Source organism: Pseudomonas sp. R32, from assembly GCF_009866705.1.
Lineage (GTDB): Bacteria > Pseudomonadota > Gammaproteobacteria > Pseudomonadales > Pseudomonadaceae > Aquipseudomonas > Aquipseudomonas donghuensis.
The window spans coordinates 971200-1027878 of the sequence record NZ_CP019396.1 but is presented as its reverse complement, the minus strand read 5'-3'; the positions used below and the strand labels follow the sequence as shown (position 1 = coordinate 1027878).

55 protein-coding genes, 1 tRNA gene and 1 pseudogene (2 of these 57 cut by a window edge) are annotated in these 56679 nt (G+C 62.0%); 21 read left to right on the top strand and 36 right to left on the bottom strand.

What is annotated here, in order from left to right:
• From PspR32_RS04685 to PspR32_RS04635, 11 genes are all read left to right on the top strand, one after another.
• A protein-coding gene (locus PspR32_RS04685) for an ABC transporter substrate-binding protein (RefSeq protein WP_010223419.1) crosses the window boundary here: on the top strand, positions 1 to 1246 show its 3' portion. The gene continues 347 nt to the left of window position 1, outside the view; the window shows 1246 of its 1593 coding nt (coding positions 348-1593); its start codon lies beyond the left edge, outside the window; it ends in the stop codon at positions 1244 to 1246.
• 168 nt (positions 1247 to 1414) lie between these two features.
• Positions 1415 to 2794 carry an OprD family porin gene (locus PspR32_RS04680; RefSeq protein ID WP_010223420.1) on the top strand — a complete coding sequence of 460 codons (1380 nt, stop codon included), beginning with the start codon at positions 1415 to 1417 and terminating at the stop codon, positions 2792 to 2794.
• Positions 2795 to 2866: 72 nt separating this feature from the next.
• Positions 2867 to 4462 carry an ABC transporter substrate-binding protein gene (locus PspR32_RS04675; protein WP_010223421.1) on the top strand — a complete coding sequence of 532 codons (1596 nt, stop codon included), beginning with the start codon at positions 2867 to 2869 and terminating at the stop codon, positions 4460 to 4462.
• A gap of 74 nt (positions 4463 to 4536) precedes the next feature.
• Positions 4537 to 5547: an ABC transporter permease subunit gene (locus tag PspR32_RS04670; RefSeq protein WP_036993941.1), complete on the top strand. Its 1011-nt coding sequence runs from the start codon at positions 4537 to 4539 to the stop codon at positions 5545 to 5547.
• A 10-nt stretch (positions 5548 to 5557) separates the two neighbouring features.
• Positions 5558 to 6487: an ABC transporter permease subunit gene (locus PspR32_RS04665; RefSeq protein WP_036993939.1), complete on the top strand. Its 930-nt coding sequence runs from the start codon at positions 5558 to 5560 to the stop codon at positions 6485 to 6487.
• A gap of 10 nt (positions 6488 to 6497) precedes the next feature.
• Entirely contained in the window at positions 6498 to 7466 is a 969-nt protein-coding gene (locus tag PspR32_RS04660) for an ABC transporter ATP-binding protein (protein WP_010223425.1), read from the top strand.
• On the top strand, positions 7466 to 8434 hold the full coding sequence (locus tag PspR32_RS04655; RefSeq protein ID WP_010223426.1) for a peptide ABC transporter ATP-binding protein: 969 nt from the start codon (positions 7466 to 7468) through the stop codon (positions 8432 to 8434). The genes PspR32_RS04660 and PspR32_RS04655 overlap by 1 nt, the downstream gene beginning before the upstream one ends.
• An 86-nt stretch (positions 8435 to 8520) precedes the next feature.
• Complete coding sequence (locus PspR32_RS04650; RefSeq protein WP_010223427.1) at positions 8521 to 9330, top strand: AraC family transcriptional regulator; 810 nt, start codon at positions 8521 to 8523, stop codon at positions 9328 to 9330.
• Between the two features lie 61 nt (positions 9331 to 9391).
• Positions 9392 to 10798: an NAD(P)/FAD-dependent oxidoreductase gene (locus tag PspR32_RS04645; RefSeq protein WP_159388150.1), complete on the top strand. Its 1407-nt coding sequence runs from the start codon at positions 9392 to 9394 to the stop codon at positions 10796 to 10798.
• Positions 10799 to 10830: 32 nt separating this feature from the next.
• A complete protein-coding gene (locus PspR32_RS04640; protein WP_010223429.1) occupies positions 10831 to 11172 on the top strand; it encodes a cupin domain-containing protein in 342 nt (113 codons plus the stop codon).
• 55 nt (positions 11173 to 11227) lie between these two features.
• Positions 11228 to 12307, top strand: coding sequence for a polyamine ABC transporter substrate-binding protein (locus tag PspR32_RS04635; protein WP_010223430.1), 1080 nt, complete (start codon positions 11228 to 11230; stop codon positions 12305 to 12307).
• Positions 12308 to 12406: 99 nt separating this feature from the next.
• Here the strand turns inward: PspR32_RS04635 and PspR32_RS04630 are convergent, their stop codons facing one another.
• A complete protein-coding gene (locus PspR32_RS04630) occupies positions 12407 to 13990 on the bottom strand; it encodes a peptide chain release factor 3 (RefSeq protein WP_010223431.1) in 1584 nt (527 codons plus the stop codon).
• 334 nt (positions 13991 to 14324) lie between these two features.
• Here PspR32_RS04630 and PspR32_RS04625 point away from each other — a divergent pair, with 334 nt between their 5' ends.
• From PspR32_RS04625 to PspR32_RS04610, 4 genes are read left to right on the top strand one after another with little or no spacing between them, the layout of a single operon-like run.
• Positions 14325 to 15038: an ABC transporter permease gene (locus tag PspR32_RS04625; protein WP_010223432.1), complete on the top strand. Its 714-nt coding sequence runs from the start codon at positions 14325 to 14327 to the stop codon at positions 15036 to 15038.
• Between the two features lie 14 nt (positions 15039 to 15052).
• Positions 15053 to 15961: a glycine betaine ABC transporter substrate-binding protein gene (locus tag PspR32_RS04620; RefSeq protein ID WP_010223433.1), complete on the top strand. Its 909-nt coding sequence runs from the start codon at positions 15053 to 15055 to the stop codon at positions 15959 to 15961.
• 1 nt (position 15962) lies between these two features.
• Complete coding sequence (locus PspR32_RS04615) at positions 15963 to 16610, top strand: ABC transporter permease (protein ID WP_100781962.1); 648 nt, start codon at positions 15963 to 15965, stop codon at positions 16608 to 16610.
• Positions 16607 to 17761, top strand: coding sequence for an osmoprotectant ABC transporter ATP-binding protein OsmV (locus tag PspR32_RS04610; RefSeq protein WP_010223435.1), 1155 nt, complete (start codon positions 16607 to 16609; stop codon positions 17759 to 17761). The genes PspR32_RS04615 and PspR32_RS04610 overlap by 4 nt, the downstream gene beginning before the upstream one ends.
• A gap of 90 nt (positions 17762 to 17851) precedes the next feature.
• On the opposite strand, the gene PspR32_RS04605 is transcribed toward PspR32_RS04610, so the two are convergent.
• From PspR32_RS04605 to PspR32_RS04595, 3 genes are all read right to left on the bottom strand, one after another.
• Positions 17852 to 20290, bottom strand: a complete 2439-nt coding sequence (locus tag PspR32_RS04605; RefSeq protein WP_159388149.1) for a TonB-dependent siderophore receptor — start codon at positions 20288 to 20290, stop codon at positions 17852 to 17854.
• A 108-nt stretch (positions 20291 to 20398) separates the two neighbouring features.
• Positions 20399 to 21373, bottom strand: a complete 975-nt coding sequence (locus PspR32_RS04600) for a FecR family protein (RefSeq protein ID WP_010223438.1) — start codon at positions 21371 to 21373, stop codon at positions 20399 to 20401.
• Between the two features lie 17 nt (positions 21374 to 21390).
• Positions 21391 to 21879 carry a sigma-70 family RNA polymerase sigma factor gene (locus PspR32_RS04595; RefSeq protein ID WP_010223439.1) on the bottom strand — a complete coding sequence of 163 codons (489 nt, stop codon included), beginning with the start codon at positions 21877 to 21879 and terminating at the stop codon, positions 21391 to 21393.
• 648 nt (positions 21880 to 22527) lie between these two features.
• Between PspR32_RS04595 and PspR32_RS04590 the strand changes: the two genes are divergently transcribed.
• On the top strand, positions 22528 to 23691 hold the full coding sequence (locus tag PspR32_RS04590) for a type III PLP-dependent enzyme (protein ID WP_036993923.1): 1164 nt from the start codon (positions 22528 to 22530) through the stop codon (positions 23689 to 23691).
• 48 nt (positions 23692 to 23739) lie between these two features.
• On the opposite strand, the gene PspR32_RS04585 is transcribed toward PspR32_RS04590, so the two are convergent.
• The gene (locus PspR32_RS04585; protein WP_159388148.1) at positions 23740 to 24294 is read right to left on the bottom strand and encodes a hypothetical protein; all 555 of its coding nucleotides are present in this window, start codon (positions 24292 to 24294) and stop codon (positions 23740 to 23742) included.
• 108 nt (positions 24295 to 24402) lie between these two features.
• On the opposite strand from PspR32_RS04585, the pseudogene PspR32_RS26510 reads away from it, so the two are divergent.
• A pseudogene (locus tag PspR32_RS26510) lies at positions 24403 to 24545 on the top strand (type III PLP-dependent enzyme); the annotation flags it as partial.
• 56 nt (positions 24546 to 24601) lie between these two features.
• Here PspR32_RS26510 and PspR32_RS04575 read toward each other — a convergent pair.
• The 4 genes from PspR32_RS04575 to PspR32_RS04560 form a co-directional block, all read right to left on the bottom strand.
• Positions 24602 to 25096 (bottom strand): hypothetical protein, encoded by a 495-nt coding sequence (locus PspR32_RS04575; protein ID WP_159388147.1) that lies wholly within the window; start codon positions 25094 to 25096, stop codon positions 24602 to 24604.
• Positions 25097 to 25326: 230 nt separating this feature from the next.
• The gene (locus PspR32_RS04570; protein ID WP_159388146.1) at positions 25327 to 25815 is read right to left on the bottom strand and encodes a hypothetical protein; all 489 of its coding nucleotides are present in this window, start codon (positions 25813 to 25815) and stop codon (positions 25327 to 25329) included.
• Between the two features lie 104 nt (positions 25816 to 25919).
• Positions 25920 to 26678: a tetratricopeptide repeat protein gene (locus PspR32_RS04565; protein WP_159388145.1), complete on the bottom strand. Its 759-nt coding sequence runs from the start codon at positions 26676 to 26678 to the stop codon at positions 25920 to 25922.
• A gap of 3 nt (positions 26679 to 26681) precedes the next feature.
• The gene (locus PspR32_RS04560) at positions 26682 to 27362 is read right to left on the bottom strand and encodes a Fe2+-dependent dioxygenase (protein ID WP_100781960.1); all 681 of its coding nucleotides are present in this window, start codon (positions 27360 to 27362) and stop codon (positions 26682 to 26684) included.
• A 229-nt stretch (positions 27363 to 27591) separates the two neighbouring features.
• Between PspR32_RS04560 and PspR32_RS04555 the strand changes: the two genes are divergently transcribed.
• The gene (locus tag PspR32_RS04555) at positions 27592 to 30147 is read left to right on the top strand and encodes a PepSY domain-containing protein (RefSeq protein WP_159388144.1); all 2556 of its coding nucleotides are present in this window, start codon (positions 27592 to 27594) and stop codon (positions 30145 to 30147) included.
• A 75-nt stretch (positions 30148 to 30222) separates the two neighbouring features.
• Here PspR32_RS04555 and PspR32_RS04550 read toward each other — a convergent pair whose 3' ends face one another.
• From PspR32_RS04550 to trmJ, 21 genes are all read right to left on the bottom strand, one after another.
• A complete protein-coding gene (locus tag PspR32_RS04550) occupies positions 30223 to 31014 on the bottom strand; it encodes an amidohydrolase (RefSeq protein WP_010223447.1) in 792 nt (263 codons plus the stop codon).
• A complete protein-coding gene (locus tag PspR32_RS04545) occupies positions 31002 to 32150 on the bottom strand; it encodes a pyridoxal phosphate-dependent aminotransferase (protein ID WP_010223448.1) in 1149 nt (382 codons plus the stop codon). The genes PspR32_RS04550 and PspR32_RS04545 overlap by 13 nt, the downstream gene beginning before the upstream one ends.
• Positions 32151 to 32321: 171 nt before the next feature.
• Positions 32322 to 33785 (bottom strand): ribosome biogenesis GTPase Der, encoded by a 1464-nt coding sequence (gene der / locus PspR32_RS04540; protein WP_010223449.1) that lies wholly within the window; start codon positions 33783 to 33785, stop codon positions 32322 to 32324.
• 116 nt (positions 33786 to 33901) lie between these two features.
• Positions 33902 to 35053, bottom strand: coding sequence for an outer membrane protein assembly factor BamB (bamB, locus tag PspR32_RS04535; RefSeq protein ID WP_026001344.1), 1152 nt, complete (start codon positions 35051 to 35053; stop codon positions 33902 to 33904).
• Positions 35046 to 35654 carry a tetratricopeptide repeat protein gene (locus PspR32_RS04530; RefSeq protein ID WP_174242319.1) on the bottom strand — a complete coding sequence of 203 codons (609 nt, stop codon included), beginning with the start codon at positions 35652 to 35654 and terminating at the stop codon, positions 35046 to 35048. Before PspR32_RS04530 ends, bamB begins: the two co-directional genes overlap by 8 nt.
• A gap of 72 nt (positions 35655 to 35726) precedes the next feature.
• The gene (hisS, locus tag PspR32_RS04525) at positions 35727 to 37016 is read right to left on the bottom strand and encodes a histidine--tRNA ligase (RefSeq protein WP_010223452.1); all 1290 of its coding nucleotides are present in this window, start codon (positions 37014 to 37016) and stop codon (positions 35727 to 35729) included.
• Between the two features lie 28 nt (positions 37017 to 37044).
• Positions 37045 to 38154 (bottom strand): flavodoxin-dependent (E)-4-hydroxy-3-methylbut-2-enyl-diphosphate synthase, encoded by a 1110-nt coding sequence (gene ispG / locus PspR32_RS04520; RefSeq protein ID WP_159388143.1) that lies wholly within the window; start codon positions 38152 to 38154, stop codon positions 37045 to 37047.
• A gap of 3 nt (positions 38155 to 38157) precedes the next feature.
• Positions 38158 to 39204, bottom strand: a complete 1047-nt coding sequence (locus PspR32_RS04515) for a RodZ domain-containing protein (RefSeq protein WP_159388142.1) — start codon at positions 39202 to 39204, stop codon at positions 38158 to 38160.
• Positions 39204 to 39962 (bottom strand): type IV pilus biogenesis/stability protein PilW, encoded by a 759-nt coding sequence (pilW, locus tag PspR32_RS04510; RefSeq protein WP_010223455.1) that lies wholly within the window; start codon positions 39960 to 39962, stop codon positions 39204 to 39206. The genes PspR32_RS04515 and pilW overlap by 1 nt, the downstream gene beginning before the upstream one ends.
• Positions 39963 to 39975: 13 nt before the next feature.
• Positions 39976 to 41121, bottom strand: a complete 1146-nt coding sequence (rlmN, locus tag PspR32_RS04505; RefSeq protein WP_010223456.1) for a 23S rRNA (adenine(2503)-C(2))-methyltransferase RlmN — start codon at positions 41119 to 41121, stop codon at positions 39976 to 39978.
• Positions 41122 to 41149: 28 nt separating this feature from the next.
• Positions 41150 to 41575 carry a nucleoside-diphosphate kinase gene (gene ndk / locus PspR32_RS04500; RefSeq protein WP_010223457.1) on the bottom strand — a complete coding sequence of 142 codons (426 nt, stop codon included), beginning with the start codon at positions 41573 to 41575 and terminating at the stop codon, positions 41150 to 41152.
• A 90-nt stretch (positions 41576 to 41665) separates the two neighbouring features.
• Positions 41666 to 41866, bottom strand: coding sequence for a Fe-S cluster assembly protein IscX (gene iscX / locus PspR32_RS04495; protein WP_010223458.1), 201 nt, complete (start codon positions 41864 to 41866; stop codon positions 41666 to 41668).
• A 14-nt stretch (positions 41867 to 41880) separates the two neighbouring features.
• Positions 41881 to 42222, bottom strand: coding sequence for an ISC system 2Fe-2S type ferredoxin (gene fdx / locus PspR32_RS04490; RefSeq protein ID WP_010223459.1), 342 nt, complete (start codon positions 42220 to 42222; stop codon positions 41881 to 41883).
• Between the two features lie 3 nt (positions 42223 to 42225).
• A complete protein-coding gene (gene hscA, locus PspR32_RS04485) occupies positions 42226 to 44088 on the bottom strand; it encodes a Fe-S protein assembly chaperone HscA (protein ID WP_010223461.1) in 1863 nt (620 codons plus the stop codon).
• A gap of 42 nt (positions 44089 to 44130) precedes the next feature.
• Positions 44131 to 44652 (bottom strand): co-chaperone HscB, encoded by a 522-nt coding sequence (gene hscB / locus PspR32_RS04480; protein WP_010223462.1) that lies wholly within the window; start codon positions 44650 to 44652, stop codon positions 44131 to 44133.
• An 8-nt stretch (positions 44653 to 44660) separates the two neighbouring features.
• Positions 44661 to 44984 carry an iron-sulfur cluster assembly protein IscA gene (gene iscA, locus PspR32_RS04475; protein WP_010223463.1) on the bottom strand — a complete coding sequence of 108 codons (324 nt, stop codon included), beginning with the start codon at positions 44982 to 44984 and terminating at the stop codon, positions 44661 to 44663.
• A 28-nt stretch (positions 44985 to 45012) separates the two neighbouring features.
• Positions 45013 to 45399 (bottom strand): Fe-S cluster assembly scaffold IscU, encoded by a 387-nt coding sequence (iscU, locus tag PspR32_RS04470; protein WP_002552476.1) that lies wholly within the window; start codon positions 45397 to 45399, stop codon positions 45013 to 45015.
• A gap of 46 nt (positions 45400 to 45445) precedes the next feature.
• The gene (locus PspR32_RS04465; protein ID WP_010223464.1) at positions 45446 to 46660 is read right to left on the bottom strand and encodes an IscS subfamily cysteine desulfurase; all 1215 of its coding nucleotides are present in this window, start codon (positions 46658 to 46660) and stop codon (positions 45446 to 45448) included.
• 42 nt (positions 46661 to 46702) lie between these two features.
• Positions 46703 to 47194 carry a Fe-S cluster assembly transcriptional regulator IscR gene (gene iscR, locus PspR32_RS04460; protein WP_036993915.1) on the bottom strand — a complete coding sequence of 164 codons (492 nt, stop codon included), beginning with the start codon at positions 47192 to 47194 and terminating at the stop codon, positions 46703 to 46705.
• A 153-nt stretch (positions 47195 to 47347) separates the two neighbouring features.
• Positions 47348 to 48130 carry a serine O-acetyltransferase gene (cysE, locus tag PspR32_RS04455; protein ID WP_100781958.1) on the bottom strand — a complete coding sequence of 261 codons (783 nt, stop codon included), beginning with the start codon at positions 48128 to 48130 and terminating at the stop codon, positions 47348 to 47350.
• Complete coding sequence (gene trmJ / locus PspR32_RS04450) at positions 48131 to 48904, bottom strand: tRNA (cytosine(32)/uridine(32)-2'-O)-methyltransferase TrmJ (RefSeq protein WP_010223468.1); 774 nt, start codon at positions 48902 to 48904, stop codon at positions 48131 to 48133. It lies immediately after the preceding gene.
• A gap of 145 nt (positions 48905 to 49049) precedes the next feature.
• On the opposite strand from trmJ, the gene suhB reads away from it, so the two are divergent.
• Positions 49050 to 49868, top strand: coding sequence for a type III secretion system regulator SuhB (gene suhB, locus PspR32_RS04445; RefSeq protein ID WP_010223469.1), 819 nt, complete (start codon positions 49050 to 49052; stop codon positions 49866 to 49868).
• A gap of 186 nt (positions 49869 to 50054) precedes the next feature.
• Here suhB and PspR32_RS04440 read toward each other — a convergent pair whose 3' ends face one another.
• The 6 genes from PspR32_RS04440 to queA form a co-directional block, all read right to left on the bottom strand.
• Positions 50055 to 50603 (bottom strand): glycine zipper 2TM domain-containing protein, encoded by a 549-nt coding sequence (locus PspR32_RS04440; protein WP_010223470.1) that lies wholly within the window; start codon positions 50601 to 50603, stop codon positions 50055 to 50057.
• Positions 50604 to 50722: 119 nt separating this feature from the next.
• A complete protein-coding gene (gene secF / locus PspR32_RS04435) occupies positions 50723 to 51634 on the bottom strand; it encodes a protein translocase subunit SecF (RefSeq protein WP_010223471.1) in 912 nt (303 codons plus the stop codon).
• 9 nt (positions 51635 to 51643) lie between these two features.
• Entirely contained in the window at positions 51644 to 53509 is a 1866-nt protein-coding gene (gene secD / locus PspR32_RS04430) for a protein translocase subunit SecD (RefSeq protein WP_010223472.1), read from the bottom strand.
• A gap of 63 nt (positions 53510 to 53572) precedes the next feature.
• Complete coding sequence (yajC, locus tag PspR32_RS04425) at positions 53573 to 53908, bottom strand: preprotein translocase subunit YajC (RefSeq protein ID WP_010223473.1); 336 nt, start codon at positions 53906 to 53908, stop codon at positions 53573 to 53575.
• A gap of 47 nt (positions 53909 to 53955) precedes the next feature.
• Entirely contained in the window at positions 53956 to 55071 is a 1116-nt protein-coding gene (tgt, locus tag PspR32_RS04420; protein WP_010223474.1) for a tRNA guanosine(34) transglycosylase Tgt, read from the bottom strand.
• Between the two features lie 14 nt (positions 55072 to 55085).
• Positions 55086 to 56135 carry a tRNA preQ1(34) S-adenosylmethionine ribosyltransferase-isomerase QueA gene (queA, locus tag PspR32_RS04415; protein ID WP_010223475.1) on the bottom strand — a complete coding sequence of 350 codons (1050 nt, stop codon included), beginning with the start codon at positions 56133 to 56135 and terminating at the stop codon, positions 55086 to 55088.
• A gap of 108 nt (positions 56136 to 56243) precedes the next feature.
• Between queA and PspR32_RS04410 the strand changes: the two genes are divergently transcribed.
• Together PspR32_RS04410 and PspR32_RS04405 are read left to right on the top strand one after the other, a co-directional pair.
• Positions 56244 to 56328, top strand: a tRNA-Leu gene (locus PspR32_RS04410).
• 211 nt (positions 56329 to 56539) lie between these two features.
• Positions 56540 to 56679: the beginning of a tyrosine-type recombinase/integrase gene (locus tag PspR32_RS04405; protein ID WP_159388141.1), read on the top strand. 1072 nt of this gene lie beyond the right edge of the window; only the first 140 of its 1212 coding nucleotides appear in the window; it begins with the start codon at positions 56540 to 56542; its stop codon lies beyond the right edge, outside the window.

Below are 56679 nucleotides of genomic sequence, written 5' to 3'. Positions count from 1 at the left end.
CTTCAACCGGATGCTCGACCGCAACCACCCGTTCCGCAAGGCCTACCCCACCGAGTTTCCCTACTTCGTCAGCATGAGCCTGGACAAGAACATCGCGCGGATCGAGACGACCGACCCGATGACCGTGGTCTTTACCCTCAACAGCGTCGATGCCGCTTTTGTGCAAAACCTGGCGATGAACTTTGCCTCTGTACTCTCGGCCGAATATGCCGAGCAGTTGATGACGTCGGGGCGCCCCAGCGACATCAACCAGAAGCCGATCGGCACCGGCCCGTTCGTGTTCCAGCGTTACCAGAAGGACTCGCAGATCCGCTACCGCGGCAACAAGGACTACTGGGACCCGAGCCAGGTGAAGATCGACCAGTTGATCTTCTCGATCAACACCGACCCGTCGGTGCGCATCCAGAAGCTGCGCAAGAATGAATGCCAGGTCACCCTGCACCCGCGCCCCGCCGATCTCAACGCCCTGAAGAGCGACCCGAAGCTGCAGGTCATCGAAAAGCCCGGATTCAACCTCGGCTACATCGCCTACAACGTGCGGCACAAACCCTTCGACCAGCTCGAGGTGCGCCAGGCCATGGACATGGCGATCAACAAATCGGCCATCGTCAAAGCGGTGTACCAGGAGGCTGGGCAGCTGGCGGTGGGCAGCATGCCGCCGACCCAGTGGTCCTACGACGACAGCATCAAGGATGCCGATTACAACCCGGACAAGGCCCGCGAGTTGCTCAAGGCTGCCGGGGTCAAGGAAGGCACCGAAATCACCCTGTGGGCCATGCCCGTGCAACGCCCGTACAACCCCAATGCCAAGCTGATGGCCGAAATGCTCCAGGCCGACTGGGGCAAGGTCGGTCTGAAAGTGAAGATCGTCAGCTACGAATGGGGCGAATACCTCAAGCGCACCAAGGACGGCGAACACGACATCTCGCTGATCGGCTGGACCGGCGACAACGGTGACCCGGACAACTGGCTGGGCACCCTGTACAGCTGCGACGCGATTGGCAGCAACAACTACTCCATGTGGTGCGACCCGCAGTACGACGCCCTGGTCAAGAAAGCCAAGACCATCACCGACCGCGAGCAACGCACCGTGCTCTACAAACAGGCGCAGCAGCGCCTCAAGCAACAGTTGCCCATCACCCCGATCGCCCACTCGACGGTCAACCAGCCGCTCAGTGCCAAGGTCGTGGATTTCAAGGTAAGTCCTTTCGGGCGCAACAACTTTTCAGGCGTCAGTACCGAATAAAAACCGACTTCTCCCTCGGGGGTGCGCATCGCCCTCGCAGGAGAGCTCAGCCTGAAGATGCTCGATTGCCCTACAGCAAACGTTTGCAACCCTTGTTCCATCCGGCAAGACGCCCAGCTCAAAAAGCCAGGCGATCACTAAAAAAAGAAAAGAAAAGGGAGCTTTACCTTGAAACGAACCAAAACCGCAGTACTGGCATTGTCCCTCAGTGGCCTGTCAGCCGTGGCCCAGGCCGAACCCGCCAGCCAGGACTTCGTCCCGGTCAGCGTCAAATCCACCAGCGCCCAGAGCGAAGCCAAGGGTTTCATCGAAGGGCAGAGCCTGTCCGGTTCGACCCGCAACTGGTACGCCCGCGAACGCGCCACCCGCGCGCCGATGTGGAAGTACTACAAGAGCGATGGTACCCGCCACGACACCCACAGCCGGGACAACTGGGTCCAGGGCACCATCCTCAACTACACCTCGGGCTTTACCGAAGGTACTGTTGGTTTCAGCACCGAAGTCGCCGCCTACAACGCCATTGCCCTGCAGCGCGGCCGTGCCGCAGTGGCCGGGCCGAACAACCGGACCCTGACCCACAGCGATGGCGACGTCATCGGCCAGTGGAGCAAGATGGGCCTGGCCAACGTCAAGGCGCGGGTTTCCAACACCACCCTGACCGCCGGCCGCCAGTCGATGGACACCCCGGTACTGGCGTTCATTGGCAACCGTGCGTTACCGTCGAGCTTCGAGGGTGTGAGCATCCACAGCGAAGAGTTCGACAACCTGTCCTTTGATTTCGGTACCTTCGACCGGCTCTCGACCCGGACCGAACAGGGCACCAGCAAGTTCGTTGCCGAGTATGGTGATCGCGCCTTTGAAGCCGATCACGTCAACATCGCCGGCGTCAGCTACCAGCCACTGAAGAGCCTGAAGACCAGCTTCTACGTGTCCAACGTCGAAGACCTGTGGAACCAGTACTACTTCGGCGCCAGCCATGAGCTGGGCGACAGCGCGGTGCTGAGCCTGACCACTGGCCTGAACTACTACAAGACCAAGGACGAAGGCAAAAGCAAGCTCGGCGACATTGATAACGACACCTACAGTCTGTCGTTCGGCCTGACCCACCAGGCTCACAACCTGACCTTCTCCTACCAGCAGGTCAACGGCAACGAATACTTCGACTACCTGCACGACACCAACGCGATCTTCCTGGCCAACTCCCTGCTCTCGGACTTCAACGGCCCGAACGAGAAGTCGATGCAGATTGCCTATGTATTGAACATGGCCCAATACGGCGTGCCGGGGCTCAAGTTCAACCTGTACAACGCCCGTGGCTGGGGCATCGACGGTACCCACTACAAGGGCACCGGTTACGACGTCCGCGGCCTGGACGACGAGAACCACTACGAGTGGGGCATCGGCACCACCTACGCGGTGCAGAGCGGCACCCTGAAGGACACCACCATCCGCGCGACCTATACCGCCCACCGGGCCAGCAAGGCCCAGGCCGACGGTAGCCTGGACGAGCTGCGGATTGTCACCACCATTCCTTTCAACTTCCTCTAGAACGCGGTTTCCCGGTCGGTTCGCCGAACCGGCCGGGACGACTACTCTGGTTAATCGATTGCAGGAGGTTTCATGAAACTGTTACCACTACAGGCTGCCCTGGCAGCCGTCCTGTTGAGTACTGCGGCGGGCCTCTCGGCCAAGCCGCTGGTGGTATGTACCGAGGCCAGCCCGGAAGGCTTCGATATCGTCCAGTACACCACTGCCGTGACCGCCGATGCCTCGGCCGAGGCCATCTTCAACCGCCTGGTCGACTTCAAGCCAGGCACCACCGATATCCAGCCAGCCCTGGCCGAACGCTGGGACATCAGCGCAGACGGCCTGACCTACACCTTCCACCTGCGCGAAGGGGTCAAGTTCCACACCACGGATTACTTCAAACCCACTCGCGATATGAATGCGGACGACGTGCTGTGGAGTTTCCGACGACAGCTGGACCCGAATCACCCGTGGCACAACAAGACCAGCATCGGTTTCCCTTATTTCGAGAGCATGGGTTTCAAGGACCTGCTCAAAAGCGTCGAGAAGACCGACGATCACACCGTGGTCTTCACCCTCAATCGCCCCGAAGCGCCTTTCCTGCGTGACCTGGCCATGGCCTTCACCTCGATCTACTCCGCCGAGTACGGCGACCAGTTGCTCAAGGCCGACAAGACCGCCGAGCTCAACAGCAAGCCGATCGGCACCGGCCCGTTCATCTTCCAGCGCTACAACAAAGACGCTCAGGTCCGCTACAAGGCCAACCCGGAATACTTTCGCGGCAAGCCACCAGCCGATGCCCTGATCTTCGCCATCGCCAACGACAACAACGTGCGCCTGCAAAAGCTCAGGGCCAACGAGTGCCAGGTGGCGCTGTATCCCAAGCCCGACGACATCCCCAGCATCAAGGCCGACCCCAAATTGAAAGTGGCCGAGATGGAAGCGCTGACCACCGGCTACATCTCGCTCAACACCGAACACAAGTACCTGAGCGATGTGCGCGTGCGCAAAGCCATCAACATCGCTTTCGACCGCCAGACCCACGTCGACCAATTGTTTGGCAAAGGCAACGCGCTGGTCGCGGTCAACCCTTACCCACCGACCCTGATTGGCTACAACACCGACAATCAGAACCCGCCCCGCGATCTCGACAAAGCCCGTGCCCTGCTCAAGGAAGCCGGCGTGCCGGAGGGCGCGGTGCTGACCCTGTTCACCCGCAACGGCGGCGGCCCGACCAACCCCAACCCGCGCCTGAGTGCCGAAATGCTCCAGGCGGACCTGGCCAAGATCGGCCTGAAAGTCGATATTCGGGTGATGGAATGGGCCGAAATGCTGCGCCGTGCCAAGAAGGGCGAAGCGGACATGGTCTCCGCAGGCTGGGCCGGTGACAACGGCGATCCGGACAACTTCCTCAGCCCGCTGCTTAGCTGCGACGCGGTGAAAAGTGGCGAGAACTATGCCCGCTGGTGCAATCAAACCTTCCAGCAGTTGATCACCAAGGCCCGTGAAGTCACCGACACCAATGAGCGCGCAGCGCTCTATGTAAAGGCTCTGGCGGTGTACGATGAAGATCAACCGTGGATCAGCATGGCGCATCCGAAGATGTTCACCGCCATGCGCGACAACGTTGAGGGGTACCACATCAACCCCCTCACCAATAACAACTTCGCCACTACCCAGGTGAAGTAGAACAAGAACGACCGCCGACACCCTACCCGGGTGTCGGCGGGCATGCCTGACCGGCTGATGAGGTACTCCAGAAGATGTTTAGTTTTATTGCCCGGCGCCTGGGATTGCTGATCCCGACCTTCTTCGGCATCACCTTGCTGACGTTTGCGCTCATACGGCTGATACCCGGCGATCCGGTTGAAGTCATGATGGGTGAACGGCGGGTCGACCCGGAAATGCACGCCCAGGCCATGGAGCGCCTGGGGCTGAACAAACCGCTTCCCGAACAGTACCTGGACTACGTCAGCAAGCTTGCCCAGGGTGACCTTGGCGAATCGCTGCGTACCCGTGAAAGTGTCTGGACCGAGTTCCTCGCCCTGTTCCCGGCGACCCTCGAGCTGGCCATGGCGGCGCTGTTTTTCGCCGGGGTGATCGGCCTGCTGGCCGGGGTGATCGCCGCGCTCAAGCGCGGTTCGCTGTTCGATCACGGGGTCATGGGGATCTCGCTGGCCGGCTACTCGATGCCGATCTTCTGGTGGGGCCTGATCCTGATCATGTTCTTCTCCGTAAGCCTGGGCTGGACCCCGGTTTCCGGGCGCATCGACCTGCTTTACGACATCGAGCCGAAAACCGGCTTCATGCTCATCGACACCTTGCTCAGCGACGAGGAAGGCGCCTTCAAGGACGCGCTGATGCACCTGATTCTGCCGGCCATTGTCCTGGGCACCATTCCGCTGGCAGTGATCGCCCGGATGACCCGCTCCTCCATGCTCGAAGTGCTGCGCGAAGACTACATCCGTACGGCCCGCGCCAAGGGCCTGTCACCGGCCCGCGTGGTGTTCGTGCACGGCCTGCGCAACGCGCTGATCCCGGTGCTGACGGTGTTCGGCCTGCAGGTCGGCACCCTGCTGGCCGGTGCGGTACTGACCGAAACCATCTTTTCCTGGCCGGGCATCGGCAAGTGGCTGATCGAAGCCATCGGCGCCCGTGATTACCCCGTGGTACAGAACGGCATCCTGTTGATTGCCTGCCTGGTGATCCTGGTCAACTTCGTCGTGGACATTCTCTACGGCCTGGCCAACCCACGCATCCGTCATCAGCGCTGAGGGCCTCGTCATGACTACCCCACTTCCGAAATCTGTCACCACCCCGGCCACCGCTGTCGACCAGAGCCTGCTCTACCCTTCGCCGTACAAGGAGTTCTGGCAAGCCTTCTCGCGCAACAAGGGTGCGGTCGCCGGGCTGATGTTCATGAGCCTGATCGTGTTCTGCGCGCTGTTCGCACCCTGGGTGGCGCCGCACAACCCCAGCGAGCAGTACCGTGACTTCCTGCTGACCCCGCCGGTGTGGCTCGAAGGCGGCAACTGGCAGTTCATCCTCGGCACCGACGAACTCGGTCGCGACCTGCTCTCGCGCTTGATCCAGGGCTCGCGCCTGTCGCTGCTGATCGGTCTGTCGTCGGTGGTGATCTCGCTGATCCCGGGGATCTTCCTCGGTCTGTTGGCCGGGTTCTTCCCGCGCATCCTCGGGCCGTCGATCATGCGCCTGATGGACGTGATGCTGGCCCTGCCCTCGCTGCTGCTGGCGGTCGCGATCGTCGCCATCCTCGGCCCTGGCCTGATCAACACCGTGATCGCCATCGCCATCGTCTCGTTGCCATCCTATGTGCGCCTGACCCGCGCGGCAGTCATGGGTGAACTGAACCGCGACTACGTCACCGCCGCACGCCTGGCCGGTGCCGGCCTGCCACGGCTGATGTTCGTCACCGTGCTGCCCAACTGCATGGCGCCGCTGATCGTCCAGGCCACCCTGAGCTTCTCTTCGGCGATCCTCGACGCTGCCGCCCTGGGCTTCCTCGGCCTTGGTGTGCAGCCGCCAACCCCCGAGTGGGGCACCATGCTGGCCTCGGCCCGCGACTACATCGAACGCGCCTGGTGGGTCGTGAGCCTGCCTGGCCTGACCATTTTGCTCAGCGTGCTGGCAATCAACCTGATGGGTGACGGACTGCGCGATGCGCTGGACCCGAAACTCAAGAATGCCGCCTGAGGAGATCGCCATGTCACTTCTGCAAATCAAGAATCTGAATGTGCGCTTTGGCGACGCCAATGCGGTACCGGTGGTCGACGGCCTGGACCTGTCGGTCAATGAAGGTGAAGTCCTGGCCATCGTCGGCGAATCGGGCTCCGGCAAGTCGGTGACCATGATGGCGTTGATGGGTCTGATCGACGCCCCCGGGCGTATTACCGCCGACGCCCTGACCTTCGACGGCACCAACATGCTCAAGCTCAGCGGCCGGCAACGACGCAAGGTGGTCGGCAAGGATATGGCCATGGTCTTCCAGGACCCGATGACCGCTCTCAACCCCAGCTACACCGTGGGTTTCCAGATCGAGGAAGTCCTGCGCCAGCACCTCGGCCTGCGCGGCAAGGCTGCCCGCCAGCGTGCCCTGGAGCTGCTCAAAAAAGTTGAAATCCCTGGCGCCGAAAGCCGCCTGGACGCCTACCCGCACCAGCTTTCCGGCGGCATGAGCCAGCGGGTGGCGATCGCCATGGCGATTGCCGGCGAGCCCAAGCTGCTGATCGCCGACGAACCGACCACCGCCCTCGATGTGACCATCCAGGCGCAGATCATGGAACTGCTGCTCAACCTGCAAAAAGAGCAGAACATGGCCCTGATCCTGATCACCCATGACCTTGCCGTAGTGGCCGAAACAGCCAAACGGGTGTGCGTGATGTACGCAGGCCAGGCCGTGGAAGTGGGTCAGGTGCCCGAACTGTTCGACGTACCGGCGCACCCCTACAGTGAAGCGTTGCTAGCGGCGATCCCCGAGCACAGCCAAGGCGCCGAGCGCCTGGCGACCCTGCCGGGCATCGTCCCCGGGCGCTACGATCGCCCCGAAGGCTGCCTGCTGTCGCCGCGCTGCCCGTACGCGCAGGACAACTGCCGCCGGCAACGGCCAACCCTCGACCCCCAGGCCCATAGCCAGGTGCGTTGTTTCTACCCGCTGAACCAGGAGGTGGCGTAATGACCGTCGTCCTTACCGCCCGTGAACTGACCCGTCACTACGAAGTTTCCCGTGGCCTGTTCAAGGGCCATGCCCTGGTACGCGCACTCAACGGTGTGTCCTTTGAACTGGAAGCCGGCAAGACCCTGGCGGTGGTTGGCGAGTCCGGCTGTGGCAAGTCGACCCTGGCCCGGGCCCTGACCCTGATCGAAGAGCCGTCTTCCGGTTCGCTGAAGATCGCCGGCCAGGAAGTCGCCGGGGCCAACAAGGCCGAGCGCAAGCAACTGCGCAAGGACGTGCAGATGGTCTTCCAGAGCCCTTACGCCTCGCTCAACCCGCGGCAGAAGATCGGCGACCAGTTGGGCGAACCGCTGCTGATCAACACCAACCTGAGCAAGGCCGAACGCCGCGAGAAGGTGCAGGCGATGATGCAACAGGTCGGCCTGCGCCCCGAGCACTATCAGCGCTACCCGCACATGTTCTCCGGTGGCCAGCGCCAACGTATTGCCCTGGCCCGGGCGATGATGCTGCAACCGAAAGTGCTGGTGGCCGATGAACCGACTTCGGCCCTCGACGTGTCGATCCAGGCCCAGGTGCTGAACCTGTTCATGGACCTGCAGAAGGAGTTCAACACCGCCTACGTGTTCATTTCCCACAACCTGGCGGTGGTGCGCCATGTGGCGGATCAGGTGCTGGTGATGTACCTGGGCCGGCCAGCGGAAATGGGCCCCAAGGAGGATATCTACAGCAAGCCGCTGCACCCTTACACCCAGGCGCTGCTGTCGGCGACACCGACCATTCATCCGGACCCGCTCAAGCCGAAAATCAAGATCGCCGGCGAGCTGCCCAACCCACTGAATCCGCCACCTGGCTGTGCCTTCCACAAGCGCTGCCCGTATGCCACTGAGCGTTGCGCGGTGGAGGAACCGGCGTTCCGCCAGGTAGGGACGCGACAAGTGGCGTGCCACTACGCCGAGCAGTTCCTGTAACCGCATCGCGGGTCAAGCCCGCTCCCACAGTGCACTGTGTGGGAGCGGGCTTGACCCGCGATTGGCCCCTCCATCACTATCCAGCAATGACCCCAACCCCTATCCCCGACGGCCCGGAACAAACCCCGGAAACCGCCGCCACCGTCCTGCGCTACCACCTGTGCTGGAAGCATCGCGACCTCGACGGGGTCATGGCCTTGTATCACCCCGATATCCACTACAACGACTTCTTCCAGAACCGCGTCTTGCACCTCGACCAGCTGCGCGAATACGTGCGCGTGAGCATGCCCCGCGAAGCCGATGAAGACATCGTCCACAGTGACCGCATCCGCGTCGACGGCTGCACCGCCTTCATTCAGTATCAGGTCACCCTGCGCGGAGGCGAAGGCCTGGTGGCGTTCCAGTCCAGCGAAGCGATCACCGTGCGCGACGGTTTGATCTGGCGGGTCAACGAGTACGCCTCGTTGGTCCGTGCCCCCAGCCAGGCCCCCGGCCACAACGACCTGCGCCCGGCAGTCAGCCGCTTGGGCCTGTCGCCGCGCCAGCTGAGCTTCATGGCCCAGGACCTGGAACAGTACTTCCGGCACCAGCAACCCTACCTCGACCCGGAGCTGGACCTACAGTGCGTCGCCCGCGAAAGTGGCTACAGCCGTAACCAGATCTCCTACCTGCTCAACCAGGTGCTCGGCCAGAGCTTCTACCGCTACGTCAACCAGGCCCGCCTGCAACACCTGCTGACCAGCCTGGAGGCCAGCACCACAGTCGCGCGTGTCGACGAGCTGGCCTTTGCCGCCGGTTTCAACTCGCTGTCGGCGTTCTACAAGTGTTTTCGTCAGCACACCGGCCTGTCGCCCAAGGCCTACGTGAAGCAGAATTCTCTGCGTGCACGCACGTAAGACACAGCGCCCCGCAAGCTTCTAGGATCGCCACAGACCGTTACCGATGTGGAGCCGAACAATGCTGGCATGGCGCAGTATCAGCCTGTGGATGGACCAACTCGATGAGCCGTTGGCCTCACGCCCGGCGCTGCAACAAGACCTGGACGTCGACGTCTGCATCATCGGCGCTGGCTACACCGGGCTGTGGACCGCCTACTACCTCAAACGCCTGGCGCCGCAACTGAACATCGCCATCGTCGAAGCGCAGATCGCAGGCTTCGGTGCTTCCGGGCGCAATGGCGGCTGGCTGATGGGTAACCTGCTCGGCGAAGACCGCCTGCTCGCCGGCTGCACGCCCGAACAGCGACGCGCCAGCTATGACCTGCTGCACGGCATCCCCGATGAAGTTGCCCAAGTGCTCGAGCGCGAAGGCATCGACTGCGACTACCGCAAAGGTGGCGTGCTGTATTGCGCAGCACGCTACCCCGAGCAGGAAACCAGCCTGCGCACCTACCTGAACAAATGCTACAAACAGGGCCTGAGCGAAGCCGACTACCGCTGGCTGAGCCCCGATGAGCTGGCGCTCCAGCTGCGTATCAGCCGCCCCTATGGCGCAATCTTCAACCCCAATGTCGCCACCATCCAGCCGGCCAAACTGGTACGCGGCCTGGCCCGTACGGTGGAGGCCATGGGCGTGAAACTCTTTGAGAGCAGCCCCGTCACCCAGTGGCGCGCCGGCGAGGTGCGTACGTTGCAGGCACGGGTCAAATGCCAGTGGCTGGTGCCGGCGGTCGAGGGCTACTCGGTCAATCTGCCGCCACTGGGCCGCTATCAAATGCCGGTACAGAGCCTGCTGGTGGCCACCGAACCGCTGCCCGAACAGACCTGGGAGCAGATCGGCCTCAACCGCGGCCAAGCCTTCAGCGAGAACAGCCGTCAGGTCACCTACGGTCAGCGCACCCTCGACAACCGCCTGGTGTTTGGCGCCCGTGGCGGCTACCGCTTCGCCGGGCGCCTGCGTGACAACTTCGACCTCACCGACAGTGAAATCGAACTGCGCCGCTACCTGTTCGGCGAACTGTTCCCGCAGCTCAAGAACGTCGCCATCGCCCATGCCTGGGGCGGCAACCTGGGCATGGCCCGGCGCTTCCAGCCGCACATGTTCTGCGACCGCAAACAGCGGATTGCCCTGGCGGGTGGCTACGGCGGCGAAGGCGTCGGCGCCAGCAACCTGGGCGGGCGAACCCTGGCCGACTTGATCCTGGAGCGGCGCAGCGTGCTTACCGAACAGCCCTGGGCCAACCACGACCGGACCCTGCACAGCCTGCCCGGCTGGGAGCCTGAACCCTGCCGCTGGCTGGGTTACAACGCAATCATCAAGAGTTTCGTCCATGAGGACCAGACCCTCGCCGCCCCCTCCAGCGCCCCCTGGCGCCGACGCCTGGCCAGCGGCGTGGCGGACTTCATGGAAGGCTTCATGCGCTGACTTTTCGTTCCCCCTGCACAGGACTCACCGGTATGAGCATTACCCAGTTCAAGAACACCGACAGCGTCACCCTCGACGACTCCAACCCGGTGGCCGTACCGCTCGGCGAGCCGGTCTCGATCGCCTCGGTAACCTGCGTCGAGCGCAGCGATGGCGTCGAAACCGGCATCTGGGAATGCACCCCGGGGCGCTGGCGCCGGCAGATCGTCCAGCAGGAGTTCTGCCATTTCATCAAGGGCCGCTGCACCTTCACCCCTGACGGTGGCGAACCGCTGAGCATCGAAGCCGGCGACGCCATCCTGCTACCGGCCAACAGCACCGGCACCTGGGATATCCAGGAGACCGTGCGCAAGACCTACGTGCTGATTTTCTGATCATTTGATCGCCTGCCTCCTTCGATAAAAAACAGACCAAGCAAGGAATCCAGACATGCGCCCATTGCTCTTCGCACCACTATTGCTGGCCGCCTCCATCGCCCAGGCGGCCGATACGGTGAAAATCTACAACTGGTCCAGCTACATCGCCCCCGACACCCTCAAGCACTTCCAGCAGGCCAGCGGCATCGTGCCGACCTACGACGTGTTCGACAGCAACGAGACCCTCGACGGCAAGCTGATGACCGGCAACTCCGGCTACGACGTGGTGTTCCCCTCCAACCACTTCATGGCCCGGCAGATCCAGGGCAAGGCGCTCAAACAACTGGACAAGCGCCAGCTGCCCAACTGGAAAAACCTCAACCCGGTGCTGCTCAAGGCCCTGGAGGTCAACGACCCGGGCAACCAGTACGGCTTCCCGTACCTGTGGGGCAGTACCGGGATCGGCTACAACATCGACAAGGTCAAGGCGGTGCTGGGCGACAACGCCCCGGTGGATTCCTGGGACCTGATCTTCAAGCCCGAGTACATCAGCAAGCTGAAAAGCTGCGGCGTGGCGGTGCTCGACAATGGCCCGGAACTACTGCCGATCGCCCTCAACTACCTGGGCCTGGCGCACCACAGCCAAGACCCGAAAGACTACGACAAGGCCAAGCAACTGCTGATGACCGTGCGCCCGTACATCAGCTACTTCCACTCCTCCAAGTACACCGGCGACCTGGCCAACGGCGATATCTGCGTGGTGGTGGGCTTCTCCGGCGATGTGCTGCAGGCCAAGAACCGGGCAGAAGAGGCGAAAAATGGCGTGAAGGTCGGCTATTCGATTCCCAAGGAAGGCGCTCCGATGTGGTTCGACATGGTCGCCATGCCGGCCGACGCACCAGACGAGAAAGCCGGCTACGCCTATATGAACTACCTGCTGCAGCCTGAAGTGATGGCCAACATCAGCAACCATGTGCAGTACGCCAACGGTAACCTCACGGCCGACACCCTGGTCGACCCGGCGCTAAAAGCCAACGGCATGATCTACCCCAGCGACCAGATGCTCGGCAAGCTCTATGCCCTGGAAGCGATGCCGGCCAAGATCGACCGCATCCGCACCCGGATCTGGACCAGCATCAAAGCGGGAAACTAAGCCTTCGGCCAGCTGCAAGCGCCAAGCTTCCAGCTGCAAAAAAAAAAGCAGACCGCGCACGGTCTGCTCTTTCTTGACGCTTGAAGCTTGAGGCTTAAGTTAGTGATGCTCGCGGGTCGCGCGGAACTTCACATCCGGCCAGCGCTCTTCCATCAGCGCCAGGTTGACCCGGGTCGGGGCCAGGTAGGTCAGGTGACCGCCACCGTCGATGGCCAGGTTTTCCACGGCCTTGTTCTTGAATTCCTCAAGCTTCTTCTTGTCGTCGCAGCTGATCCAGCGCGCCGACCAGACGGTGATGGGCTCGTAGGCACACTCGACCTTGTACTCTTCCTTCAGGCGGCTGGCGACCACATCGAACTGCAGCACACCGACGGCGCCGAGGATGATGTCGTTGCTGCGCTCCGGGAAGAACACCTGGGTCGCACCCTCTTCAGCCAGTTGCTGCAAGCCCTGGCGCAGTTGCTTGGACTTGAGCGGGTCTTTCAGGCGCACGCGGCGGAACAGTTCCGGAGCGAAGTGCGGAATACCGGTAAAGCCCAGGGCCTCGCCTTCGGTGAAAGTATCGCCGATCTGGATGGTGCCGTGGTTGTGCAGGCCGATGATGTCGCCGGCCCAGGCCTCTTCCAGTTGCTCACGCTCGGAGGAGAAGAAGGTCAGCGCATCGCCGATGCGCAGGTCCTTGCCGGTGCGCACGTGGCGCATTTTCATGCCTTTTTCGTAACGGCCCGAGCAGATACGCATGAAGGCGATACGGTCGCGGTGCTTGGGGTCCATGTTCGCCTGGATCTTGAACACGAAACCGCTGAACTTCTCTTCGGTCGGCTCGACGGCGCGCTCGTTGGCCTCGCGCGGCAGCGGGCGTGGCGCCCAGTCGACGACGGCATCGAGCACGTGGTCGACACCGAAGTTGCCCAGCGCGGTACCGAAGAACACCGGGGTCAGCTCGCCACGCATGAATTCGCCCTGGTCGAACTCGTGGCAGGCGCCCTGCACCAGCTCCAGCTGCTCAAGGAAGCGCTCGTACTCGTCACCCAGGTGGGCGCGGGCTTCATCGGAGTCGAGCTTCTCGATGATCTTCACCTCGGTGCGCTCGTGGCCGTGGCCCGGGGTGTAGACGATGATGTAGTCGCCCGCCAGGTGGTACACGCCCTTGAAATCGCGGTAGCAACCGATCGGCCAGGTGATGGGTGCGGCCTTGATCTTCAGGACCGCTTCGATTTCATCGAGCAGTTCGATCGGGTCGCGGATGTCACGGTCAAGTTTGTTGATGAAGCTGACGATCGGCGTGTCACGCAGGCGGCAGACGTCCATCAGGGCGATGGTCCGTGGCTCGACCCCTTTACCGCCGTCGAGCACCATCAGCGCCGAGTCGACGGCGGTGAGGGTACGGTAGGTATCTTCCGAGAAGTCTTCGTGGCCCGGGGTGTCGAGCAGGTTGATCATGTGCTCGCGATAGGGGAACTGCATCACCGAGGTGGTGATGGAGATACCACGCTGCTTCTCCATTTCCATCCAGTCGGAGGTGGCATGGCGGTCGGACTTTCGCGATTTCACCGTACCGGCGACGGCAATTGCCTTGCCCATCAGCAGGAGCTTTTCGGTGATGGTGGTCTTACCCGCATCGGGGTGGGAAATAATGGCGAAGGTGCGGCGTTTCGCGACTTCGGCGGCCTGGTTGGTCATGGGAAATCGCCTGGCAGGTGATTCAAAAAAAGGGCGCAGATTATAGCCCAAATTTGCCCCCGAACTGAACCGTTGGGTTAATCAGCGCTGGCCAAATGCCGCTTCAGATGGGAACCTTTAAGGCTGTGGAGGCGTCCACTCCCCTGATCCGCAATCGGTCATGACCGTTCGTCAGGGTTGGTTTCACCGGCACTACGAGCCTGACGAGGCTTCGCTTATGGCGTGTTCCGCTCCGTTTTCGGACAACGCGCTGCTTATCGCGATCACACTGCCTGCCGCCTGGAATGGTGGCTGCCACGGGAGTGTGTTCGCCGACAACAAAAGGAGTCCGCCTGTGGCTAAAAGCTATGGCAAGGGGCTGATGGGATGTGCCTTCGTGCTCGTCATCCTGGCCCTGCTGATCCACTGGATCGGCATCGATACGATCGCGCACTACCGCGCCGATCTGTGGTTCTACCTGCAAGCGCACCTGATGCTGGTGTTGCTGTCGATGGTGGCGGCGCTAGCCGTGGGCATACCCGCTGGGATTGCCTTGAGTCGACCACATCGGGTCGACCGCGCCGAACGCTTCATGCAGTTTTTCAACATTGGCAACACCATCCCCCCTTTGGCCGTTCTGGCCATCGCCCTGAGTTTCCTGGGCATTGGCGCCGGTCCCGCCGTCTTCGCGCTGTTCCTCGCCTCCCTCCTGCCCATCGTACGCAACACCTACGAGGGCCTGAAAAACGTTCCCGCCTCGCTCAAGGAAGCCGCCACCGGTATCGGCATGACCCCGCGCCAGACCCTTTGGCGGGTCGAGTTGCCCAACGCCGTGCCGATCATCGTCGGCGGTGTGCGGGTGGCCCTGGCGATCAACGTCGGTACCGCGCCGCTGTCGTTCCTGATTGGCGCCAATAGCCTGGGCAGCCTGATTTTCCCCGGCATTGCCCTGAACAATCAGCCGCAACTGCTGCTCGGCGCTGCCTGTACCGCCCTGCTCGCCCTGGTGCTCGACGCCCTGGTGGCGCAGTCCAGCCGCCGTTGGCTTGAACGCGGCCTGGCCCACTAAGCGAAGGAGCTCCCATGAAAAGAATCGCCTTGTTGCTGGGCGCGGCCCTGCTGTTCGCAGGATTTGCCCAGGCCGCGACCAAACCTGTGATCCGCCTCGGTGCACGGGTCTTCACTGAACAGACGGTGCTGGCTGAAATCACTGCCCAGTACCTCAACCAGAACGGCTTTGACGTGCGTATCACCGGCGGCCTGGGCAGCAACCTTGCCCGCAGCGCCCACGAAACCGGCCAGCTGGACATGGTCTGGGAATACACCGGTGTTTCGCTGGTGTCCTACAACCATATCGACGAACGCATGCCCAGCGCCGCCGCCACCTACGCCAGGGTCAAGGAACTGGATGCCAAGAAAGACCTGATCTGGCTGACGCCGTCGAAGTTCAGCAACACCTATGCCCTGGCCCTGCCGCGCAAGGTCGCTGAGCAATACCCGCAGGTCAACAGCATCAGCGAACTGAACCAGGTGCTGCGCGACGAGCAGGGCCGCATCCACGTGGTGGCCCTGGACACCGAGTTCGCCAACCGTCCCGATGGCCTGGTGGGCCTGAGCGAAACCTACGACCTGCAGCTGACCCGCCGCGACATCCGCCAGATGGACGCCGGCCTGGTCTACACCGCGCTACGCAACGGCCAGGTGTTCAGCGGCCTGGTGTACACCACCGACGGGCGCCTGAGCGCCTTTGACCTCAAGCTGCTGGAAGACGACAAGCACTACTTCCCCGATTACACCGCAGCCCCGGTGGTGCGCAAGGCCGTGCTCGACGCCCACCCGCAACTGGCCAGCCTGCTCAAGCCCCTGGCCGAACAGCTCGACGACGAAACCATGCGCCAGCTCAACGCCAAGGTCGATGTCGAACACCAGAGCCCGGGCAAAGTCGCCGCCGAGTACCTGCGCCAGCATCCTCCCGCACAGGAGCAGCCATAACATGCTCGATACCTTTACCCACCTGGACTGGGCCCAGGTCCTGCACCTGACCTGGCAACACATCACCCTGGTCGGCATCGCCGTCAGCCTGGCGATTGTCATCGGCGTGCCGCTGGGCATCCTCATGACCCGCTTCCCGGCTCTCGCCGGCCCGCTGCAAGCCGCCGCCACGGTGCTGCTGACCATCCCCTCGATCGCCCTGTTCGGCCTGCTGCTGCCGTTCTACTCCACGTTCGGCCAGGGCCTGGGGCCACTACCGGCGATTACGGCGGTGTTTCTGTATTCGCTGTTGCCGATCCTGCGCAACACCTACCTGGCCCTGACCAACGTCGAGCCGGGCATCCGGGAAGCCGCCCGCGGCATCGGCATGACCTTCGGCCAGCGCCTGCGCATGGTCGAGTTGCCCATCGCCGTGCCGGTGATCCTCGCCGGTGTACGTACCGCCGTGGTGATGAACATCGGCGTCATGACCATCGCCGCGACCATCGGCGCCGGTGGCCTGGGCGTACTCATCCTCACCTCCATCAGCCGCAGCGACATGTCGATGCTGCTGGTCGGTGCCGTGCTGGTGAGCCTTTTGGCCATCATCGCCGACCTGCTGCTGCAAATCCTGCAACGTGCCCTGACTCCAGAAGGACTGCGCAAATGATCGAACTCCAGAACCTCAGCAAGACCTTCCACGCCAACGGCAAGGACGTCAAAGCCGTCGACTCCGTGAGCCTGACCGTCAACGAAGGCGAGATCTGCGTGTTCCTCGGCCCGTCCGGTTGCGGCAAGAGCACCACGCTGAAGATGATCAACCGCCTGATTGCGCCGACCTCCGGCAAGGTGCTGATCAACGGCGAAGACACCACCGGCCTCGACGAGGTGACCCTGCGCCGGCGCATCGGCTATGTGATCCAGCAGATCGGCCTGTTCCCCAACATGACCATCGAGGAGAACATCACCGTGGTCCCGCGCCTGCTCGGCTGGGACAAGCAGAAATGCCACGAGCGCGCCCGCGAGCTGATGAGCATGATCAAGCTCGAACCCAAGCAGTACCTGCAGCGTTACCCCCGAGAGTTGTCCGGTGGCCAGCAACAGCGCATCGGCGTGATCCGCGCCCTGGCCGCCGAAGCACCGTTGCTGCTGATGGACGAGCCGTTCGGCGCGGTCGACCCGATCAACCGCGAGATGATCCAGAACGAGTTCTTCGAGATGCAGCGGGCGTTGAACAAGACCGTGATCATGGTCAGCCACGACATCGACGAGGCGATCAAGCTGGGTGACAAGATTGCGATTTTCCGCGCCGGCAAGCTGATCCAGATCGACCACCCGGACACCCTGCTGGCCCATCCTGCGGACGATTTTGTCAGCAACTTCGTTGGCCAGGACAGCACCCTCAAGCGCCTGCTGCTGGTGCGTGCCGAAGACGCCGCCGACAACGCGCCGGCGGTAAGCCCGCAAACGCCGGTGGCCGATGCATTGGAACTGATGGACGAACATGACCGTCGCTACCTGGTGGTCACCGACGGGCAGAACAAAGCCATGGGCTATGTGCGCCGTCGCGACCTGCATCGCCAGCAAGGCACCTGCGCCGACTTCCTGCGTACCTTCAACGCCACCGCCTCGCACGATGAGCACCTGCGCATCCTGCTGTCGCGGATGTACGAATTCAATCGCTCGTGGTTGCCGGTGCTGGATGCCGAGCAGGTGTTCCTCGGCGAGGTGACCCAGGAATCGATTGCCGCCTACCTGAGTTCGGGGCGTTCGCGTGGGGGCAAGACCTGCATTGTCTCGCCGGCACAAGCGCTGGCCTGACACTGAAAAGCATCGCTGGCAAGCCAGCTCCCACAGGGTCCGGTGTCCACCCACCCTGTGGGAGCCGGTCTTGCCAGCGGCCCCTACTGCTTAAAACCCTACACTGGCCTGCACATAGAAGGTGCGCGGCTCACCCAGGTAGATCCCCGCGTTGTTGTCGCTGGAGCGGGTGTAGTACTGCTTGTCGAAGATGTTCTTCACCCCGGCTGCCAGCTTGAGGTTCGACAGTTCCTTGCCGAAGTCATAGCCGCCGCGCGCCGCCCAGGTCACGTAGCCCGGAATGTCGCCGTACTGGCCATCGGCACTCGGCTCGGTGATGTAGTTGCCGTTGAAGCTGCCGTCGGCATTCATGCCGGTACCCGGTGCGCGCTGTTTCGATTGGGCGTAGGCATCCAGGTTCCAGGTCCAGCGATTGATCTCATAGCGCAGCCCGGCATTGACGATCTGCCGCGAGTAAAACGGCAGGTCGCGCCCCTTGAAGCCCGGGATCTCGCCTTCATAGGTGGCACGGGTGTAGGTGAAGCCGGCATTGGCGCTCAGCCCCTGCAGACGCGGATCAAGCCCCGACAGGTCGTAATGCATCGAGGCTTCGATGCCCTGGTGCTTGGTCGCCCCGAGGTTGGTCCAGCCGATGTCGTTGCTGATGTACTGCAGCTCATCATCGAAGTCGATGTAGAACGCGGTCAGCTCACCCCCCCAAGTGCCGTTGTTGTAGCGGGTACCCACTTCATAGGTCTTGGCTTTCTCGGCTTGCAGGCCGTTGGCGGTCTGATCGCCGCTGCCGCCCTGGCCAAGCTGGAAGTACTGCAGGCTGCCGAACGAGGTTTCGTAGTTGGCGAACAGCTTCCACTCATCGGACAGGTGATACATCACGCTCAGTGCCGGCAGCGGTTCGTTGCTGGTCACGCTGCGGTTCTTTTCCTGCACCGGCACACCGTTGGTGCCGCGCACCGGGCGCTCGTGCCAGTCGGTGTTGATGTGCTCGAAGCGAACGCCCGGGGTGATGGTCCAGTTGCCGACATCGATCTTGTCATCGATGTAATAAGCGCTGGCTTCGGTACCGCCGGTTCGGTCCTGGAACACATGGCCGTCGGAGGTCGGGGTGACGGTCGGCACGTTGTTGATCAGCGCCAGGCGGGTCGACTGCTCGTGCATCGCCTCTTTCAGGTAACGGTAACCGACGCTGACTTCCTGAGTGGTGGGGCCGGCGAAGAAGATCCGTGAAACCCGTGGCTCAATGGCGAAGGTGTGGTAGCTGCGCGGGTACGACGACAGGGTCTTCTGGTCGCGGGCAGCGATGCTGCTGCCACGGAAGCTGTCGGTGTAGTAGGTCTGCACTTCGAACTGGGTGACGTCGTCGATCTGGCGCAGGTACTTGAAGGATACGTCCTTGCGTCGGCCGCTGAACGTGTCGTAATCGCGGTCGGACTGGTACGGGTCGTCGTCGAATTGGGCCTGGGTCAGGCCGCCGGGCATGTCGGCCTTGGCGTCGTAGTAATGGAAGTTGAGCCAGAACTCGTCGCTGTCGGTGACTGCCCAATGGGTCTTGAGCAACACGTCATCGATGTCGTTGTCGTTGTTGCTGCTGCGGTAGCCGTTGCCATTGACTCCGGAGTACAGCAAGGCTGCCCCCAGGCCATTGTCGGCGGTGCCGCCGAGGAAAGCCGATTCGATATGCTTCCAGCCACCATGGCGGGAAGTTTCCATCGTCGTGGACAGCTCGCCGGTGGCTTTCTCGGGGATCGCCCGAGTGACGAAGTTGATCACCCCGCCGACGTTCTGCGGGCCATAGCGCACGGAGCCGGCACCACGCACCACGTCGATGCTGTCGAGGTTGCCGGAAGAGATCGGTGCCATCGACAGTTGTGGTTGGCCGTAGGGCGCAAACGCCGCCGGGATGCCGTCGATCAACACCGTGGAGCGTGGCGACAGACGCGAGGTCAGACCGCGCACGCCGACGTTCAAGGCGATATCACTGCCGCCAGTGCCATTGGAGTCCTGCACCTGGACACCCGGCACGCCGCGCAGTACATCGCGCACGTTCAGCGCGCCCTGCTCGATCATTGCTTCGCGGCGCACCACGGTACGGGCGCCGGGATGGTTGTGGACCACGGTTTCTTCGGCACTGCCGAGCCAGTCACCGACCACCTTGACGTCGGTGGGCGCCAGCTCCAGGCTGCCGGTGGTCAAGGTCCCGGCAGTCTGCAGCGGGTGCAGGACGACGGTGCCCTGGGAGATTTCATAGGTCAGGCCGCTGCCCTCAAGCAAGGCTTGCAGCGCTTCTTCCGGCTGCAGGCTGCCGGACACTGCCGGTGCCTGTTTACCGGCCACCAGTTCGGGGCTGAAGAACAGCTGCAGCGAAGTCTGCTGGCCCAACTGGCTCAAGGCCCAAGCCAGGGGTTGAGCCTGGATCTGGATGCTGGCCGGTGCCGCTGCAGCATAGCTGCTGGCAACACCGCCACTGACAGCCAGGGCCAGGGCCAGAGGCAAGCAGCGGCTAGAACGCGGGGAAAACTTGTTGTTGTTCACGTCGTCGAGAGGTCCTGAGGGTCCACATAGATGTCAATGCCATGCAAATGGAAATGCTTGGCAGTTGCAGTTGGACAGGAAGACGAACAACTGGAAAAAAACCTGAATCTATTTTGCGATTATTTCGCTGGAGCCATCGGCATGGGTCTTGATCGCCACTGGCAGGATGCTCGGCAGCGCCCGCAGCAAGGCGTCGGTATCGTTGGCATTGAAGGTGCTGCTCAGGCGTAGCGCGGCAACACTGCCTGGGGCGACACGCAGGGGCTGCTCACGGTAGCGCGAGACGTCCTTGACCACCTCGCTGAGCGGCGCATCGTTGAACACCAGCTTGCCCTTGCGCCACGCGGTCACTGCTGCGGCATCTACCGCGTAGGGCGCCGCCACCTGGCCTTGGGCATCGATATGCGAACCGAGCCCGGCGGTCAGCAGAGCCCTGGAGGCATCGCGGCCTTCGACCCGCACCGAGCCGTTTTCGACCGTCACACGGGTTTGCTCCGGGTCCTGGCGAACATCGAAGCGGGTGCCGGTCACCGTCACTGTGCCATTGCCGGTGCTGACCACGAATGGCCGCTCGCTGTCGTGGGCGACGCTGAACATCACCTCGCCCTTGAGCAACTGGATATACCGCTGACCGGCGCTGAACTGCACCGCCAACTGCGTTCGGCCGTTGACTTCAAGCTGCGAACCGTCGGGCAAGTTCAGCTGGCGCCGCTCGCCCAGGGCCGTCTGCAATTGCTCCTGGTAATTGAGCTGATGCTCTTGCCAGCCAAACCAGCTCAAGCCCAGCGCCAGGGTCGCGATACCAGCCGCCAGCGCCTGGCGGACAAAACGCCGACGTGGCAACCGGCTGACCGGATCGGCCTGGCAAAGGGCCTCAAGATGCGCGCGCGGCACGTGCCCGGCAGCGCCCCAGAGCGTGCCAAGCAGATCGAATTCGTATTGATGCTGCCGGTGCTCGGCCAGCCAGCGCTGCAGTTCGTCCTGTTGCGCCGGCGCCAGCGCGCCATCACGGCTGCGGGCAAACCATTGGGCCGCCTGCTCGCGCACGCGCTCGCTGCCGCAACGGCACGCGTCCTGATTCATGAAAACATTCGCCTGACTCATCTCGTCGACACATCCAGGTGCTCACGCAGATGCCGGAGCGTGCGGATCATATACTTTTCGACCATGTTCTTGGTCAAGCCCATGCGCTCGGCGATCTCCGCCTGGGTCAGGCCTTCGAGCTTCTGCCAGATGAACACCCGCCGGCAGTTGAGGGGCAACTCGGCCAGGGCACGTTCGACACTGTCGGCCAGCTCCAGTGCATGCATATATGCCTCCGGATCACCGCTGGCACTGCCGCCCGCTTCGAACGTGTCCTGCTCAAGGGCCTGGCGGCGGTCTTCGCGGCGGTAGCCGTCCACCGCAATGTTGCGCGCGGTCTGGTGCAGGTAGGCCCGCGGTTGCTCGACTCCGGCCCGGTCGTTTTCCAGTACCCGCACAAATGCGTCGTGTGCCAGGTCCTCGGCCTGCTGACGACTGCGCAGTTTGCGCGTCCAGGTACCGATCAGCTCATGGTAGTGGTCGAGAAAGCCTTTGTGTCGCGACACGATGCACAGGTCTTCACAGGCGAGGAGGAGTGGCGCGAATAGTAATGTTTCTTATTAAGACCGGCAATCGAAGATCGCTGCTGCCGACGAAGCGCCCGGCGGGAAAAAAATCGACGAAAAAGTGTGTCGACGACCAGCTGTCAGGGCGGAAAAAAATATGAACGGCCACCGATTAAACGCATGCTGCGCTTGAGCGTCGTTGCGCCCCCAAATGACCGATATTTACCGCACTTTAGCCACCAACTTCGACCATTGCATCCATTTGCGTGTTCTACGGGAGATCCAGGCGTATACCGGTATTTTTAACGCTTTTGTCATCAAATTGAACATCTACTGTTTACCTGGGTCGGTAACAAAGTGGCTGGCCGCCCCGGGGCGACGGACGTGTGCAAAAACGCGACATTTTTTGTTGATCTCAAGCCCCTCAGGTCCTAAAGTTCGCGCCGAACGTCCATGCTGGAAACGATCCATCCGGCTCAAGTACTGACGACGAGACAGCAAGGTCACCCGTAGCTCGCTTTATCACGCACGGATGACCTTTTTGCTTTCGGCGACATGCCTTGGGAAGTAGGCGAACCAAAGTGGGGATACGGAGGACGTTCAGTTGCAGCCACTTATTTTTTCAGTTTGCCCATGGAGTCCCTAAGCATGTCGATTCAGGTCGAAGACTACTTCGCGCGCGATACCTTCCAAAAAATGAAGGCGTTCGCCGACAAGCAAGAAACCCCGTTCGTGCTCATCGACACGCAGATGATCAGCCAGGCCTATGACGACCTGCGCGCCGGTTTCGAATTCGCCAAGGTCTACTACGCGGTCAAGGCCAACCCGGCCGTGGAGATCATCGACCTGCTCAAGGAAAAGGGCTCGAGCTTCGACATCGCCTCGATCTACGAGCTGGACAAGGTGATGGGCCGCGGCGTCAGCGCCGATCGCATCAGCTACGGCAACACCATCAAGAAATCCAAGGACATTCGCTACTTCTACGAGAAGGGCGTGCGCCTGTACGCCACCGACTCCGAAGCCGACCTGCGCAATATCGCCAAGGCCGCCCCGGGCTCGAAAGTCTACGTGCGCATCCTCACCGAAGGCTCGACCACCGCCGACTGGCCACTGTCGCGCAAGTTCGGCTGCCAGACCGACATGGCCATGGACCTGCTTATCCTCGCCCGCGACCTGGGCCTGGTGCCATACGGCGTGTCGTTCCACGTCGGCTCGCAGCAGCGCGACATCAGCGTCTGGGACGCAGCCATCGCCAAAGTGAAAGTGATCTTCGAGCGCCTGAAAGAAGAAGACGGCATCGAACTCAAGCTGATCAACATGGGTGGCGGCTTCCCGGCCAACTACATCACCCGTACCAACAGCCTGGAAACCTACGCCGAAGAGATCATTCGCTTCCTCAAGGAAGACTTCGGCGACGACCTGCCGGAAATCATCCTCGAGCCAGGCCGTTCGCTGATTGCCAACGCCGGCATCCTGGTCAGTGAAGTGGTGCTGGTGGCGCGTAAATCGCGTACCGCTGTCGAGCGCTGGGTGTACACCGACGTGGGCAAGTTCTCCGGCCTGATCGAAACCATGGACGAGTCCATCAAGTTCCCGATCTGGACCGAGAAGAAAGGCGAGATGGAAGAAGTGGTGATCGCAGGCCCCACCTGCGACAGCGCCGACATCATGTACGAGCACTACAAGTACGGCCTGCCGCTGAACCTGGCAATCGGTGACCGCCTGTACTGGCTGTCGACCGGTGCCTACACCACCAGCTACAGCGCGGTGGAATTCAACGGCTTCCCGCCGTTGAAGGCCTACTACTTGTAATCTAACCGCGATGGCGACACCTCCTGTCGCCATCGCAACCCTTGAGCGTCAACGACGCTCTTCGCCAACGGATTGAATTTCCAGTGTGAATTCAAGCACGTCTCCGTTTTCGGCATTCAAAAAGCAGTACCAGTGATCGCGCACCTGTCGCCGGGTGTGTGCGCGCAAAGGTTTTTTGCGATTTGCCAACAGGTGCATACGTGAGTGGAGTCCGGGCTCTACAGTAAACCCGTTGAATTGGACGTCGCCCATCCACCAATGGGCAAGCGGTTCGCTACCGGGCGCATACAGTCCGACATAGCTATTCTGACTCAGGTCCAGGCGATAGTTGTGATAAGCCTCATGGCGAGCCCATCGTCTGATTTCGTATCCCAGGCTTCCATCGGCATGGCGAAAACAGCCGAACCAGAACGGCTGCGGTGATAACGGAAAATCAGTAGCCGTCACCCAACCTGTTTGATTGGGCAACACTTCGCCTGGTTGGAAAGGATTTCCACCGGGACGGACAGGTTTGAGTTCACTCGCTTCGACGCGCCCCCGATAACCGGGCGAGGTACATGCTATTGAGGCGAGAAAAGACAGATGCTGCAAGTAAGTCGTCATGATCGAGTGCTCTTTCTGCATTGCCGAGATAGGCAGCCCAGTCGACGTTAGGTCAACCTCTCGCTCGCTATCAGCTTGCACACTTTCCCCGCTTGCCTGCTGCAGATGGCCGACAGCATGTACGAGCACTGTAAGTACCGCCTGCCGCGATCGGTGACCGCCTGTACTGGCTGTCGACCGGTGCCTACACCACCCGCTACAGCGCGGTGGAGTTCAACGGCTTCGCGCCATTGAAAGCCTATGACCGGTAGTACCTGAGCGAGGGCGGCGACAAGCGCCGCCCTCATCAATGGCACAAGAGCAAATGTCAGAGCAGATAGATGTCAGTGGCGACCATGCTCAAGCGGCTCCCCTCATCGACATTGAGAAACTTGTCGCCATTGAAGGACTCGTAGTTTCCCGCCAGATGGCCTCTATGGTCACGCAAATAGAACTGCAGCCGATTACTGCCGTCCCAATCACCGATGGTCTCGAGTTTCCAGAATGGCGAGGCATCGTTTTCATACAGTCCGATGTAGCCATTACGGCTGACGCCCAACTCGCGACCGTAGTAGTTTTCCACGTTCGAATCGCAACTGATGCGGTAGTGAATTCGATCACCTCGCGTCTCCAGGTAGTCGAAGCGAAATCTCGCACCGCTGACATCGCGCCTGTTCCTGGCGGTGATCACCTGCAACCAGCCGCTAGTGGCAAGGTCGACAATGATGCTTCGGCTGGTGCGCGAGATGCCGACCTGCCCTTGATGTCCGGGGGTCGTGCTGTTCAGATACGCATGGAATGAGTGCTTTCGAGGGTCTTTCATAATGGCCTCCTGGCCTGGGTAGACGGTCAACGGAAACGACCTCCGCCCACCTTATCCCTGCCCAGTGCCTAGCCCCACCACGCAGGCTTTCCTCAAGGGGAAACCTTCGTTCATCAAGTCCGCGCGGTGTCGATTTGCGCCGTAATGCAAAACCTGGGGCATCACCACCGCCAAGCTTTGCGCATCTATCATTCACGCACGGCTGGGGTTATCAGTATATTAAGCAACGCTTACAGGAGCGCCTTGACCCTGACCGCGAAGCTCAGTGGCTTACCTTCATAAGCATTTAAAAACCTGTCGCCGTCCCGATGACTGTAGTAGTCCCTTACCTCGTGGCCCTCGTAGTCACGCAGGATGAAGTGGCGTTCACTGCCACCGTACCACTCTGCGAGCGGCTGAACTTTCCAGAAGAAGGTAATTTCGTTTTTTCCGTATAACCCGAGATAGCCGCCACTACTTCTTCCCAGCGTCTTCCCCAGGTAACCGTCAACCTTGGATGCACAGGTAATGTCGTAATGAATCCGGTCACCTTGATCTTCAACGAACTGAAAACGAAAGTTGATCGGCCGTACCCGCTGCCCATGCCCAACAATCTGTAGCCAGCCACTTTCTGCAAAATCAAACTCGGTACGCTGTGCACTGATGCCAATCTGACCTGAACGGCCGGATTTTGTTGAGTACAGGGTCGCGATAAACGATTTATCAACGTGATCAACCATTCTAAAGTCCTTTTAGATTTAGGCCAGGTACTCGATCTTGGGCGTTCCGTCACAAGCAGCGCAGACTGCATTGATTCCCTGGAAACTCATCGAAGACTTCCCGTCTAACGGTGAAACTGCATGAGCGCCAGACGCTGCTCATAGGCACGCAGGACAGGCAGCAGGCGCGAGCGCTGGACCTGCTGCAAGGTGGATACGCTACTGAGCAGGAAATTCTGATTGCCGCCCTGCAGGGCTTTGTCAAACCAGAGCATTGCGTCATCGAACTGATTGCGCTCCATCAGCACCGTGGCATAGCTGAACTGCCCGCGAAAATCCCCCGCCTCGGCTGAACGGCGATACCAGTCGAGAGCCATGCCGACGTCGCTTTCACAGGCCAGCCCCTGCTCCAGGTAACGGCCATACAGGTTCATCGACTTGGCATGGCCCATATGGGCGGCTTGTCGATAGCAGCGCAATGCCAAGGGATGGTTCTGAACCACCCCACGACCGGTACCCAGCAGGTTGGCGTAGTTGTACAAGCCCCAGTCCAGCCCCATTTCAGCAGCCTGTCGATAGGCCGTGGCTGCAGTCGAGACATCTGGCGCCCCTCCCCAGCCATGCTCCAGGCAACGCCCGAGCATGTTGTGCGCCATGGCACTGCCACGCTTGGCGGCGATGGCAAACCAGCGCCGGGCCAGGGCCGGGTCTTTCTCGATGCCACGCCCGTCGAGAAGGATCTGTCCAAGCAGCACCTGCGCCTCGACGATGTCCTGCCCCGCGGCGGCCAGCAATGCCTGGGCAGCTTTGCCCGGGCTGTGTTCGAGCATCTGGGCGAACTGTGCGCAGTCCAGTTCCTGGCGGTTGCGCAAGGCGAAAGTCATGGCTCAGACCTCGACCCAGCGGCGCAACAGGTTGTGGTAGGTGCCGGTCAGCTGGATCAGCGCCGGGTGATCAGGCACATCGGCGCCCAACTGCTGGATGGCCTGGTCCATCTCGTACAGCAACGCACGCTGGCTGTCTTCGCGCACCAGGCTCTGGGTCCAGAAAAACGCCGCATAACGCGCCCCACGGGTCACCGGGTTGACCTTGTGCAGGCTGGTGCCCGGGTACAACACCAGGTCGCCCGCTGCCAGCTTCACCTGCTGCACGCCATAGGTGTCCTGGATCACCAGCTCACCGCCGTCGTAGTCCTCGGGGTTGCTCAGGAACAGCGTCGAGGACAGGTCCGTACGCACCCGCTCGTGGCTGCCTCGGGGTTGGCGCAAGGCGTTGTCGATGTGAAAACCGAAGCTGCCGCCCTCTCGATAGCAATTGATCAGCGGCGGGAACACCTTGTGCGGCAAGGCCGCCGACATGAATTGCGGATGCTGCCACAAGCGTTCGATCAGCGCCGTGCCAATTTCCTTGGCCAGCGGGTGGCCTTCGGGCAACTGCAGGTTGTGCTTGGCCTTGGCCGACTGGTAACCCGCGGTGATCTTGCCGTCGGCCCATTCGGTTTGTTCCAGCGCCTCACGAATGCGCTGAACCTCCTCGGTGGAAAACAGGCCGGAAATAGGTAGCAGCATGGCACAGGACCTGAAGGTGAAAGGATGCCAATGGTATTGATTCCCATTGACTCTCTACAAGCTCTTTCGGCCGAAGGGGCACTATCAGGATCGAACATGGCCTGAGTGCGAACGTCCACTTCAGATTGGTGCGTGCAGCAAGCCCCGTTCATTTAGGTGAGCTGGGCTTTTGTGTATCAAGGCATAATGCGCGTCGCATTCGCATTTGCGACACGACAAGGTGATTGATGTGGTGAAGAAATCCCTGTTTCAACTGCACTGGTTCTTCGGCATTACTGCCGGCCTGGTGCTGGCGCTGATGGGCATTACCGGTGCCATCTGGTCGTTCCAGGATGAGCTGCTGGAACTGTTCAACCCCGAGGTACATACCGTCGAGGTACGTCAGCAAGGCTTACTGCCGATGCCTGAGCTGGTGCGCAGGATCGAGACCGAGCAAGGCGACAAGGTCGCCATGCTCTGGGTCCAGCCGCGTAGCGACAGGGCCGCGCGGGTTTTCTTCACCCCTCCTCCCGGCGAGCGTCGGGGCGTGTTGCGCTATGCCGACCCGTACACCGGCAAGCTGCAGGGCGAGGTAGCCGGTCAGGGCTTTTTCGACCTGATGCTGCAGTTGCACCGCTTCCTGGCCATGGGTGATAGCGGCCGACAGATCACGGGCGCCTGTACCCTGATGCTGATTTTTTTCTGCCTCTCGGGCCTCTACCTGCGCTGGCCGCGCAAGGCGCTGAACTGGCGGACCTGGCTGACCCTGGACTGGGCGAAAAAAGGCCGCGCCTTCAACTGGGACCTGCACGCCGTGGCCGGTACCTGGTGCTTGCTGTTCTATCTGCTGTTTGCCCTCACCGGCCTGTTCTGGAGCTACGAGTGGTACCGCGAAGGCCTGAACAAGCTGCTCGCCGACAGCCCGGCTGCTGGTCAGCAACACAAGCGCGGCGAAGGCCGCGGCGGGCGCCCGGGTGGGGCCCTGGGCAAGGACGCCAAGCCGCTGGTGGTCGACTACGACGCCGTCTGGGCCAGCCTGCAGGCCGCTGCCGGCCCCGACATGACCAGCTACAACCTGCGCCTGCCGCCAGCCGGCGGGCAACCGGCAACGATCTTCTACCTGCTTGAAGGCGCCGAACACGAACGCGCGCTCAACACCCTGAGCATCGACCCGGCCAGCGGCCAGGTGAAGACCAACGAGCGCTACGCCGACAAGTCGTTCAAGGCACAGCTATTGGCCAGCGTCTATGCCCTGCACGTGGGCAGCTACTTTGGCCTGACCGGGCGGATTCTGGTGACTATCGCCAGTTTGAGCATGCCGCTGTTCTTCGTCACCGGCTGGCTGTTGTACCTGGACCGCCGGCGTAAAAAGCGCCAGGTTCGCGCTGCACGAGGCAATCTCGCGCCTGCGAACGGGCAAGACGGCGGCTGGCTGGTAGGCTTTGCCAGCCAGAGCGGCTTTGCCGAGCAACTGGCCTGGCAAAGCGCCGGGCAACTGCAGGCTGCCGGCGTCGCGGTACAGGTCCGGCCCCTGGCCGAGCTGACCGAGCAGGACTTGAACCAGGCCCGGCAAGCGCTGTTCGTGGTCAGCACCTTCGGTGACGGCGAAGCTCCCGACAGCGCCCGCGGCTTTGAACGTAAAGTGCTTGGACAGCCCTGGGCCCTGGGTAATCTGAACTATGCCCTGCTCGCCCTGGGCGACCGCCAGTACCCGCATTTCTGCGGCTTTGCCCGGCGCCTGCAGGCCTGGCTTGGCGAGCGCGGTGCCACTAGCGCCTTCACCCCGGTAGAAGTCGACAGCGCTGACCCGGCGGCCTTGCAGCACTGGCAGCAAGAGCTTGCGAAAATCACCGCAAGCACGCCGCCTGCTGCCTGGCAAGCACCCGAGTTCGGCAACTGGACCCTTGTCAGTCGAGAATTGATCAATCCGGGCAGCCAGGGCTCGGCGGTCTATCTGCTCGGCCTCACGCCTGAGCAACCCGCGCAGTGGGAAGCTGGAGACCTGGTGGAGATCCTCCCCCGCAACAATACCCGGAGTCTTGAGCTGTTCCTCAAGGGCCTGGGGCTTGATGGCGAAACTTGCGTGCAGGTCGAAGGCCTGCAGGAGAGCCTGCTGCAGGCCCTGGCCAGCCGCCAGTTGCCGAAAAGCCGCGAGCACCTGGTCGGCCTGCACGCCCAGGCCCTGGTCGATGTGCTGATCCCGCTGGCTGCTCGGGAATACTCGATTGCTTCGATCGCCAGTGACGGCGTGCTAGAGCTGATCGTACGCCAGGAACGCCACCCTGACGGCAGCCTGGGCCTGGGTTCGGGCTGGCTGACCGAGCACCTGGCTGTGGATAACAGCGTCAGCCTGCGCCTGCGCCGCAACAGCGGTTTCCACCTGCCGGCACCGGCAACGCCAATGATCCTGATCGGCAACGGTACCGGGCTGGCCGGGCTGCGCAGCCTGCTCAAGGGCCGCATCGTGGCCGGCGAGCAGCGCAACTGGCTGCTGTTCGGCGAACGCAACCAGGCGTATGACTTTCTCTGCGGGGATGAGCTGCAGGGCTGGCAGCGCAGCGCTGATCTGGCGCGGCTGGACCTGGCCTTTTCTCGCGATCAGAGCCACAAGGTCTACGTGCAGGACCGCTTGCGCGAACAGGCGCCAGAGCTGCGGCGCTGGCTGGATCAGGGCGCGTCGATCTACATCTGCGGCAGTTTGCAGGGCATGGCCAGTGGCGTCGACGAGGTGCTCAACGAGGTGCTGGGGGCTGCCGAGGTTGAACGGCTGATCGAGCTGGGGCGCTATCGGCGGGATGTGTACTAAGCCTTGAGGGCCCCATCGCGGGTCAAGCCCGCTCCCACAGGTCTGGTATGGGAGCGGGCTTGCCAGCGATTGCGATCAATGCAGATCGAAGGTATCGGCATCCAGATTGGCCGGAAACCGCGCGCGGTAGGCCGCAAGGTCCGCCGCGCTGAGCACGACGGTAAACACCCCGTCAGCCTCCCCTGCACTCAGCAGGCTCTCTCCCTGGAAGTCCAGTACCTGGCTGTCGCCGGTGTAGGCAAAGCCCTTGCCGTCGGTACCCACGCGGTTCACCGCCGCCACATAGCAGAGGTTCTCGATGCCCCGCGCCGGCAACAGGCGGTTCCAGTGCTGGCGACGGGCGGCCGGCCAGTTGGCGGTGTACAGCAGCAGGTCGGTGTCCTGGGCATCGCGGCTCCACACCGGGAACCGCAGGTCGTAGCAGATCAACGGCCGGACCCGCCAGCCCTTGATCTCGAACTGCACCTGGCGTTCGCCTGGGGTGTAGTGCTTGTGCTCACCGGCCATGCGGAACAGGTGGCGCTTGTCGTAGAACAGGATCTCGCCATCGGGCCGCGCCCACAGCAGGCGATTGCGGTGGCTACCGTCGGCGGCCTGGATGATCACGCTGCCGGTAACCACGGCATCGAACTTTTTGGCCTGGCTCTTGAGCCATTTGTAGGTCGGCCCGTTCTCGGGCTCGGCCAGGCTTTCGGAGTCCATGGAAAAACCAGTGGTGAACATCTCCGGGAGAATGATCAGGTCGGCGCCACGGGCCTGCTCCAGCAGGGTCTCGAAATGTTCGTAGTTGGCCAGGCGGTCCTGCCAGGCCAGGCTGGTCTGCACCAACGCGATGTTCAGGTTCGGCAGGCTACTCAGATCGCGCATAGTTTTTCCGCTGCCTGACGCAGCGTCTCCTCGCGTTTGGCAAAGCACAGGCGCACCAGGCGCTGCTCGGGGATAGGGTGCTGGTAGAACACCGACACCGGAATGGTCGCCACGCCATGCTCACGGGTCAGCCACAGCGACATGTCGACGTCGTTCAGGTCCGGGCGAATCTGCGAATAATCCACCAGTTGGAAGTAAGTGCCAGCGCTGCGCCTGAACTCCAAGCGCGAGCTGCCCAACAGGTCGCAGAACAGGTCGCGCTTGGCCTGGTAGAAGGCCGGCAGTTCTTCGACATGTTCCGGGTGCGCCGCCATGAAATCGGCCAGCGCCCATTGCAGCGGCGTCACGCCGCAGAAGTTGACGTACTGGTGGACCTTGCGCAGCTCGGCGCTGAGGGCCGGTGGCGCCACCACATAGCCGGTTTTCCAGCCAGTGACGTGATAGGTCTTGCCGAACGAGCTGACCACGAAAGCGCGCGGGTACAGCGCCTCATGGGCCAACACACTGGCGTGCTGCACGCCGTCGAATACCAGGTGCTCGTAGACTTCGTCGCTGATCAGGTAGATATCGCGCTCGGCGATCAGCAGCGCCAGCTTGTCCAGGTCGTCGCGGCTGATCAACGCGCCGCTGGGGTTGTGCGGCGAATTGAGGATGATCATCCGCGTGCGCGGGCTGAGCGCGTCGGTGAGTTTCTGCCAGTCGATGGCGAACTCGCCGTCAGTGAGTTGCACATGCACGCAACGGCCACCGGCCAGCTCTACCGAGGGCTCATAGCTGTCGTAACTGGGGTCGAAGACGATGACCTCGTCGCCTGTGCGAATCACCGCCTGAATGGCACAGAAGATCGCTTCGGTGGCACCGGGAGTGATGGTGACTTCATGCTCGGCATCGACGCTGACGCCATAGCTGCGGGCGATCTTGTTCGCCACCTGCTGGCGCAATGCCGGCAAGCCGGTCATGGGGCTGTACTGGTTGTGTCCGGCACTGACATGCCGGCCTACCGCATCGAGCAGTGCTTGCGGGCCGTTGAAATCGGGAAAACCCTGGGACAGGTTCAAGGCGCCGGTTTGCGCGGCGAGCTGGGACATGGTGGTAAAGATGGTCGTGCCGACGTTCGGCAACTTGCTACTGATCATGGAGCCCTCTTTCCTGCAGCACTATCCGGCTCGAGGCGGCGCGGTCTGGGACCGAGCATAGCGGATTGATCGGTCAGGAAAAAGGTTGTAACAGTCGCAGGCCAATCGCGGGTCAAGCCTGCTCCCACAGAGTGGGAGCGGGCTTGCCAGCGAAGAGGCCCTCAAGCCTTGTTAGCGTTTGTCTTTACGCTTCTTCTCGGCTTTCTTGTGGTGCGACATCAAGCGACGCTTCTTGTTGACCTGGCGGTCGGTCAAGGTGTTCTTGTTGCCTTCGTACGGGTTGTCACTGCCCTTGTACTCGATACGGATCGGCGTACCGACCAGCTTGAGTACGCGGCGGTAGGTGTTTTCCAGGTAGCGCGAGTAAGACTTGGGTACCTTCTCGACCTGGTTGCCGTGGATCACGATGATCGGCGGGTTGGCGCCACCGAGGTGGGCATAGCGCAGCTTGATCCGGCGGCTGTTGACCATCGGCGGCTGATGCTCGCTGACTGCGTCTTCGAGGATCTGGGTCAGGCGGCTGGTCGGCCAGCGGGTGACCGCCGACTTGAACGAGTTCTGTACCGACTGGTACAGGTTGCCCACGCCGGTGCCGTGCAGCGCCGAGATGAAGTGGATGTCGGCGAAGTCGACGAAGAACAGCCGGCGTTCCAGCTCGGTCTTCACGTAGTCGCGCTCGCTCGGCTGCATGCCGTCCCACTTGTTCAGGGCGATGACGATGGCGCGACCGGCTTCCAGGGCAAAGCCCAGCAGGTTCAGGTCATGGTCGACCACGCCTTCGCGGGCGTCCATGACGAAGATCACCACGTTGGCGTCCTTGATCGCCTGCAGGGTCTTGACCACGGAGAACTTCTCGACTTCTTCGTGGATCTTGCCGCGCTTGCGCACCCCGGCGGTGTCGATCAGGGTGTACTTCTCTTCGTTGCGCTCGAAGGGAATGTAGATACTGTCGCGGGTGGTGCCGGGCTGGTCATAGACGATGACCCGCTCTTCACCAAGCATGCGGTTGACCAGGGTCGACTTGCCGACGTTGGGCCGGCCGATAATGGCGATCTTGATCCCGTCTTTTTCGCTCGGGCCAGGAATGCGCACCGCTTCCTCGCCTTCGGCGACGTCGGTGTCGATCTCTTCCTCGTCCTTGTCGCGCGGGAAGTCGCTGAGCACGGCTTCCAGCAGGTTGTTGACGCCACGGCCCTGGGCGCCGGCGACACCAATGGCGTTACCCATGCCCAGCGGCGAGAACTCGGCGATGGCCGCCAGCGGATCGATGTTGTCGATCTTGTTGGCGACCAGGAACGAGCGTTTGTTGCGCTTGCGCAGGTGCTCGGAAATCATCTGGTCGGCGGCGGTCAGGCCGGCACGGGCATCAACCAGGAACAAGACCACATCGGCTTCTTCGATGGCCAGCAGCGACTGCTCGGCCATTTTTTCGTCCATGCCTTGCTCGTCACCGGAAATACCACCGGTGTCGACCAGGATGTACGAACGGCCTTGCCAGCGCGCTTCACCGTACTGGCGGTCTCGGGTCAGCCCGGACAGGTCGCCGACGATAGCGTCGCGGGTCCTGGTCAGGCGGTTGAACATGGTGGATTTACCGACGTTCGGTCGGCCCACCAGGGCGATTACGGGAACCATTCGGCTCTCCACTGCGTAAATTCAGAAAATACAAAGGCCGCTGCACTGCAGCGGCCGGAGTTCGAGCGGCACCCGAAGTGCCGCAGCCCGAGGCCGGCATGGCCTCAAGCATAGCCTCAGCGGATGGTCAGCGCCTCGAGCTTGCCGCTGTTGCCGTACACATAGATGGTGTCACCCACCACCAACGGACGGGCGCGCAGGCCATCGCTGTCGATACGCTCACGACCGACGAAACGACCATCGACCTGGCTGAGCAGGTGCAGGTAACCTTCCAGGTCACCCACCGCCACATAGCTGGAGAACACTTCCGGCGCCGACAGCTGGCGGCGTGCCAGCGAGTCGTTGCTCCACAGCGCGCTGGAGGAGCGCTCGTCGATGCCTTCCACGGTGCCCGAAGCCAGGCTCACGTAGACGTTACCGAAGCCCTGGGCCACACCGGTGTAGCTGGAAGCATCACGCTGCCACAGTACCCGGCCGCTCTCCAGGTCCAGGCCGGCGACGCGGCCCTGGTAGCTGGAAACGTACAGGGTACCGCCGGACAGCAGCAGGCCGCCGTCGATATCCACCACCCGGTCAAGCTCCGAGCGACCTTGCGGGATGGCCACGCGCTGCTCCCAGACCGGCACGCCGTTCTGGGTGTCGAGGGCAATCACCTTGCCGGTCGACAGGCCGACAACGGCCAGACGGTTGGTCACGATCGGCGCGCCGGTACCACGCAAGGTGAGTACCGCCGGCGTGCTTTCGTAGATCCAGCGACGGTCGCCAGTGCTGGCGTCCAGGCCGATCACGCGGTCGTCCTGGGTCTGCACCACCACCACGTCACCGTTGGTGGCCGGCGGAGCCAGTACTTCACTGGTAACGCGCGAGCGCCAGCGTTCTTCACCGGTGCTGGCATCCAGGGCAATCACTTCGCCTTTGAGGGTACCGAGCATGACCATGCCGTAACCGACGCCAACGGCGCCGGACACCGGCAGTTCGAGGTCCTTCTTCCAGGCCACGTCGCCGTTGTTGCGATCCAGCGCCATCACCACGCCGGTGACATCGGCGGCATAGATGCGGTCGTTTTCGATCGCCGGCACCAGCATGTTGAAGGTCTCGCCCTGACCGTCACCGATCGAGCGGCTCCACTGCTTCTTGAGGACCACCTCTTCGGTGAACTTGGTGAGTTCGGCCGGCGGCAATTCCTTTTTGCTGTTGCTGCTGCAACCCACGGCCAGAAGGGCCAGGGTCAGCACTGCTGCATGTTTCCAACCGATCACGTCACGCATCCCCTTTGGCCAGGTCGTCGAGCTTGAGTTGCAGGCCACCGATCGCGGCGTCGTCAGACAGCGCGGCCTTGGCTTTTTCGTAAGCGGCATGGGCTTCGCCAGCGCGGCCCAGTTGTACCAGCAGGTCACCCTTGAGCTCTTCGCGGCTGGCCAGGAAGGCCTGGTCGGCATCGCCTTCGAGCAGCTTCAGCGCCTCTTCAACCTTTTTCTGCGCAGCCAGGACACGGGCCAGGCGCTGACGGGCGATTTCGCCCAAGGTTGCGTCAGCCGGCTTGTCCATCACCAGCTTGAGCTCGGCGGCGGCGTCATCGAGCTTGCCGCTCTCGACGGCCACCTTGGCCACGAACAGGCTGGCGTACTGGGCATAGGCCGAGCCGCCAAATTCGTTCTTGAGCTTGCCGGACAGCTCGGCGACCTTGGCCGCGTCAGGCTCGCCAGTTGGCGTCAGGGTAGTCTCCAGCAGGGCCTGGTAGAGGTTCGAGGCGCCTTGCGACTGGTTGGTCTGGTATTTCTGCCAGGCTTGCCAGCCGAACACCACGACCAGCGCCAGCAGGCCACCGGTTACCAGCGGCTTGCCATTGCGGTCCCACCAGTCCTTCATCGCGACCAGTTGTTCATCATCGGTACTCGACACCCCAATACTCCTTTTCACCAAATCGGCTGTTGACTCGCCTCACGCCTGCGCGAGCGAGGCTTCCAGGTGCTCTGCCAGAGCATCCCAGGCAATGTTTTGTTGTTCGCCCTGACCGCGCAGGGGCTTGAAACCTACCACTTGTTGCGCCAGTTCGTCGTCCCCCAGGATCAAGGCGAACAGCGCGTTGCTCTTGTCGGCCTTCTTGAACTGGCTCTTGAAGCTGCCAGCACCGGCGTTGACCTGCAGGCGCAGGTTCGGCAGACGGTCACGCAGGCGCTCGCTCAGGGTCAGCCCAGCCAGCTCGGCCTGCTCGCCGAAGGCGCACAGGTAAACGTCGACCTGGCGGTTGATCGATTCCGGCACCTGCTCAAGGGTTTCCAGCAACAGGATCAGGCGCTCGATGCCCATGGCGAAACCAACGCCCGGGGTCGGCTTGCCGCCCATCTGCTCGACCAGGCCGTCGTAGCGGCCACCGGCACACACGGTGCCTTGGGAGCCGAGCTTGTCGGTGACCCATTCGAAAACGGTCTTGCTGTAGTAGTCCAGGCCACGCACCAGCTTGGTGTTGATCACGAACGGGATGCCGGCGGCATCCAGGCGTGCTTTCAGGCCGTCGAAGTGCACGCGGGACTCTTCGTCCAGGTAGTCTTCGAGTTTTGGCGCGTCGACCAGCACCGCCTGGGTGTTCGGGTCCTTGCTGTCGAGGATGCGCAGCGGGTTGCTTTTCAAGCGGCGCTGGCTGTCTTCGTCCAGTTGCTCCAGGCGCGCCGAGAGAAACTCGACCAGCGCGTCACGGTAGCGGGCACGGGCTTCGCTGGTGCCCAGGCTGTTGAGCTCGAGCTTGACCGCGTCACGGATGCCCAGCAGGCCCCAGAGGCGCCAGGTGAGCATGATCAGCTCGGCGTCGATGTCCGGACCGTCAAGGTTGAAGACTTCGACACCAATCTGGTGGAACTGGCGATAACGGCCTTTTTGTGGACGCTCGTGGCGGAACATCTGGCCGATGTACCAGAGCTTCTGCACCTGGCCACTACCGCTGATGCCATGTTCGAGCACAGCCCGCACGCAGGCGGCGGTGCCTTCCGGGCGCAGGGTCAGAGAGTCGCCGTTGCGGTCGTCGAAGGTGTACATCTCTTTTTCGACGATGTCGGTGACTTCACCGATCGAGCGCTTGAACAGCTCGGTGAACTCGACGATCGGCGTGCGGATCTGGCGATAGCCATAGGTATCCAGCAGACCGGCCACGGTGCTCTCGAAATAGCGCCACAGCGGCGTCTGATCGGGCAGGATATCGTTCATGCCACGGATGGCTTGCAGCGATTTGCTCACGGAAAATCCCTTAACAATTCTGTGTCAGTCAGCCACGGGCGATCAGCGCCGCGTCGGCCTCGGCTTTTTCAGCCGCTTTCTGGCGGATGAGTTTTTCCAGCTCATCGACCAGGTTGTCATTGGTCAGCTTCTGTGCAGGCTTGCCGTCGATGTAGATCAGGTTCGGCGTGCCGCCGGTGAGCCCGACATGGGCTTCCTTGGCCTCGCCCGGACCGTTGACCACGCACCCGATCACTGCCACGTCCAGCGGCACCAGCAAGTCTTCCAGGCGCCCTTCCAGCTCGTTCATGGTCTTGACCACATCGAAGTTCTGCCGCGAGCAGCTCGGGCAGGCGATGAAGTTGATGCCACGCGAACGCAGGTGCAAGGACTTGAGGATGTCGTAGCCGACCTTGACCTCTTCGACCGGGTCAGCTGCCAGCGAAATGCGAATAGTATCGCCAATCCCTTCAGCAAGCAGCATACCCAGGCCCACTGCGGATTTCACCGTGCCCGAGCGCAGGCCGCCGGCTTCGGTGATACCCAGGTGCAGCGGCTGGATGATCTGCTTGGCCAACAGGCGGTAGGCTTCGACGGCCATGAACACGTCGGAGGCCTTGACGCTGACCTTGAAATCCTGGAAATCCAGGCGGTCGAGGTGCTCGACGTGACGCATGGCCGATTCGACCAGCGCCGCCGGGGTTGGCTCGCCGTACTTTTTCTGCAGGTCTTTTTCCAGGGAACCGGCGTTGACGCCGATCCGGATCGGGATACCGCGGTCGCGGGCGGCATCGACCACCGCACGCACGCGGTCTTCGCGACCGATGTTGCCCGGGTTGATGCGCAGGCAGTCGACACCCAGCTCGGCCACGCGCAGGGCAATGCGGTAGTCGAAATGGATGTCGGCGACCAACGGTACGCTGACCAGTTGCTTGATCTTGCCGAAGGCTTCGGCAGCGTCCATGTCCGGTACCGAGACGCGCACGATGTCGACGCCGGCATCGACCAGGCGGTTGATCTGCGCCACAGTCGCGGCCACGTCATTGGTGTCGGTATTGGTCATGCTCTGGACCGCGATGGGAGCATCGCCGCCAACAGGCACATTACCTACCCAGATTTTCCGGGATTCGCGACGTTTGATCGGAGATTCGCCGTGCATGACTTATTGTCCCAACTTCAGGCGAGCGGTCTCGCCACTGGTGAACGGCGCAACGTCGACAGGCTGGCCGTTGTAGCTGACCTGCACGCCACGGGCAAAGCCCAGGCGGACCGCGAATGGCGGCTTGCCGGTCAGGTCCAGGCTGTCGCCCTTGCGCTTGATGGCGCTGAACAGCACCTTGCCGTTGCCATCGGTGACCGAAGTCCAGCAATCGGCGTTGAACTGCAAGTGCAGCTGGCCGCTACCAGCCGGGGCTGGAGCAGCAGGTACTGCCGGTGCTGCGGCAACCGTGCTATTGACCACCGGTGCAGCCGGGGCTGGCGCCGGAGCAGGCACAACCGGGGCCACCGGAGCCGCTGGCGCTAGCGCAGCGCTGGCAGCAGGTGCGGCAGCCGGGCTGGCCGGTGCTTGCGCGGCGGGTGCTTGTTCAGTCGCTACTTGTTCAGCTGGTGCTGCGCCGGCCTGCTCGGCGGGCGTCGAGGCCTGCTCAAGGTTCAGCGTCGTGCTTTGCGGTTGCTGACCCGCGGTCACGGCCTGGTCTTCAGGCTCGTCCAGCGGGTGAATCTGGGTAGTGCCGTCGGCGCTTTCGACTTCGACGTGCTCCAGGGCCATGTTGGCCAGGTCCTTGCCGCGCAAGCTGGTCTGGTCCTGCCACCAGAAGAAGCCACCGCCGATCACCACCACCAGCAGCACCAGGCTGACGATGCGCAGGATATTGTGCGACAGGCGTACCGGTTCTTCGATGCGGCCCAGGGCGTGCACGTCGCTGCCCTGGGCGTGGGTACCGGTGCACTGGTCGAAGGCCTGCACCAGAGTGGCCTGATCCATGTCCAGCAGCTTGGCATAGGCGCGGATGTAGCCTCGGGCAAAGGTATGCCCCGGCAGCTTGTCGAAGGCGCCGGCTTCAAGATTGTTCAGGGAACTCACGGTGAGGTTGAGCTTGCGAGCCACTTCGGCCTGGGACCAGTCCCTGCTCTCGCGGGCCTGACGCAGGATTTCACCGGGATTTTCGCGAGTCGCTGCTGCTGCTTCGGGATGCGCCGCTTTCATCATTGCTCCGACAGGTATTGCTGATATTCCGGCGTACCGGGATAAAGTCGTTGTAATTGCAGGCCCAGCTCGCTGGCCTTGTTCCGTTCTTCGAAGACATTGGCCAGGCGACTGCCCAGCAGCAGGCTGCGGGCACTGTGGTCGCTCAGCTGGCTGAAACGATCGTAGTAGTCACGGGCCGGCACATAATGCCTGTCTTCGTAAGACAACTCAGCCATTTCCAGCAACGCGCGCGGTTGCTGCTGGTTGAGTCGCAAAGCTTTTACCAGGTATTCCTGCGCTTGCGCGCGCTGGCCTTGCCTGAGCGCGGTCAGGCCGAGGTTCTCGAACACTCGGGAGCGCTCAGGATACAGGGTATCGGCCGCCGCTTGGGCAAACATCTGCTGCGCCTGGGCGTATTGCCCACGAGCATAAAGGAAACTGCCGTAATTGTTGCGAATTCGGCTGTCGTCCGGGCGGCTGGCCAGGGCCTTGCGAAAGTGCGCCTCGGCCAGTTCCGGCTCGTCTTCGGCCTGAAACACCAAAGCCAGGGCCGCATTGGCTGCGGCATCCTGGCTATCGAGGTCGAGGGCTTTTTTCAGCGGCGCCTTGGCCTGCTCGGTCAAACCTTGTTGCAAATAACCCAGGCCCAACTGCACATAGGCCTGCCGCGCCTGTTCGCGCCCTTCACGACTGCCCAGCGCGTCCGAACTCCCGCCGGACACGCAACCTGCAAGCAGGGCGAGCGCCAGGATCGACAGCGCGAAGCGCAGGGTCATGGAGGTCCTCTCTTTAGTTACGCGCGGCGCTTTCTTGCACGTCAGCGTCGGCGTTCAACTGACGCACGGCGATATAGCGCTCGCTGCGACGGGTGCGGTCCATTACCTGGCCAACCAGCTGGCCGCACGCCGCGTCGATGTCTTCACCACGGGTGGTACGCACCGTGACGTTGTAACCGGCGTGATGCAGGTGGTCCTGGAAGCGGCGGATGGCGTTGTTGCTCGGGCGCTCGTAACCGGAATGCGGGAACGGGTTGAACGGGATCAGGTTGATCTTGCACGGTACGTTCTTGAGCAGCTCGGCCATTTCCACGGCGTGCTCGAGCTTGTCGTTGACGTCCTTGAGCAAGGTGTACTCAATGGTCAGTACGCGCTTCTCGCCCAGTTGCGACATGTAGTTCATGCACGCCTCGAGCAATACCTTGAGCGGGTACTTCTTGTTGAGCGGCACCAGTTCGTTGCGCAGCGCATCGTTCGGCGCGTGCAGCGACAGGGCCAGGGAAACGTCGATGTGCTTGGCCAGCTCTTCGATCATCGGAACAACGCCAGAGGTGGACAGGGTCACCCGGCGCTTGGAAATACCGTAGCCGAGGTCGTCCATCATCAAATGCATGGCGGCGACCACGTTGTCGAAGTTCAGCAGCGGTTCGCCCATGCCCATCATCACCACGTTGGTGATGGCGCGGTCGATGGTGGCGGGAATGCTGCCGAACGACTTGTTGGCAATCCACACCTGGCCGATCACTTCGGCGGCGGTGAGGTTGCTGTTGAATCCTTGCTTGCCGGTGGAGCAGAAGCTGCAGTCCAGGGCGCAACCGGCCTGGGACGAGACACACAGGGTGCCACGCTTGCCCTGGGGGATGTACACGGTCTCGACGCAGCTGCCGGACGCCACGCGCACCACCCATTTACGGGTGCCGTCGCTGGAGATGTCCTCGCTGACCACTTCCGGACCGCGAATCTCGGCAACCGCCTTGAGCTTTTCGCGCAAGGCCTTGCCGACATTCGTCATGGCGTCGAAATCATCGACGCCAAAGTGGTGAATCCATTTCATTACCTGACCGGCACGGAAACGCTTCTCCCCGATAGAGTCGAAGAATTTTTCCATTTCCGGCTGGGTCAGCCCCAACAGGTTAGTTTTGCCAGTCGATGTCGTCATGGATTCACCCTCACCCGTAAGCTTTCGCTTAGCGAGTGGTTACCTCGGTAGCTGCGAAGAAGTAAGCGATTTCGCGAGCAGCAGCGGCTTCGGAGTCCGAACCGTGAACGGCGTTGGCGTCGATGGATTCAGCGAAGTCAGCGCGGATGGTGCCTGGAGCAGCTTCTTTAGGGTTGGTAGCGCCCATCAGCTCACGGTTCAGAGCGATAGCGTTTTCGCCTTCCAGAACCTGAACAACAACAGGACCGGAGATCATGAAAGCAACCAGGTCACCGAAGAAACCGCGCTCTTTGTGCTCAGCGTAGAAGCCTTCGGCTTCGGCTTTGGACAGTTGCTTCAGTTTCGAAGCAACGACGCGCAGGCCGGCTTTTTCGAAACGGGTGGTGATCTCGCCGATCACGTTTTTAGCAACTGCGTCAGGCTTGATGATCGAGAAAGTACGTTGAACAGCCATGGAAAACTCCAGAAACGTTGAGTGAAGCGAAAAATTAAACCCGCGAATTATACGCGGGTTCCGGGGGATTGCCTAACCTGCCGAGCGCGCTCAGTCGGCTTCTTCGATCCAGGCCGCCTGGATGGCTTCGAGAACCTTCTCGCCGCCACGCTGCGGATCGTCACTGAAATCCGGCAATGCCAGCACCCACTGGTGCAGATCGACGAAGTTCACATAACGAGGATCGACTTCCGGCTTGCTTTCGGCAAGCTGGATTGCAATTTCAAGTACATCAACCCATTTCAGACTCATGATGGCTCCCTGAATCAGTGCGGCGCTTCGGCGGCCAGGTTGATCGTGTACTTCGGAATCTCGATGGTCAGGTCTTGCTCACCAACGATCACCTGGCACGCCAGGCGCGACTGTGGCTCCAGGCCCCAGGCCTTGTCGAGCATGTCTTCCTCGAGTTCGTCGGCTTCTTCGAGCGAATCGAAGCCTTCACGCACGATGCAGTGGCAGGTGGTGCAGGCACACACGCCGCCACAGGCACTTTCCATCTCGATGTGGTGCTCGTGGGCCAGCTCCAGGATGTTGGTTCCTGGTTCCACCTCCACCACCAGCCCTTCTGGGCAGAACTTCTCGTGGGGCAGAAAAATCACCTGCGGCATCAGTTATTCCTCGATCTCATTCAGGTTGCGCCCGGCCAAAGCGGCTTTTACCGTCGAATCAAGGCGACGGGCGGCAAAGGCATCGGTCACCTGCGACAGACGCTTGGTCTGCTGCTCGATGGCCACGCCATCGGTGCCGGTGATCAAATCACGCAAGTCTTGCATCTGTTGCTCGATCGCCAGGCGCTCTTCGGCGTCCAGCAGGCGCTCGCCATCGGCGTCCAGGGCGCCCTGCACCGCTTCGAGCAGGCGCTCGGCGTCGACCTGGTGCTCGCGCAGCTGGCGCGCCACCTTGTCGAAACCGGCATGTTCGAAGGAGTCCTTGAGCATGCGGGCAATTTCGCCGTCGGTCAGACCGTAGGACGGCTTGACCTGGATGCTCGACTCAACGCCCGAACCCAGTTCGCGCGCCGAGACATTGAGCAGGCCATCGGCATCGACCTGGAAGGTCACGCGGATCTTCGCGGCACCGGCGACCATCGCCGGAATGCCACGCAGTTCGAAGCGCGCCAGGGAGCGGCAGTCACTGATCAGTTCGCGCTCACCCTGCAGCACGTGGATCATCATGGCCGACTGGCCATCTTTGTAAGTGGTGAACTCCTGAGCACGGGCAACCGGGATGGTGGTGTTGCGCGGAATCACCTTCTCCATCAGCCCGCCCATGGTTTCCAGACCCAGGGACAGCGGAATCACGTCGAGCAGAAGCAGTTCGCCACCATCGCGGCGATTACCGGCCAGGGTATCGGCCTGGATAGCGGCGCCGATGGCGACCACCTGGTCCGGGTCGATTTCGGTCAGCGGGGTACGGCCAAACAGCGCACCGACAGCCTCGCGCACACGCGGCACGCGGGTCGAACCACCGACCATGACCACCGCAGCGACTTCTTCGAGCTCCACGCCGCTGTCACGCACGGCGCGACGGCAGGCCTTGAGGCTGCGGGCGACCATCGGTTCGATCAGGGCATCGAAGGCACTGCGAGTCAACTCGGCCTGCCAGCCGCCATAGGCAACCGTCACCGCATCAGCGCTGGTCAGGGCCTCTTTGGCCGCACAGGCGGTTTGCAGCAGCTGGCGCTGGGCACCGGGATCGAGGTCCGAGGACAGCCCAGCCTGCTCGACGATCCAGCTGGCGATGGCGTGATCGAAGTCGTCGCCACCCAGGGCGCTGTCGCCGCCAGTGGCCAGCACTTCAAAGACACCGCCGGTCAGGCGCAGGATCGAGATATCGAAGGTACCGCCACCCAGGTCATAGATGGCCACCAGGCCTTCGGCATTCTGGTCCAGGCCATAGGCCACGGCCGCCGCGGTCGGCTCGTTGAGCAGGCGCAATACGTTCAGCCCGGCCAGGCGCGCGGCGTCCTTGGTGGCCTGGCGCTGGGCGTCGTCGAAATAGGCCGGCACGGTGATCACCGCGCCGACCAGCTCGCCACCCAGGGTCTCTTCGGCGCGCTGGCGCAGCACCTTGAGGATATCGGCCGAGACTTCCACCGGGCTTTTCGGGCCCTGGACGGTGTCGATGAACGGCATGTGCGACTCGCCGCCGACAAAGCGGTACGGCAGCTGTTCGCCCAGTTGCTTGACGTCCGCCAGGCCACGGCCCATCAGGCGTTTGACCGACAGCACGGTATTGAGCGGGTCGCTGGAGGCGGCGTCGCGGGCCCCCTGGCCGACATCGATGCGGTCGGCGTGATAACGCACCGCGGACGGCAGGATGACCCGGCCTTGGGCATCCGGCAGGGGCTCGCTCCGGCCACTGCGCAGGGCAGCAACCAGGGAATTGGTGGTACCAAGGTCAATACCCACCGCCAGGCGACGCTGGTGCGGCTGGGGGCTCTGACCGGGTTCGGCGATCTGCAGTAGGGCCATGCTTATCTGAATACCAGGGGCGCCGCCAGAAGCAGCGCCGGGTTAATCGTCGAGGCGCTCTTCCAGCTGGCGCACTTCGTAGGCGAGCTTGTCGAGAAACTGCATGCGGCGCATCAGGCGCTCGGCCTGTTCACGCTGCGCAGCATCATCCCAGCAGGCGGCGAAGTTCTCATTGAGTGCTTCCTGGGCAGTTTTCAAGCGACGCTTGAAGACGGCCACGCCATCGAGGTCGGCACTGTCCTGGAGGTCTTCGAGCTCTTCACGCAGCTGCATCTGCTGCAGCAGGAACTCGGGATCATGGACGGTGACTTCCTGCGGCACTTCATGACCGCCGATCGCCAACAGGTAGCGTGCACGCCGGGGCGCGCTCTTGAGAGTCTGGTAGGCCTCGTTCAGCGCAGCCGAACGCTCCAGCGCAATGCGCTGCTCACGTTCGGAGGCATCGGCGAAGCGATCCGGATGGACCTCGCGGGCCAGCTCGCGATAGCGAACGGCCAGCTTGTCGAGATCCAGACGGAAGCCAGGTTGCAGGTCAAACAGGGCGAAATGACAAGGAGTACCCACGCGCAGCCTCAGACGTTGAAGCTTTCGCCGCAGCCACACTCACCGCGCACGTTGGGGTTGTTGAACTTGAAGCCTTCGTTCAACCCTTCCTTGACGAAATCCAGTTCGGTACCGTCGAGGTACGTCAGGCTTTTCGGATCGATGATGACCTTCTCGCCATGGCTCTCGAAGACCAGGTCTTCGCTGTCCGGCTGATCGACGAACTCCAGCACATAGGCCAGGCCCGAGCAGCCGGTGGTGCGCACGCCGAGGCGAATACCTTCACCCTTGCCACGTCCGTCGAGGGAGCGCCGCACATGTTTGGCGGCGGCTTCTGTCATGCTGATAGCCATCGAGACTCCTTACCTGCAACAGGCGACCTTAGAGCAAACCTTTCTTCTGCTTGTAATCGCGCACGGCCGCCTTGATGGCGTCCTCGGCGAGTACCGAGCAGTGGATCTTCACCGGCGGCAGCGCCAGTTCTTCGGCCAGCTGGGTGTTCTTGATGGTTTCGGCTTCGTCCAGGGTCTTGCCCTTCATCCACTCGGTGGCCAGGGAGCTGGAAGCGATGGCCGAACCGCAGCCGTAGGTCTTGAACTTGGCGTCTTCGATGACGCCCTGCTCGTTGACCTTGATCTGCAGACGCATGACGTCGCCGCACGCCGGGGCGCCGACCATGCCGGTGCCGACATCCGGGTCCTCGGCATTCATCTTGCCGACGTTACGCGGGTTTTCGTAGTGGTCGATGACCTTTTCACTGTATGCCATGGTGCAATTCCTTCCTCATCAGAGAGCCGCTCTTGCCGGCGACTACTTAGTGCGCAGCCCACTCGATCTTGGAGATGTCGACGCCGTCTTTGTACATATCCCACAGCGGCGACAATTCGCGCAGCTTGGTCACGGCCTCGCAAACCTTCTGCGCGGCGTAGTCGATTTCTTCTTCGGTGGTGAAACGACCGAAGGTGAAGCGGATCGAGCTGTGTGCCAGTTCGTCGTTGCGGCCCAGGGCGCGCAGTACGTAGGACGGCTCGAGCGAAGCCGAAGTACAGGCCGAGCCGGACGAAACGGCCAGGTCCTTGAGCGCCATGATCAGCGACTCGCCTTCGACGTAGTTGAAGCTCAGGTTCAGGTTGTGCGGAATGCGCGCGGTCATGCTGCCGTTGATGTACAGCTCTTCGAGGCCTTCAACCTGCTTGTAGAAGCGGTCGCTCAGGGCCTTGATGCGCACGTTTTCGCTGGCCATCAGTTCTTTGGCGATGGCGAAGGCTTCGCCCATGCCGACGATCTGGTGGGTGGCCAGGGTGCCCGAACGCATGCCGCGCTCGTGACCGCCGCCGTGCATGGCGGCTTCCAGGCGCACGCGAGGCTTGCGGCTGACATACAGCGCGCCAATGCCTTTAGGGCCGTAGGTTTTGTGCGCCGAGAACGACATCAGGTCGACTTTCAGCTTTTGCAGGTCGATCTCGACCTTGCCAGTGGACTGCGCGGCATCGACGTGGAACATGACGCCGCGGGCGCGGGTCAGTTCGCCGATGGCGGCGATGTCGTTGATGGTGCCGATTTCGTTGTTCACGTGCATGATCGACACCAGGATGGTGTCTTCACGCAGGGCCGCTTCGACCATGGCCGGGGTGATCAGGCCATCGGCACCTGGTTCGATGTAGGTGACTTCAAAACCTTCACGCTCCAACTGACGAGTGCTGTCCAGAACAGCCTTGTGCTCGATCTTGGAGGTGATCAGGTGCTTGCCCTTGGTGCTGTAGAAGTGCGCGACGCCCTTGATTGCCAGGTTGTCGGACTCGGTTGCACCGCTGGTCCAGACAATTTCCCGCGGGTCGGCATTGACCAGGTCGGCGACCTGGCGACGGGCGTTCTCGACCGCTTCCTCGGCTTTCCAGCCAAAGACGTGGGAGCGCGACGCCGGGTTACCGAAGTTCCCGTCGACCAGCAGGCAATCGCTCATCTTCTGGGCGACGCGTGGGTCGACCGGTGTGGTCGCGGAGTAATCGAGGTAGATCGGCAACTTCATTGAATATCTCCTATCAGGCGGTCGCGCCGCGCATCGAAACGGTCATTCGACGGCGGACGTCTCAATCTTGTCCAGCTGCGGTGCCCGGCCTGCGATACGACGCAGGTCCTGGCGCTGGGCGACTTCTTGTACCTCACGGCGAGTGACAAGGTCAGCCAGGCTGATGCCGCTGAGGAATTCGTGAATCTGCTGGCTGAGGTCGCACCACAGGTGGTGGGTCAGGCAGGTGTCGCCGGCGTGGCAATCACCCAGGCCCTGACAACGCGTGGCATCGACCGATTCGTTGACCGCGTCGATGACCTGGGCGACCTGAATGCTCTCCATGCTTCGCGACAGCTGATAGCCGCCGCCGGGGCCGCGCACACTGGAAACCAGGCTGCTACGGCGCAGCTTTGCAAACAGCTGCTCCAGATAAGAGAGGGAAATGCCTTGGCGCTCGGAAATGTCGGCCAGAGACACCGGCCCATTCTGCGCATGCAACGCCAGGTCGAGCATGGCGGTCACGGCGTATCGGCCTTTTGTAGTCAGTCGCATGGCTAGTAGGTACCACGGGGTTACGGAATGGGAGCGAGTATGCTATTCCCGAGCGTTTAAGTCAACTATAAGACCTAGTGCTTTAGTCGGGTTTACCGCAAGAGGGCGGCCGAATGATAGCAAACTAAGGGGCGCTTGCGCACGCCCCTTCTGTCAATGCGTCGACGCGTCGCTACGAGCCTCGTCCTTGATCTGGGCGAAGTCTTCTTCACGCAGGGCCGGCAGCTCCTTGGCGCAGTAGTCGCTGCCCAGGTTCTTCAGCGCGCCGCACATGTCCTCCAGGCGCCCGTCGACGGCCTGCAGGTGGTCGAGCAGCTGACCAATGGCGCGAGCCACCGGGTCGGGCATGTCCTCGCTGACGCCATAGGCATCGAAGCCGATCTTCTCGGCCATGGCCTTGCGCCGGGCTTCGACTTCGGCATCGGTCTTGACGATAATCCGCCCCGGAATACCCACGGCAGTCGCACCGGCCGGCACCGCCTTGGTCACCACCGCATTGGAGCCGATCTTGGCCCCGGCGCCGACGGTGAACGGCCCCAGCACCTTGGCCCCGGCGCCCACCACCACGCCGTCTTCCAGGGTCGGATGACGCTTGCCCTTGTTCCAGGTGGTGCCCCCCAGGGTTACGCCCTGGTACAGGGTGACGTCGTCGCCGATTTCAGCGGTTTCGCCAATAACGATGCCCATGCCATGGTCAATGAAAAATCGCCGGCCAACCTTGGCGCCGGGGTGGATCTCGATCCCGGTCAGCCAGCGCCCGAAGTTCGACACCAGCCGGGCCAGCCACTTCCAGTCCCGCAACCACAGGGCGTGCGCCGCGCGATGCAGCCAGATCGCATGCATGCCCGGGTAGCAGGTCAGCACTTCAAAGGCATTGCGCGCCGCCGGGTCACGGTGGAAAACGCTCTGGATATCTTCACGCAGACGCTCGAACATCTATTGATCCTTCCGCTTATGCGGTTCGCCACGAGCCACTTTCTGGGTTTCCGTGAGAATGCCGCGCAAAATACTCATTTCCGAACGATTGACCGAGCTGCGCCCGTACAGCCGACGCAGACGCGGCATCAGGTGCCTGGGCTTCTCCGGGTCGAGAAAACCGATGTCGACCAAGGTCTTTTCCAGGTGCTCGTAGAACAGCTCCATTTCATCCATGGTCGCCAGCTCGCTGCTGCGCTCCGGCGCCACTTCAGTGTTTTCCGTCTTCGACAGCTGCCCCTCCAGCGCCAGCCAGGCCATGCGCACTTCATAGGCCAGCACCTGCACCGCAGCACCGAGGTTCAGCGAGCTGAAGTCCGGATTCGAGGGGATGTGCACATGAAAATGGCAGCGCTGCAGTTCTTCGTTGGTAAGGCCCGCATGCTCGCGACCAAACACCAGGGCGATCTCCTCGCCCTGAACGGCATGCTCGATGACCTTGCTCGCGCACTCGCGCGGGTCGACCAGCGGCCAGGGGATACGTCGCTCGCGGGCACTGGTGCCGAACACCAGGTTGCAGCCGACCAACGCGTCTTCGAGGGTGGCGACCACTTGCGCACCGGCCAGCACGTCATCGGCACCCGACGCACGGGCATCGGCCTCGTGGGACGGGAAATCCTGCGGGTCGACCAGTACCAGCCGCGACAAGCCCATGTTTTTCATGGCACGCGCTGCGCCGCCGATATTGCCCGGGTGGCTGGTATTGACCAGAACAACACGAATATTTTGCAGCAAGGCGAGCGCTCACAGACGTTGCGAAGGGGGAGCAAATCTTACAGAAGCGACCGACTTTACGCTACGAAAGCAAATGTCACCCTTCTTCGCGCAAAGTTTTCTGCTAGAATGTTCGGCTTTCTTTAACGACCCAGGTGAAACGTCCATGCAGCCCATGCTGAATATCGCGCTGCGCGCCGCCCGCAGCGCCAGTGAATTGATTTTCCGCTCCATCGAGCGCCTGGATAGCATCAAGGTTGATGAAAAAGACGCCAAGGATTACGTCTCCGAAGTCGATCGCGCCGCAGAGCAGAAAATCATCGATGCCCTGCGCAAGGCCTACCCGAACCACTCCATCTACGGCGAAGAGACCGGCCTGCATGCCGGTAGCGGCGAAGAAGGCAAGGACTACCTGTGGATCATCGACCCACTGGATGGCACCACCAACTTCCTGCGTGGCGTTCCGCACTTTGCTGTCAGCATTGCCTGCAAATACCGTGGCCGCCTTGAGCACGCCGTGGTGCTGGACCCTGTCCGCCAGGAAGAATTCACCGCCAGCCGTGGCCGTGGCGCCCAGCTGAACGGCCGCCGCCTGCGCGTCAGCCCTCGCACCAGCCTGGAAGGCGCCCTGCTCGGTACCGGCTTCCCGTTCCGTGACAACCAGATGGCCGACCTGGACAACTACCTGGGCATGTTCCGCGCCCTGGTCGGCCAGACCGCCGGCATCCGCCGCGCCGGCGCTGCCAGCCTGGACCTGGCCTACGTTGCCGCTGGTCGTTTCGATGCCTTCTGGGAATCGGGCCTGTCGGAGTGGGACATGGCTGCAGGCGCCCTGCTGATCCAGGAAGCCGGCGGTCTGGTGAGCGATTTCACCGGCGGCCACGACTTCCTCGAGAAGGGTCACATCGTTGCCGGTAACACCAAGTGCTTCAAGGCCGTCCTGACTGCTATCCAGCCGCACCTGCCTGCCTCGATCAAACGCTGAGTTTCGACCGGGCACAAAAAAGCACCCTTCGGGGTGCTTTTTTTTGGCCTTATGGACCACCTTCTCTCTGTGGGAGCTGGCTTGCCAGCGATGAGGCCGGTATAGCCAACACTGTAGCCGGCACCTGGACTGCGACCGCTTCGCGCTCGATCGCCGGCAAGCCCAGCTCCTACAGAGACCGCGCCGTTACTGACCGGGCTGGGCCTGGCCGAGCACCAGCTTGCCTTCTTTATCCAGCGGAATCTGCGAACCCGGATCACGGTCCATGCGCACCTGACCGACCTTGTCGCCGATCGAGTACTTCACGTCATATCCGACAACTTTCTCGCTCAGGTCATTGACCGTGTTGCAGCGGGTTTGCGTGGTGGTATAGGTATCACGCTCCTGCATGCCCTCCTGCACCTTGTTACCGGCATAGCCACCACCGACAGCACCTGCCACGGTAGCGATTTTCTTACCGGTGCCGCCGCCAATCTGATTACCCAGCAGGCCACCCGCCAGCGCGCCAACCACAGTACCGGCGATCTGGTGCTGATCCTTTACCGGCGCCTGACGCGTCACGGTGACATCCTTGCACACTTCACGAGGTGTCTTGACTGTCTGCTTGACCGGCTGCACCGCCAACACTTCGGCGAACTCCGGTCCACCCTTGACCAGGTTGTAGGTGGCAACAGCACCTCCGGCTGTTACACCGACAGCACCCAGAACCGCACCCACCAGCATCGACTTGTTCACCTGAACCTCCTGATCGTACCTGCAGGACAAAGCCCGCCTTCTCCCTGCCTTGGAGCATAAAAAAAGGCGCGAGTTCAACACTCGCGCCTTTTTGTACGGCCAACAGCGTGGGAAAACCCTTATGGACGGTCGTCCACGCCCTCGGCTTTTACGGTCGGGATCAGGTCTTCGCTGCTCAGGTTCAGCCAGATCAGCACCACGTTGGCGATGTAGATCGACGAGTAGGTACCCGCCATGACGCCAATGAACAGCGCCAGGGAGAAGCCCCACAGGTTGTCGCCACCGAAGAACAGCAGCGCGGCAATGGCCAACAGGGTCGATACCGATGTTGCCACGGTACGCAGCAGGGTCTGGGTGGTCGAGATGTTGATGTTCTCGATCAGCGAAGCCTTGCGCAGTACCCGGAAGTTCTCCCGCACCCGGTCGAACACGACGATGGTGTCGTTGAGCGAGTAACCGATGATCGCCAGCACCGCCGCCAGTACCGTCAGGTCGAAGGTGATCTGGAAGAACGAGAGGATCCCCATGGTCACGACCACGTCGTGGATCAGCGACAGGATCGCACCCAGGGCGAACTTCCACTGAAAGCGGAAGGCCAGGTAGATCATGATGCCGCCAAGAGCCAGCAACATGCCCAGGCCGCCCTGGTCGCGCAGCTCTTCACCGACTTGCGGACCAACGAACTCGACGCGCTTGACCACTGCAGGGTTGTCGGAACTGACCTTTTGCAGCGCCTCGGACACACGATTACCCAGCAGCGGGTCATCGCCTGGCATGCGCACCAGCAGGTCGGTGGTAGCACCGAAACTCTGCACCACAGCATCCTCGAAGCCGGCCTTGACCAGCTCCTCGCGGACCTCGCCAAGGTTGGCCGGACGCTCGTAGGTCAGCTCGATGAGCGTACCGCCGGTGAAGTCCAGGCCGAAGTTGAGGCCCTTGTAGAACCAGCTGAACAACGCCAGCACGGTCAGTAGCAGGGTGATGCCGAACGCAACGTTGCGCACACCCATGAAGTTAATGGTACGTAACATGGCAGCCCCTTATACCCACAGCTTCTTGATATCACGCCCGCCGCAGGTCAGGTTGACCATTGCGCGGGTAACCATGACGGCCGTGAACATCGAGGTGAAAATCCCGAGGGACATGGTAACCGCAAAGCCCTTGACCGGGCCGGTACCCATGGCGAAGAGGATGCCACCGACCAGCAAGGTGGTCAGGTTGGCATCGACAATCGCCGTGTAGGCACGGTTGAAGCCTTCGTGGATGGCGCGCTGCACCGACATGCCGTTGGCCAGCTCTTCGCGGATCCGCGAGAAGATCAGCACGTTGGCGTCGACCGCCATACCCATGGTCAGCACGATACCGGCGATACCCGGCAGGGTCAGTGTCGCCCCCAGCAGGGACATCAGCGCCAGCAGCATGACCATGTTACCGGCCAGGGCGATGGTCGCAATCAGACCGAAGAAGCGGTAGATGGCCATGATGAACAGCGAAACGAACAGCATGCCCCACAGGGAAGCGTCGATACCCTTGGTGATGTTGTCGGCACCCAGGCTCGGGCCAATGGTGCGCTCTTCAGCGAAGTACATCGGCGCCGCCAGACCACCGGCACGCAGCAGCAGGGCCAGTTCCGACGATTCACCCTGACCGTTCAGGCCGGTGATACGGAATTGGCTGCCCAGTGGCGACTGGATGGTCGCCAGGCTGATGATCTTCTTCTCTTCGGTGAAGGTCTGCACGGCAACGTCTTTTTCGACGCCGTCGACCATCTGCTTGACGTAGCGCGTGGTAGGACGCTGCTCGATGAAGATCACCGCCATGCTGCGACCGACGTTGCTACGGGTAGCACGGCTCATCAGCTCGCCGCCATGACCATCCAGACGGATGTTCACTTGCGGACGGCCTTGCTCGTCGAAGCTGGCCTGGGCGTCGGTGACCTGGTCACCGGTGATGATCAGGCCACGCTCGACCGCAGCCGCACGACCGCCCTCGCGGAATTCGAAGGTTTCGGTGGTGGCTTTCGAGGCACCTGGCTCAGCACCCAGGCGGAATTCGAGGTTGGCGGTCTTGCCGAGGATCCGCTTGGCTTCGGCGGTGTCCTGCACGCCTGGCAGCTCGACCACGATGCGGTTGGCACCCTGGCGCTGAACCAGTGGCTCGGCTACACCCAGTTCGTTGACCCGGTTACGTACCGTGGTCAGGTTCTGCTTGATCGAGTATTCACGGATTTCCGCGACCTTGGCCGGGGTAATCGCCAGACGCAGCACGGACAGGCCGTTACGCTCGGTGGTGGTCAGCTCGAAATCGTTGAAATTCTTGCGGATCAGGCTACGGGCCTGTTCGCGGGAGTCATCATCGGAGAAGCCCAGCTGAATGCCGCCATCTTGTTGCGGCAGGCTGCGGTAGCGCACGCGCTCTTTGCGCAGCAGGCTTTTGACTTCACCTTCGTAGACTTTCAGGCGGGCCGACATGGCCTTGTCCATGTCCACTTCAAGCAGGAAGTGCACACCACCGGAAAGGTCCAGACCCAGCTTCATCGGGCTGGCGCCCAGGTTGCGCAACCATTGCGGGGTAGTCGGGGCCAGGTTGAGCGCTACTACATAGTCGTCGCCCAGTGCCTTGCGCACTACATCCTTGGCTGGCAGTTGGTCTTCCTGTTTGGTCAGGCGCACCAGCCCAACCTTGCCCTTCTCGCCCAGGCTCGCGGCCTTGACCTGGATTCCGGCCTCAACGAGCGCTTTGCTCACGCGGTCCAGATCAGTCTGATTGACCTGCAGCGCCGTGCTGGCACCACTGACCTGAACGGCCGGATCATCAGGGTAGAGGTTGGGAGCGGAATAAATAAAACCGATCGCCAGTACCACCAGGATCAGTGCGTATTTCCACAGAGGGTATTTGTTCAGCATCACGCCGCCCGTTCAAGACGCGGGGCGCCTTGCGCGCCCCGTCGATTGGTAAAAAACTGAAACTTAGATCGCTTTGAGCGTGCCTTTAGGCAGGGTCGCGGCTACGGCGCCCTTCTGGAACTTCAGCTCGACGTTGTCGGACACTTCCAGAACCACGAAGTCGTCGGCAACTTTGACGATCTTGCCGGCGATACCGCCGTTGGTGACAACTTCGTCACCTTTTTGCAGGTTGCTCAGCAGGTTTTTCTGCTCTTTGGCACGTTTGGCCTGCGGGCGCCAGATCATCAGGTAGAAGATGACCAGGAAACCGACCAGGAAAATCCACTCGAAGCCAGTACCGGCTGGGCCGGCGGCTGGGGCAGCTGCGTCCGCGTATGCGGCAGGGATCAGAAAGCTCATTTAGCACTCCAGTTGCAAATCAGTACTTGTTAGGGATCGACAATACATCAATCCAAGGGCGGCACAGGCAGCCCGCGCTTGGCGTAAAAGGCATCGACAAAGGCGGCCAATGTACCTTGTTGAATAGCCTCGCGTAAACCAGCCATCAACCGCTGGTAATGGCGCAAGTTATGGATCGTATTCAACATACTGCCCAACATTTCGCCGCATTTATCCAGGTGATGCAGATAAGCACGGGAGAAGTTCTGGCAGGTATAGCAATCGCAGGTCGGATCCAGGGGCGAATCATCGTGGCGATGGAACGCGTTACGGATTTTCAGCACGCCGGTATCGACAAACAGATGACCGTTGCGCGCGTTGCGCGTGGGCATCACGCAATCGAACATGTCGACGCCGCGGCGCACACCCTCAACGAGATCTTCCGGCTTGCCTACCCCCATAAGGTAACGAGGTTTGTCAGCCGGCATGCGCCCTGGCAGGTAATCCAGCACCTTGATCATTTCGTGCTTGGGCTCGCCCACCGACAGGCCGCCGATGGCCAGGCCGTCGAAACCGATCTTTTCCAGGCCTTCGAGCGAGCGCATACGCAGGTTTTCGTGCATGCCGCCCTGGACAATGCCGAACAGCGCCGCAGTGCTGTCGCCGTGGGCGTTTTTCGAGCGCTGGGCCCAGCGCAAGGACAGCTCCATGGACACGCGGGCGACGTCTTCATCGGCCGGGTACGGGGTGCATTCGTCGAAGATCATCACCACGTCCGAGCCCAGGTCGCGCTGGACCTGCATCGACTCTTCCGGGCCCATGAACACCTTGGAGCCGTCGACCGGCGAGGCAAACGTCACGCCCTCTTCGCGGATCTTGCGCATGGCGCCCAGGCTGAACACCTGGAAACCACCGGAGTCGGTGAGAATCGGGCCCTGCCACTTCATGAAGTCATGCAGGTCGCCATGGGCCTTGATCACCTCGGTGCCCGGGCGCAGCCACAGGTGGAAGGTATTGCCAAGGATCATGTGCGCGCCGATCGCTTCGATGTCGCGCGGCAGCATGCCCTTGACCGTGCCATAGGTGCCCACCGGCATGAACGCCGGGGTCTCGACCACGCCGCGGGGGAAGGTCAGGCGGCCGCGACGGGCCTTGCCGTCGGTGGCCAGCAATTCGAAGGACATACGACAGGTGCGACTCATGCTTGATCCTCGGGGCCGCGTGGCGCCGGATTGCGGGTGATGAACATGGCATCACCGTAACTGAAGAAGCGGTATCCGTTCTCGACCGCCGCCGCATAGGCAGCCATGGTCTCGGGATAACCGGCGAAGGCCGAAACCAGCATCAGCAGCGTGGATTCAGGCAAATGGAAGTTGGTCACCAGGGCATCGACCACATGAAATGGCCGGCCCGGGAAGATAAAGATATCGGTATCGCCGCTGAACGCCTTGAGCACACCATCACGGGCGGCGCTTTCGAGCGAACGCACGCTGGTGGTGCCCACGGCAATCACCCGCCCGCCACGGGCGCGGCAGGCCGCCACGGCGTCGACCACGTCCTGGCCGACCTCCAGCCACTCTTTATGCATGTGGTGGTCTTCGATGCGCTCGACCCGCACTGGCTGGAAGGTACCAGCCCCCACGTGCAGGGTGACGAAGGCGGTTTCCACGCCTTTGGCGGCGATCTTGGCCAGCAGCTCTTCATCGAAGTGCAGGCCGGCGGTCGGTGCGGCCACGGCCCCGGCGCGCTCGGCATATACCGTCTGGTAGCGCTCGCGGTCGGCGCCCTCGTCCGGACGATCAATGTACGGCGGCAGCGGCATATGGCCGACGCGATCGAGCAGCGCCAGCACCTCTTCGGCAAAGCGCAGCTCGAACAGCGCGTCGTGACGGGCGACCATCTCGGCCTCGCCACCGCCGTCGATGACGATCAGCGTGCCCGGCTTGGGCGCCTTGCTCGAACGCACGTGGGCCAGCACCCGGTGACTGTCGAGTACGCGCTCGACGAGGATCTCCAGCTTGCCGCCGCTGGCCTTCTGGCCGAACAGACGCGCCGGAATCACCCGGGTATTGTTGAACACCATCAGATCGCCCGGGCGCAAATGCTCGAGCAGGTCGGTGAACTGGCGATGCGCCAGTGCCCCGCTCGGCCCGTCCAGGGTCAGCAGCCGGCTGCTATGGCGCTGCGCCAGCGGATGGCGAGCGATCAGGGAATCAGGAAGCTCAAAAGAAAAATCGGCGACGCGCATGATGGTGTTCGGTTCGACAGGGCCGGAAAGTTTAGCCGAAACCGTGAAAATTGACCATGAAACCTGATTGACCAACGGTAGGCGCCTCTTTATACTTCGCCGCCACAAGCCCTGATGGCGGAATTGGTAGACGCGGCGGATTCAAAATCCGTTTTCGAAAGGAGTGGGAGTTCGAGTCTCCCTCGGGGCACCATATAGAAGTTCCAAGAGGTCCCTACCAGACCCGGAACACCAGAGAAACCGGCCACTGAGCCGGTTTTTTTGTGCCTATCGTTCCCAGTAGTTCCCTTGTAAGCCCGAAAGTATGTGAGTAGATTTGTGAGTAGGACGAGTTCGGTCCCGAAATCTACTCACACACTGACCGCCCCCCCTCAGCGTGCTCAGGTAACTGCAAGGGAATCGCCGTGGCGCTCACCGACACTGCCATCCGCACCGCCAAACCCCGCGACAAGCTGTATCGCCTGGCTGACGCTCACGGCTTATGCCTCGAGGTAACGACGACCGGCAGCAAACTGTGGCGCGTCCGCTACCGATTCGAAGGCAA

Bases quoted from the DNA above. Each gene is read 5' to 3' on its own strand.
- secF (WP_010223471.1), bottom strand. From the start codon at position 51,634: ATGTTACGTACCATTAACTTCATGGGTGTGCGCAACGTTGCGTTCGGC.
- PspR32_RS04665 (WP_036993939.1), top strand. From the start codon at position 5,558: ATGACTACCCCACTTCCGAAATCTGTCACCACCCCGGCCACCGCTGTC.
- PspR32_RS04515 (WP_159388142.1), bottom strand. From the start codon at position 39,204: ATGAAAGCGGCGCATCCCGAAGCAGCAGCAGCGACTCGCGAAAATCCC.
- cysE (WP_100781958.1), bottom strand. From the start codon at position 48,130: ATGTTCGAGCGTCTGCGTGAAGATATCCAGAGCGTTTTCCACCGTGAC.
- bamB (WP_026001344.1), bottom strand. From the start codon at position 35,053: ATGCGTGACGTGATCGGTTGGAAACATGCAGCAGTGCTGACCCTGGCC.
- PspR32_RS04465 (WP_010223464.1), bottom strand. From the start codon at position 46,660: ATGAAGTTGCCGATCTACCTCGATTACTCCGCGACCACACCGGTCGAC.
- hscA (WP_010223461.1), bottom strand. From the start codon at position 44,088: ATGGCCCTACTGCAGATCGCCGAACCCGGTCAGAGCCCCCAGCCGCAC.
- PspR32_RS04530 (WP_174242319.1), bottom strand. From the start codon at position 35,654: ATGAAGGACTGGTGGGACCGCAATGGCAAGCCGCTGGTAACCGGTGGC.
- yajC (WP_010223473.1), bottom strand. From the start codon at position 53,908: ATGAGCTTTCTGATCCCTGCCGCATACGCGGACGCAGCTGCCCCAGCC.
- secD (WP_010223472.1), bottom strand. From the start codon at position 53,509: ATGCTGAACAAATACCCTCTGTGGAAATACGCACTGATCCTGGTGGTA.
- PspR32_RS04550 (WP_010223447.1), bottom strand. From the start codon at position 31,014: ATGCGCGATCTGAGTAGCCTGCCGAACCTGAACATCGCGTTGGTGCAG.
- PspR32_RS04675 (WP_010223421.1), top strand. From the start codon at position 2,867: ATGAAACTGTTACCACTACAGGCTGCCCTGGCAGCCGTCCTGTTGAGT.
- der (WP_010223449.1), bottom strand. From the start codon at position 33,785: ATGGTTCCCGTAATCGCCCTGGTGGGCCGACCGAACGTCGGTAAATCC.
- PspR32_RS04670 (WP_036993941.1), top strand. From the start codon at position 4,537: ATGTTTAGTTTTATTGCCCGGCGCCTGGGATTGCTGATCCCGACCTTC.
- PspR32_RS04590 (WP_036993923.1), top strand. From the start codon at position 22,528: ATGTCGATTCAGGTCGAAGACTACTTCGCGCGCGATACCTTCCAAAAA.
- fdx (WP_010223459.1), bottom strand. From the start codon at position 42,222: ATGCCGCAGGTGATTTTTCTGCCCCACGAGAAGTTCTGCCCAGAAGGG.
- PspR32_RS04640 (WP_010223429.1), top strand. From the start codon at position 10,831: ATGAGCATTACCCAGTTCAAGAACACCGACAGCGTCACCCTCGACGAC.
- iscR (WP_036993915.1), bottom strand. From the start codon at position 47,194: ATGCGACTGACTACAAAAGGCCGATACGCCGTGACCGCCATGCTCGAC.
- PspR32_RS04615 (WP_100781962.1), top strand. From the start codon at position 15,963: ATGCTCGATACCTTTACCCACCTGGACTGGGCCCAGGTCCTGCACCTG.
- PspR32_RS04650 (WP_010223427.1), top strand. From the start codon at position 8,521: ATGACCCCAACCCCTATCCCCGACGGCCCGGAACAAACCCCGGAAACC.
- pilW (WP_010223455.1), bottom strand. From the start codon at position 39,962: ATGACCCTGCGCTTCGCGCTGTCGATCCTGGCGCTCGCCCTGCTTGCA.
- PspR32_RS04600 (WP_010223438.1), bottom strand. From the start codon at position 21,373: ATGAATCAGGACGCGTGCCGTTGCGGCAGCGAGCGCGTGCGCGAGCAG.
- PspR32_RS04620 (WP_010223433.1), top strand. From the start codon at position 15,053: ATGAAAAGAATCGCCTTGTTGCTGGGCGCGGCCCTGCTGTTCGCAGGA.
- ispG (WP_159388143.1), bottom strand. From the start codon at position 38,154: ATGCACGGCGAATCTCCGATCAAACGTCGCGAATCCCGGAAAATCTGG.
- PspR32_RS04575 (WP_159388147.1), bottom strand. From the start codon at position 25,096: ATGAAAGACCCTCGAAAGCACTCATTCCATGCGTATCTGAACAGCACG.
- PspR32_RS04660 (WP_010223425.1), top strand. From the start codon at position 6,498: ATGTCACTTCTGCAAATCAAGAATCTGAATGTGCGCTTTGGCGACGCC.
- queA (WP_010223475.1), bottom strand. From the start codon at position 56,135: ATGCGCGTCGCCGATTTTTCTTTTGAGCTTCCTGATTCCCTGATCGCT.
- PspR32_RS04570 (WP_159388146.1), bottom strand. From the start codon at position 25,815: ATGGTTGATCACGTTGATAAATCGTTTATCGCGACCCTGTACTCAACA.
- PspR32_RS04645 (WP_159388150.1), top strand. From the start codon at position 9,392: ATGCTGGCATGGCGCAGTATCAGCCTGTGGATGGACCAACTCGATGAG.
- iscU (WP_002552476.1), bottom strand. From the start codon at position 45,399: ATGGCATACAGTGAAAAGGTCATCGACCACTACGAAAACCCGCGTAAC.
- PspR32_RS04635 (WP_010223430.1), top strand. From the start codon at position 11,228: ATGCGCCCATTGCTCTTCGCACCACTATTGCTGGCCGCCTCCATCGCC.
- PspR32_RS04585 (WP_159388148.1), bottom strand. From the start codon at position 24,294: ATGACGACTTACTTGCAGCATCTGTCTTTTCTCGCCTCAATAGCATGT.
- iscA (WP_010223463.1), bottom strand. From the start codon at position 44,984: ATGGCTATCAGCATGACAGAAGCCGCCGCCAAACATGTGCGGCGCTCC.
- PspR32_RS04610 (WP_010223435.1), top strand. From the start codon at position 16,607: ATGATCGAACTCCAGAACCTCAGCAAGACCTTCCACGCCAACGGCAAG.
- tgt (WP_010223474.1), bottom strand. From the start codon at position 55,071: ATGTCCTTCGAATTGCTGGCCACCGACGGCAAGGCCCGTCGCGGCCGC.
- rlmN (WP_010223456.1), bottom strand. From the start codon at position 41,121: ATGACGACATCGACTGGCAAAACTAACCTGTTGGGGCTGACCCAGCCG.
- PspR32_RS04565 (WP_159388145.1), bottom strand. From the start codon at position 26,678: ATGACTTTCGCCTTGCGCAACCGCCAGGAACTGGACTGCGCACAGTTC.
- ndk (WP_010223457.1), bottom strand. From the start codon at position 41,575: ATGGCTGTTCAACGTACTTTCTCGATCATCAAGCCTGACGCAGTTGCT.
- PspR32_RS04545 (WP_010223448.1), bottom strand. From the start codon at position 32,150: ATGATCAGTAGCAAGTTGCCGAACGTCGGCACGACCATCTTTACCACC.
- iscX (WP_010223458.1), bottom strand. From the start codon at position 41,866: ATGAGTCTGAAATGGGTTGATGTACTTGAAATTGCAATCCAGCTTGCC.
- PspR32_RS04560 (WP_100781960.1), bottom strand. From the start codon at position 27,362: ATGCTGCTACCTATTTCCGGCCTGTTTTCCACCGAGGAGGTTCAGCGC.
- suhB (WP_010223469.1), top strand. From the start codon at position 49,050: ATGCAGCCCATGCTGAATATCGCGCTGCGCGCCGCCCGCAGCGCCAGT.
- PspR32_RS04655 (WP_010223426.1), top strand. From the start codon at position 7,466: ATGACCGTCGTCCTTACCGCCCGTGAACTGACCCGTCACTACGAAGTT.
- PspR32_RS04630 (WP_010223431.1), bottom strand. From the start codon at position 13,990: ATGACCAACCAGGCCGCCGAAGTCGCGAAACGCCGCACCTTCGCCATT.